Origin of the sequence: Pseudomonas sp. ICMP 460, from assembly GCF_002723595.1 — a bacterium.
GTDB lineage: Bacteria > Pseudomonadota > Gammaproteobacteria > Pseudomonadales > Pseudomonadaceae > Aquipseudomonas > Aquipseudomonas kitaguniensis.
The window spans coordinates 1-56,884 of record NZ_LKBR01000013.1 but is presented as its reverse complement, the minus strand read 5'-3'; the positions used below and the strand labels follow the sequence as shown (position 1 = coordinate 56,884).

Sequence of the window (56,884 nt, the reverse complement as noted above, 5' to 3'; positions counted from 1 at the left end):
CTTTGCCGCGCCCGGCGAATGCCTCGGGAGAGTCATCATGCGTGCTGCTCAATTGAAAGCTGTACTGCCACGGGAGCTGCTCGCCTCCGTGGTTGTGTTTCTGGTCGCCCTGCCCCTGTGCATGGGCATCGCCATTGCCTCCGGCATGCCGCCGGCCAAGGGTTTGATCACCGGCATCATCGGCGGTTTGGTGGTGGGTTGGCTGGCCGGTTCGCCGCTGCAAGTCAGTGGCCCGGCCGCCGGTTTGGCGGTGTTGGTGTTCGAGCTGGTGCGCCAGCACGGCATGATGATGCTTGGCCCAATCTTATTGCTGGCGGGGTTCCTGCAATTGGTGGCAGGGCGTTTGCGCCTCGGCTGCTGGTTCCGTGTCACCGCGCCGGCGGTGGTGTACGGCATGCTGGCGGGCATCGGCGTGTTGATTGTGCTGTCGCAGGTGCATGTGATGCTCGACGGCGCGCCCAAACCGTCGGGGCTGGATAACCTGGCGGGCTTCCCGGCCGCGCTGGCCGAAGCGATTCCGAGCCTCGGCGGTGGCATTGGCTGGCAAGCGGGCTTGCTCGGCCTGTCGACGATGTTGGTGATGTACCTGTGGGATAAATTGCGCCCGCAAAAATTGCGTTTCGTGCCCGGCGCTTTGTTGGGCGTGGGTTTGGCGACGATTACCAGCTTGGTGCTGGCGTTGCAGGTCAAGCGCGTGGAAGTGCCGGAAAACCTCGCCGATGCCATCGATTGGCTGCGCCCCAGTGACCTGCTCAACCTGGCGGACCCACAGCTGTTGATCGCCGCGTTCGCCGTGGCGTTTATTGCCAGCGCCGAGACGCTGCTGTCGGCGGCGGCGGTCGACCGTATGCACAGCGGTCAGCGCTCCGACTTCGATAAGGAATTGTCTGCCCAGGGCGTAGGCAACATGCTCTGCGGCCTGGTGGGTGCGCTGCCGATGACCGGCGTGATCGTGCGCAGCTCGGCCAACGTGCAGGCCGGTGCCACCACGCGACTGTCGGCGATGTTCCATGGCCTGTGGCTGTTGGGTTTCGTGCTGTTGCTGTCGAGCGTGCTGCAAAGCATTCCGGTGGCGAGCCTGGCGGGTGTGCTGGTGTACACCGGGATCAAGCTGGTGGACATCAAGGCGTTCCGAGGGCTGGGCCGCTATGGCCGCATGCCGATGTTCACCTATGCCGCCACCGCATTGGCCATCGTGTTTACCGACTTGCTGACCGGTGTGCTGTTGGGCTTCGCGCTGACGCTGGTGAAGCTGGCCTTCAAGGCTTCGCGACTGAAGGTCAGCCTGATCGACTTGCCTCAGGATGGCGAAATGGAGTTGCGCTTGACGGGCGCGGCGACCTTTCTGAAAGTGCCGGCGCTGACTCAAGTGTTGTCGACGGTGCCGGCGGGCACCACGGTGCATGTGCCGCTGAACAACTTGAGTTACATCGACCATTCCTGCCTGGAGTTGCTGGAGGAATGGGGCCGGGCGAATTCGGCCAAGGGCTCGAAGCTGGTGATCGAGGCGCGAGGCTTGAAGCGTCGCCTGGAAGGGCGTGTGCGCACGACCGTGGGGATTGGCTCGGCGCCGTCCATTCGCTGACAAAACACGCATAAAAAACAGGGGAGGAGCTGTGCTCCTCCCCTGTTTTTTTGTGTCGGGTTTTGAGGTTTAAGCCGGCTGATCCAGCGCCAGATCAACCCCCAACTGCCGCGACAGGCACGGCCAGCGCTTCCATGCCGCTTCGGTTTGCGGGCTCTTCAACTGCTCGCGATAGGCTTCGACCGACTCCAGCGCGAAGCTGTCATCGTTGAGCATCTCGTCCACTGCCAAGTGCACGGCTTCATCCAGCTGATTGGCAAACTGCTCGCCGATCAATTGGTGGGCAATCACGTTGGCCACAGTGGTGTCCGCCGGAATCAACGGCTGGCCGAAATGCTTGATATACAGGTCGTTAACCTCTTCTACCAAACGATGGGCCAGGTAAGCCTCATCCAGCAGGCCGTCGAGGCCTTCATGACCGGCCAAAATCGCTGGCGGTTGCAGGAAGAAATGCTCGGCGATTTTCAGCACCGGCTTGATCTGGCTCTCGATACCGGCTTCGCGGGCCACGTCATTCGCGGCTTCGAGCAATTGCGGCACGAGTTCGATGTAGGCAGTCACAAAGCGGGTCATGACTTGGGTGCGATCACCGTCAGCCAGGGAGATGGCCGCATGCAGGTGTGGCAATTGTTTTTCCAGTTGCCGCGCAAGCTGGCCCGTGCTGGCTTCGTGTTGATGGGCACGGGAAATCTGCTCGCGCAATGCGGCGGTGTTCATGAAGGCTCCAGTGGTGCAGGCGTAGGGAGTGGAGAGGATAAGGTAGCTCGGTTAAACGAGCACCCAAGATGCATTTGTCATAATTATTTCATGCTTATGCGCTGCCGTTATATCGAATTGCGATAGATCGGCGCAGAAACGATTCCGCCCCCCGATTTACATGGCCTGAACGCCGGTATTTAGTTGATTTACCGTACGCATTGCGGGGTTTCAGGCGCTGTCTATACTCGGGTTATTACGCACTTAGCGAACAATGGGTGACCGTCATGGCTGACTCCGTACCGATCAAACGGCGGCTGACGCGCTTGCTGATCCTGGGAGTGGCGATGTTCGCCTTCGGCTTCGCCCTGCTGCCGATCTACGCCGTGATGTGCAAAGCCTTCGGCATCCACGGCAAAGCTGCCGGGCAGTACGAGGGCCAGCAGGGGGTGGACGCCACACGCCAGGTGCGCGTGCAATTTATGTCGACCAATGCCACCGGCATGGTCTGGGAGTTCCACTCCACAGCTGACGAGGTGGTGGTTAACCCCGGCGCGGTCACCGAGATGCTGTTCGTGGCCTACAACCCCACCGATAAGGCCATGACCGCGCAGGCGGTGCCAAGCATTTCACCGGCCGAAGCGGCGGTGTACTTCCACAAGACCGAGTGCTTTTGCTTCACCCAACAGGTGCTGCAGCCAGGTCAGCGCATCGAGATGCCGGTGCGCTTCATTGTCGACCGCGACATGCCTGAAGAAGTGAAGCATTTGACCTTGGCGTACACGCTGTTCGATGTGACTGCGCGGCAACCGCCCGCACCAGCCCGTACCGGCGGCTAGCGACGGCTTGCAGGCTCAATCAATAAAATTAATACATTCCGACTCATGATACGTACTACGTACCAGCGCAAGGCGGGTGGCCAATAGTTGCCCGGTTTGGCCTATTGGTCACCGTGTACGGCTTGCGTGTGCGCTGGTAGTGGGCGGGCGGTTCCTGCAATGGGCCTGGGTGCTGTACCGTGGCGCTCAGCCGCACGCGGCGATCAACACCTTCAAGTACTCAATCTTGTACCTGTTGCTGCTGTTTATCGCCCTGCTCATCGATCACTACTTAGTGTTGAACCTATGACTCGAACTCAAAAAACCGTGTTTATTCTGGTGGCCATCGTCGCGTTGATCATGGGCCTCACCGTCTACAAAGTGCTGAATGGCAAAAGCCAGGGCGACCCGACCGCGCTGATCGACGCCGGCATCATATTGCTGCCGCAAAGCCGCCAGTTGCCGCCGGTGACCCTGACCAATCAAGACGGCCAGCCGGTGCTGGCCAACGAGTTGAAAGGCAAGTGGAGCCTGCTGTTCTTCGGCTACACCTTTTGCCCGGACATCTGCCCGACCACCCTCGCCCAGTTGCGCCAGATCAAGAGCGAGTTGCCCAAAGAGGCTGTGGATAAGTTGCAAGTGATCCTGGTCAGCGTTGACCCGAACCGCGACACGCCGGCTCAGCTCAAACAATACCTGGGCTACTTCGACCCGCAATTCCAAGGCCTGACCGGCGCGAACGTCGACGATGTGCAGAAGGTCTCGAATGCGCTGAGCATCCCGTTTATTCCGGCGGACACCAGCAAGCCGAACTACACCGTCGACCACAGCGGTAACCTCGCGCTGATCGGCCCGGACGGCACGCAGCGCGGGTTTATCCGTGCGCCGCTGAACAACCAGAAGCTGGTGCTGCAGTTGCCGGTTTTGCTGAAGCGTCAGTAAACCGGTAAGCACTGATCGGCAAATGTGGGAGGGGGCTTGCTCCCGATGGCGGTGGACCAGTCGACTTATGCATCGAATGACCTGCCGCTATCGGGAGCAAGCCCCCTCCCACAGTGGTTTTGTGCAAGGTTTGAACAATGTGTCGTCGGACATTTCCTGCACGTTGTGTCGCCGTGCGTGAACTTGTTCGGTGGTCTTGGGGTGGCTAGTCTTGGCACTGTCACTGCAAATTCAGTGGCAGGGTGTGGAAGCCCTTATATCGTTAGGCGCACAAAGCGCCACCTAGTGTCAGGCGCTTTTTCTTGCCTGTGTTTTTTGGTGGCTGTGCGCGGGGCGCTTTCGAGCGCGCCGGGTGCCTAACGTCCCGGTCTTCCACACCTGCGTACAGCCGCCACCTCTGTGTTTTTTGGTGGCTGTGCGCGGGGCGCTTTCGAGCGCGCCGGGTGCCTAACGTCCCGGTCTTCCACACCTGCGTACAGCCGCCACCCATTACGTGGAAGTAGTGCTTGGCGGCCCCTTGATACTTTAGGGGCCAGACCATGTGTGCCGGCCTGATTTTTCAAGCATCCTGCGTACAGCCGCCACCCATTACGTGGAAGTAGTGCTTGGCGGCCCCTTGATACTTTAGGGGCCAGACCATGTGTGCCGGCCTGATTTTTCAAGCAGCACATAACAAATGTGGGAGGGGGCTTGCTCCCGATGGCGGTGGACCAGTCGACTTATGCATCGACTGACCTACCGCTATCGGGAGCAAGCCCCCTCCCACAGTGGTTTTGTGCAAGGTTTGAACAATGTGTCGTCGGACAAAGCGTCACCTCGTGTCAGGCGCTTTTTCTTGGCTGTGTTTTTTGGTGGCTGTGCGCGGGGCGCTTTCGAGCGCGCCGGGTGCCTAACGTCCCGGTCTTCCACACCTGCGTACAGCCGCCACCCATTACGTGGAAGTAGTGCTTGGCGGCCCCTTGATACTTTAGGGGCCAGACCATGTGTGCCGGCCTGATTTTTCAAGCAACGCATAACAAATGTGGGAGGGGGCTTGCTCCCGATGGCGGTGGACCAGTCGACTTATGCATCGAATGACCTACCGCTATCGGGAGCAAGCCCCCTCCCACATTTTTTGATCTCCAGTAGCCCTGAGGTCGGGTGGTGAAGGATCGTTCCCACGCTCCGCGTGGGAATGCCGCCCCGGACGCTCTGCGTCCGCTTTTGAGATCATGAGGGCGGTCAGAACGCTGGCTTGATCGCGCCTTTGTACTTCTCTTCGATGAATTGCTTCACTTCGGGCGTGTGCAGGGCTGCGACCAGCTTTTTCACCGCGTCCGAGTCTTTGTTGTCTTCGCGGGCCACCAGGATGTTCACGTAAGGCGAGTCGTTGCCTTCGATCACCAGCGCATCCTTGGAAGGGTCAAGCTTGGCTTCCAGCGCGTAGTTGGTGTTGATCAGCGCCAAGTCAACCTGGGTCAGCACGCGCGGCAGGGTGGCGGCTTCCAGTTCGCGGAATTTCAGGTTTTTCGGGTTGCCGGTGATGTCCTTGATGGTCGACAGAATGTTGGTCGGGTCCTTCAGGGTGATCAGGTTGTGCTTGGCCAGCAGCAACAGCGCGCGACCGCCGTTGGTGGCGTCGTTCGGCAGCACCACGTTGGCGCCATCGGGCAGTTCGGCCAGGGTTTTGTATTTGCTGGAGTAAGCGCCCAGCGGTTCCAGGTGCACAGCGCCGACGCTGACCAGGTGAGTGCCTTTGGCTTTATTGAACTCATCCAGGTACGGCTGGTGCTGGAAGAAGTTGGCGTCCAGGCGCTTTTCAGCCACTTGTACGTTCGGCTGCACGTAATCAGTGAAGACTTTAACCTGCAAATCCACGCCTTCTTTGGCGAGCGCAGGTTTGACGAACTCGAGGATTTCCGCATGCGGCACCGGCGACGCGGCGACCGTGATGGTCTCGGCGGCGTGGGCTGAAAACGCGGCAACGGCGGCGAAAGCAACCAGTAGTTTTTTCATTCAGCAAGCTCCTTGTTCGGGCATTTGCCGACATTGAGTCGGCAATGGCGGTTATTTTCGAGAAAAGTGCACCACCAGCTTGTCGCCGACGGTTTGCAGAATTTGCACCAGGATCAACAGCATCACCACGGTGACCACCATTACATCGGTCTGGAAGCGCTGGTAACCGAAACGGATTGCCAAGTCGCCCAAGCCACCGGCGCCGACCACACCGGCCATGGCCGTGTAGGAAACCAGTGTAATCGCCGTCACCGTAATCGCCGCAAAAATGCCGGGGCGGGCTTCGGGGAGCAGCGCGTTGACGATGATCTGGCGCGTGCTGGCGCCCATCGACTGGGTGGCTTCGATGATGCCGCGGTCGACTTCACGCAAGGCGGTTTCCACCAGGCGCGCAAAGAATGGCGTGGCGCCCACGACCAGCGGCGGAATCGCACCGGCCACACCCAGCGAGGTGCCGGTGATCAGGACGGTGAACGGGATCATCACGATCAGCAAAATGATGAACGGCAGCGAACGCAGGATGTTCACGATCAATGACAGCAGCGCGTACAGGCCTTTTTGTTCGAACAGTTGGCGCGGGCTGGTCAGGAACAGCAGCACCCCCAACGGCAGGCCCAGCACGATGGTGAAGAACAGCGAACCGAACAGCATGATCATGGTGTCGCCGGTGGCGAGCCAGATTTCCGACCAGTCGATATTGGCGAAAAAACTCAACAGGACTTCCATTAGCGCAGAACCTCCATGTGGACGTCTGCCGCGGTAAAGCGGGCGAAGGCGGCTTCCATGTCCCCGCCCGTGACGGCGAGGGTCAGTTGCCCGTAGGGAATATCTTTGATGCGGTCGATACGACCGGCGAGGATGCTGTAGTCCACGCCCGTTTCACGCGCCACGGTGCCCAGCAGCGGCGCGTAGGTCGCTTCGCCCTGGAACGTCAGGCGCACGATGCGGCCCGGCACATGGGCGAAGTCATCACGCTGCTCGCCGTCGTCGACCTGCTCGGCTTCTTGTACGAAGCGCTTGGTGGTCGGGTGCTTGGGGTGCAGGAACACGTCGGCCACCGAGCCTTGCTCGACGATGACGCCGGCGTCCATCACCGCCACGTGGTCGCAGACGCGGCGGATCACGTCCATTTCATGGGTGATCAGCACGATGGTCAGCTTCAACTCGCGGTTGATCTCGGCCAGCAATTGCAGCACCGACGCGGTGGTTTGCGGGTCGAGGGCGCTGGTGGCTTCGTCGCACAGCAGTATTTTCGGCTTGGTCGCCAAGGCGCGTGCGATGCCGACGCGTTGCTTCTGGCCACCGGACAACTGCGCCGGGTACTTTTTGGCGTGGTCGGACAGGCCGACGCGGGCGAGCAGCTCAGCCACACGCAGGTCGATGTCCTTGCGCGACAATTCGCCGGCCAGCGTCAGTGGCAGCGCCACGTTGTCGGCAACGGTCTTGGAGGCGAGCAGGTTGAAGTGCTGGAAGATCATCCCGACTTGCTGGCGGAAACGGCGCAGGCCGTTGGCGTCCAGGGCGGTGACTTCTTCGCCGTCAACGTGAATCTGGCCACCGCTGGGTTGCTCCAGGCGGTTGATCAGACGCAGCAGGGTACTTTTTCCCGCACCGGAGTGGCCAATCAGGCCGAACACCTGGCCGTTTTCGACGCGCAGGCTGGTGGGGTGCAGGGCGGGGATTTCCTTACCGGCGACGCGGTAGGTTTTATGGACGTTATGAAACTCGATCACGTAGCGAACCTTGTGGGGCGCATGGAAAAGGGATCAGCGGTTAGCCGGGCGCGCATTTTAGCCTGTCCGTATAGCGTTATTTAGCATTTATTTCTCATTCAACCAGCGATTTGGCAATAACGCGATCAAAGGTCATAAAAAAGGAACGGTGCAAAACTGTATCAGTCACTACTTAAGCAACTCGATTTCCCAGGTGCCGTGCCTGGGGTTTTGCTCAAATGAGCCGGGGATCGCTCTGGCCACTTTGAATAAGGAGTTTTGACTGATGAGCATCAAGAAGCCAGCCACCCCGTCGAAGAGTGAGCTCGCGGGCACCGACACACTGGACCGTGGCAACACCAACGCCAAGCTTGAGGCACTGGAGGAGTTTCGCTCAGACGCTACCGGCCAGGCGCTGCGCACCAACCAAGGCGTGAAGATTTCTGACAACCAGAACACCCTGAAAGTTGGCTCCCGTGGCCCTTCGCTGCTGGAAGATTTCATCATGCGTGAAAAAATCACGCACTTTGACCACGAACGTATTCCGGAGCGCATCGTGCATGCCCGCGGTACGGGCGCGCACGGTTATTTCCAAACGTATGAAAACCATTCGGCGCTGTCCAAGGCCGGCTTCCTGCGTAACCCGGAGCATAAAACCCCGGTGTTCGTGCGCTTTTCGACCGTACAAGGCCCGCGCGGCTCGGGCGATACCGTGCGCGACGTGCGCGGTTTTGCCGTGAAGTTCTTCACCGACGAAGGCAACTTCGACCTGGTGGGCAACAACATGCCGGTGTTTTTCATTCAAGATGCGATCAAGTTTCCCGACTTTGTACACGCGGTGAAACCTGAGCCCCACAACGAAATACCTACCGGCGGCTCGGCCCACGATACGTTCTGGGATTTTGTCTCGCTGCAGCCGGAATCGGCGCACATGGTTTTGTGGGCAATGTCTGACCGTGCCATTCCAAAGAGCCTGCGCTCCATGCAGGGTTTTGGTATTCACACCTTCCGCCTGATCAATACCGAGGGTAAGTCGACCTTCGTGAAATTCCACTGGCATCCAAAAGTCGGCACCTGCTCCCTGGTGTGGGACGAAGCGCAAAAGCTTGCCGGTAAAGATACCGACTACCACCGTCGCGACCTGTGGGAAGCGATTGAAGGCGGTGACTACCCTGAGTGGGAACTGGGCGTACAGATCGTTGCGGAAGAAGACGAGCATAAGTTCGACTTCGACTTGCTCGACCCGACCAAGATCATCCCCGAAGAGCTGGTGCCGATTACGCCGCTGGGCAAGATGGTGCTTAACCGTAACCCGGACAACTTCTTTGCTGAAGTCGAACAAGTCGCCTTCTGCCCTGGCCATATCGTGCCGGGTATCGACTTCACCAACGACCCGCTGCTGCAAGGCCGTCTGTTTTCCTACACGGATACGCAGATCAGCCGTCTCGGTGGGCCGAACTTCCACGAGCTGCCGATCAACCGCCCTGTTACGCCGTTCCACAATGGCCAGCGTGATGCCCAGCATCGCACCGTAATCGACAAGGGCCGTGCGGCGTACGAGCCGAATTCGATCGACGGCGGCTGGCCGAAAGAAACGCCACCGGCTGCCGAGGATGGTGGTTTCGAGACCTATTACGAGCGCGTCGACGCCAACAAAGTGCGTGAGCGCAGTGAGTCGTTTGGCGACCATTTCTCGCAAGCCACGCTGTTCTTCAACAGCATGAGCCACCACGAGAAAGAGCACATCATCGCGGCCTACAGCTTCGAGTTGGGCAAGGTGGAGCGTGAGTTTATTCGTGCCCGCCAAGTTGACGAGATTCTCGCCAACATTGACCTGGAGCTGGCCAAGCGCGTTGCGCAAAACCTCGGCCTGCCGGCGCCAACCAAAGGCACGGTGCCTGCGCGTGAGACGTCGCTGAAAGAATCGCCTGCATTGAGCCAGGTGAATCTGCTGTCGGGCGATATCAAGACACGCAAAGTCGCAATTCTTGCGGCGAACGGCGTGGATGGCGCAGCGATTGATGCGTTGAAGAAGGCGCTGGAAGCCGAAGGCGCACACGCCAAGCTGCTGGGGCCGACCTCGGCACCGGTGAAGACAGCGGATGGCAAGAGCCTGCCGGTGGATGCGTCGATGGAAGGCATGCCGTCGATTGCGTTTGATGCGGTGTTCGTGCCTGGCGGTAAAGAGTCGATCAAGGCGCTGAGCGGTGACGGTGTGGCGTTGCACTTCCTGTTGGAAGCGTACAAGCACTTGAAGGCGATTACCGTTGCCAATGACGCGAAGCCATTGTTGGACTTGCTCAAGCTTGAAGCAGATGCGGGGCTGATCGTTGGCGAGGATGCCAAGGCGTTCAAGGCGTTCTTTGCGGCGATTGCGCAGCACCGGGTTTGGGACCGTGAGCCTAAGGCCAAGGCGATTCCGGCTTAAGTAAATGGCTGTCTGTTAGACCGCTATCGGGAGCAAGTCGAATCGCCGCACCGCCCCTCCCACATTTGAACGGTGAATGCCGTCCAATGTGGGAGCTGGCTTGCTCCCGATGGCTTTACTGCGCCTTGCGCGGTATCAGCACAACCTGCGCCGGAATGTGCTTGATAATCTGCCGGTGAATCTTCAGGTCATACCCAGAATCAATTCGCTTCACCCGTTTGGTCAGCAACGTGGCCAGCCACGGGTAATCCTGCGTGCGCGGCACGTGGATGCTCACGTCGCACTGGTAATTCACCACGTCGGTGGCAATCGCATCCAGCTGGTGACGCAGCTCTTCTATATCCGTCAGGTTCAGCGCAACCGTAGTGCTCGGGGCTGCCGGGTCGATGACCTTGGCCGCAGGCTTGGCTTCGGCTGCCTTCAAGGCGGCTTCGGCTTTATGCAACTCGACTTTACGCGCGTGGCTGATCGCGCTGTTCACGCCACCGGTGAGTGCCGGCGCCTTGGGCATCAGCGCGCGGGCACGGCTTAAGGCCGTGGCAGCGGCGTTTACATCACCCTTTTGCAGCACAATTTGGCTGCGCTGCAAGTAGGCTTCGGCCAATTGGCGCTGGTAAGTCTCCAGGGCCGGGTCGTTGGGCGTTTGGGCTTGCAGCGCGGCCAGTTGGTCTTCTGCGGTGGCCAGTTCACTGCTGGCCAGGTTTTGCTCCAGCTGCGCGATGGCCGCAGCGCGAGCATCCGGCGCCTCAAGTGCGGCGGGCGGTGTGCTTTGACAGGCGCCCAGCAGCAGGGAAAATGCGGCAAGGAGCAGATAACGGGAGTTGAACGGCTTCATTCCTGCGACTCTCTAATTGCGCAAAAAGCGAGCAAGTCTACACCCCACGACGGGGCAGGACAAAACTCAGCAAAAACAGGGCGGCGGCCGCGACTACAATCGACGGCCCGGCCGGAGTGTCCTTGAACCAGGACAACGCCAGGCCCCCGCACACTGCCAGCATCCCCAAAAAGCTCGCGCCAATCGCCATTTGCTCGGGTGAGCGAGCGTGGCGCTGGGCAGCGGCGGCGGGAATAATCAGCAGCGACGTGATCAACAATACGCCGACAATCTTCATCGCGACAGCAATCACCACGGCGATCAACAGCATCAGGGTCATGCGCAGCGCCGGTACGGGCAAACCTTCCACCGTGGCCAGCTCTTCATGCACGGTGATCGCCAGCAGCGGCCGCCACAGGGTCACGAGCAACACCAGCACGGCCGCACTGCCGCCCAAGATCCACGCAAGGTCGGTGGGGCTGATCGCGAGTAAATCGCCAAACAGGTAGGCCATCAGGTCGATGCGCACTTCATGCATGAAGCTCAGCACCACCAGCCCGAGGGACAAGGTGCTCGGCGCGAGAATCCCCAGCAGTGTGTCGGAGGCCAGCGGCTGGCGCTGTTGCAGGGTGACCAGCAGCACCGCCAGCAACAGGCAGCCCACGGTGACGGCGATGGTCGGGCTCACATCCAGCAAAAAGCCCATGGCCACGCCAAGCAGCGCGGCGTGCGACAACGTGTCGCCAAAATAGGCCATGCGCCGCCATACCACAAACGAGCCCAACGGGCCTGCCACCAGTGCCAAAGCCAAGCCTGCCAGCAGGGCGTAGAACAGAAAATCAGCCATGCTTGCAGTCGGCTCCATGCGTGTGGGTAGGCGGCGTTTGGCGGTCGTCGACCACCGCGCCATGCAGGTCATGGGCGTGGTCGTGATGGTGATGATAAATCGCCAGGCTTTGCGCGTTCTTGCCGAACAGCTCGACGAAGGCCGGGTCGCTGCTCACCTGTTCCGGGTGGCCGGAACAGCACACGTGGCGGTTCAGGCAGACCACCTGGTCGGTGGTGCTCATCACCAGGTGCAGGTCGTGGGAGACCATCAGCACGCCGCAGCCATGCCGGTCGCGCAGCCGTGTGATCAGGCTGTACAGCTCGGCCTGGCCCGCGACATCGACGCCTTGCACCGGCTCATCAAGCACCAGCAATTCGGGCTCGCGCAACAGGGCGCGGGCCAGCAGTACGCGCTGCATTTCGCCGCCGGAGATGCTTTGTACCGGGCTGTCGATCACCTGTTCGGCGCCGACTTCCTTCAGCGCGGCCTGCGCGCGCGGGCGGTCGACACCGGGCACCAGGCGCAGAAAGCGCAGCACCGACAGCGGCAAGGTCGGGTCCACGTGGAGTTTTTGCGGCATGTAACCAACGCGCAGCTTGGGCTTGCGCCACACGCTGCCGGTGTCGGGCTTGAGCAAACCGAGTACGGCGCGCACCAGGGTGGTTTTGCCGGCGCCATTCGGGCCGATCAGGGTGACGATTTGCCCAGGCTTCACGCTCAGGGCGATGTTATCCAGCACGTTTTGCCCGGCGAACGTGACCCCAACCTGCTCCAGGCGGATTAACGCGTTGCTCATCAAGCCCCCTGGCAGCCCGAGCACAGGCCGACAACTTCGACCGTTTGCCCTTCGACCTTGAAGCCGACCTCGGCAGAACTCTTGATAATCGCGTCGCTGATGCTTTTTTGTTCAAGCTCGATGGCGGCATGGCACTCGCGGCAAATCAGGAACTGGCCCTGATGTGCGTGTTCCGGGTGGTTACAGCCGACAAACGCGTTGAGCGAGGCGATGCGGTGGACCAAGCCGTTTTCGAGCAGAAAATCCAGCGCGCGGTACACGGTGGGCGGCGCGGCGCGGCGGCCGTCCTGCTCGCTGAGTACGCCGAGAATGTCGTAGGCACCCAGCGGCTTGTGGCTCTGCCACACCAGTTCCAGCACCCGGCGACGCAAGGCGGTCAGGCGCAAGCCCTTCTGCGCGCACAGGGTGTCGGCCTCTGACAGTGCGGTGTGCACGCAGTGGGAGTGGTCGTGGGGACGGCTGGCAAGCGGTGTTTTAGGCATGAGCGGCGACAGACATTTGATAGAGACGTTATTATGTTACCCGTTCCTACGTCATTGAGTGGTCATCGTGTCCCGACTTTTTCCCGTTTTTGTCGTATTTGTCACCAGTTTGTTCATCGCAGGCGCCGCTCAGGCCGAGGTCAAGGTGCTGACCAGCATCAAGCCGTTGCAGTTGATCGCCGCCGCTGTGCAGGACGGCGTGGCGGTTCCAGAGGTGCTGTTGCCACCTGGCGCCTCGCCGCATAACTATGCGTTGCGCCCATCCGACGTACGGCGCGTGCAATCGGTAGACCTGCTGTATTGGATCGGCCCGGACATGGAGACTTTCCTGCCGCGCGTGCTCAAGGGGCGTAGCTTGCCGACCGTGGCCGTGCAGGACCTTGCCGGAATGAAGCTGCGCCGCTTCGCCGACGATGGCCTCTCGCACGCCGATGATGGGGACGAACATGACCACGACCACCGCCCAGGCAGCCTGGACGCGCATTTGTGGTTGTCGACGGTGAATGCCCGCGTGATCGCTGCGCGCATGGCGGCAGACCTGAGTACTGCCGACCCGGCCAATACCGCGCGTTACGCCAGCAACGTGAAGGCCTTCGATGAGCGTTTGGATGCGTTGGATGCGCGCTTGAAAGCGCGTTTGGCGAAAGTCGGCGACAAGCCTTACTTCGTGTTCCACGAGGCGTTCGACTACTTTGAAGACGCTTATGGGCTCAAGCACACCGGCGTGTTCAGTGTTGCCGCCGAAGTACAGCCAGGCGCCCAGCACGTGGCGGCGATGCGTACGCGGTTGCAGGAAGTCGGCAAGACCTGCGTGTTCAGCGAGCCGCCATTGCGCCCGCGTCTGGCCGAGACGCTGGTCGCCGGTTTGCCGGTGAAATTGGCGGAACTGGATGCGCTGGGCGGTTACACCAAGGCCACCGCGCAAGGTTACGAGCAGGTGCTGGAGAAGTTGGGGAATGACCTGGCCGGGTGCCTGGAGTCGCTCTGACAACCGAGCTTGTTGCTACCACTTTAAAAAGCCGCCGCAATCCCCCTCCCTCTGGCCTGGACGCGGGCCTGTGGCGAGCGGGCTTGCTCGCGTTGGGCTGCGAAGCAGCCCCAAAACCAGGCGCTGAGGAGTGCCTGAAGCACCGCACTCCTCATTAAAAGGGGCTGCTTCGCAACCCAACGCGAGCAAGCCCGCTCGCCACAACAGCTCTGAGCCCCGTTTTTAGAGTGCAAACGGCAGGTGGATCGTGACCTGCTGACGCTGCGCCAAGCGATGCTCAAACTCCGCCGGGTCATGAATCAACACATCCTGCCCGGCGAATGACTCGGCAGCGATCAGGCGCGATAGCCAGAACCGCACGCACGCTACGCGCAGCAAGGTCGGCCACAGCTGCGCTTCCTTGGCTGTAAACGGTCGCAGCCCTGCGTACGCGCCCAGCAAGGCACGCGCGCGTTGCCCGTCGATTACGCCATCGGCGTCCGAACACCAGTCATTCAGCGCGATTGCCACGTCATACAGCATTGGGCCTGAGCAGGCGTTGTAGAAGTCGATCAGGCCTGTCAGGTGGGTGCCTTCGAACATCGCGTTGTCGCGAAACAGGTCGCCGTGAACGTTCGCGCGTGGCAGGGCCAGGATGTCGGCCTTGTGGGCTTCGATCTCGGTCAATGCAGCGTGCAGCAGGCGCTGTTGGGCGTCGTTCAGGTGCGAAATCAGCTGCGTACCTTCAGCGAGCATCCAATCGAGCCCGCGGTCGGTCTTGCGCTGCAGCATCTTGTCACCTTGGGTGGCCAAGTGCAGATGGCCGAGCAGGTCGCCGACCTGAGCGCAATGCTGCGCGTTGGCGTGCTTGATGTGCTTGCCGGCCAGGCGCGGTTGCAGCAGCGCGGGTTTGCCCGCCAGCGTGCGCAGCGCCACGCCGTCGGTGGTGCGCAGGGCGTAAGGCACCGGCAGATCAGCCTCGTGGAGCACGTCGAGCAACTCGATGAAGAACGGCATTTCCGCTACGGGGCCGCGCTCAACCAGTGTCAGCACGAACTCGCCCTGCTCCATGCTGATAAAGAAATTGGTGTTTTCGCTACCGGCGGCAATCCCCTGGAAATCGAGCAGGCGGCCGAGCCCGTAAGGGGCGAGAAAGGTTTCCAGCTCGGGCCGAGCCAGCGGGGTGAACACAGACATGGTTAAAACTGCCAGTACGGGCGCCGCAGTACACGGCGCCAATTGAAGTTAAGAAATCATTTCCATTCGAAGATCTTCCATGACGGAATCAGCATATCCGGCTGGTCGGAACGGATGAAGTTTGCATCGGTTCCGTCCGCGCGCACCAGAAAATACGGCGGCGCACCCTTTACGGTGACTTTGATTGCGTACAGGAAGCCGTTTTGGCGGTACTCCTGGATGGTTCTGTCGCCCTCGGTACGGATCGTGACTTCCGGGTCGCCCGTGGGCGCGCTGTCGGCTGCCAGGGCGGCCAACGGCAAGAGTGCAATCAAGCCGGTCAACAACAGGCTATTTACGGTGCGCATGATAACCTTGTCCCTTTGTCGTCAATGGTCCGGCTATTCTAGCGCCTGACCCGCCGAAAAGGTTGATCCTGCTCATGAGCCAAGCCCCCCTCGTCCTGGTGGACGGTTCTTCATATCTGTACCGCGCCTTTCATGCGCTGCCACCGCTGACTACCTCCAAAGGCCTGCCGACCGGTGCGGTCAAGGGCGTGTTGAACATGCTCAAAAGCCTGCGCAGGCAGTACCCGGACAGCCCGTTCGCGGTGGTGTTCGACGCCAAAGGCGGGACCTTTCGCGATGACATGTACGCCGAATACAAGGCCAACCGCCCAAGCATGCCCGATGACATGCGCCTGCAAATCGAGCCGCTGCACCAAAGCGTAATCGCCCTGGGCTTCCCGCTGTTGTGCGTCGAAGGCGTAGAGGCCGATGACGTGATCGGCACTCTGGCCCGCAGCAGTGCGGCTGCCGACCGGCCGGTGGTGATTTCTACCGGTGACAAGGACATGGCGCAGTTGGTGGATGGGCACATCACCTTGGTCAATACCATGACCGGTAGCGCGATGGACATCGAGGGCGTGAAGGAGAAATTTGGCGTCGCCCCGGAGCAGATCATCGATTACCTGGCGTTGATGGGCGATTCGTCCGACAACATCCCAGGCGTTCCGGGCATTGGTCCGAAGACCGCTTCCGGCCTGTTGGTCGGCGTGAACGGCGGCCTCAAAGAGCTTTATGAGCAGTTGGATATCGTGCCGACCTTGCCGATTCGCGGGGCCAAGACCCTGCCGGCCAAGCTGGCAGAGCACAAAGAGATGGCGTTTCTGTCGTATCAGTTGGCGACGATCAAGATCGATGTGCCGCTGGACGTCGGCCTGGACGATTTACACCTGATCGAGCCGGATCGCGAAAAACTGCTGGAGCTGTACACGCTGCTGGAGTTCAAGAGCTGGTACGACGAGATTCAGCGCGACACCAAGCGCGTCGAACTCAAGGCTTCGACCGAGCGCGCGCCTGCTGCCGAAGAGGTTGTTGAGTCGGCACCTGCCGAGACGGCCTACACCACCATCCTCGACCAGGCGACCTTCGACCGCTGGCTGCAAAAGCTCAACGACGCGAAGTTGTTCGCTTTCGACACCGAAACCACCGGGATCGACGCACAACAGGCGCAATTGGTCGGGGTTTCGTTTGCCGTACAGCCGCACGAAGCGGCCTACATCCCGCTGACGCATTCCTACCTCGATGCGCCGCAGCAGCTCGACCGCGACAGCGTGTTGCTGGCGCTCAAGCCCTTGCTGGAAGACCCGAGCAAGCTAAAGGTTGGCCAGCACGCCAAGTTCGACATGAACATCCTGGCCAACTGCGCCATCGGCGGCGACCCGGCGAACGGCATCACCGTGCGCGGCATTGCGTTCGACACGATGCTTGAATCCTACGTGCTGAATTCAACCGCTACCCGCCACGACATGGACAGCCTGGCGAAGAAGTACCTGGACTATGACACTGTCAGCTTCCAGGACATTGCCGGCAAAGGCGCCAAGCAGCTGACGTTCGATAAAATCCCGCTTGAGCAGGCTGGCCCGTACGCGGCTGAAGATGCAGACGTAACGCTGCGCCTGCACCAGGCGTTGCACGCGCAACTTGCCGCCATACCGGCGCTGGCGAGTGTGCTGACCGACATCGAAATACCCTTGGTGCCGGTGCTGGCGCGGATCGAGCGTCAGGGCGCGCTGGTGGATAAAGAGCTGTTGGGCATCCAGAGTATCGAGCTGGGTAACAAGATGGTCGAGCTGGAGCGCCAGGCATTCGAGATCGCCGGTGAGGCGTTCAACCTGGGCTCGCCCAAGCAGCTCGGGGCGATTCTCTACGAAAAACTCGGCTTGCCGGTGCTGAAAAAGACCGGCAAGGGCCAGGCCTCGACGGCTGAGGAAGTGCTGGCCAAGTTGGCCGAAGACGATTTCCTGTTGCCCAAGGTGCTGATGCAGTACCGCAGCATGAGCAAGCTGAAAAGCACCTACACCGACCGCCTGCCGGAGCAGATCAATTCGCGCACCGGGCGCATTCACACCTCGTATCATCAGGCGGTAACGGCGACTGGGCGGTTGTCTTCCAGCGATCCGAACCTGCAGAACATCCCGGTGCGCACCGCCGAAGGTCGGCGCATTCGCCAAGCGTTTGTCGCGCCCAAGGGTTACAAACTGCTGGCCGCGGACTATTCGCAGATCGAACTGCGGATCATGGCGCACTTGTCCAAGGACGAGGGCCTGATGAATGCGTTCCGCAACGAATTGGACGTGCATACCGCCACGGCGGCCGAAGTGTTCAAGGTTGAGCTGGCTGAGGTCACGTCCAATCAACGACGCAGCGCCAAGGCGATCAACTTTGGCCTGATCTACGGCATGGGGGCGCAAAAGCTCGGCAAAGACATCGGCGTGGATACCAAGACCGCCAAGGCCTACATAGACGTGTACTTTGCGCGCTACCCAGGCGTTCGCGAGTACATGGAGCGCACGCGCGCCCAAGCGGCCGATCAAGGCTACGTAGAAACCTTCTTCGGGCGCCGGTTGTATGTGCCGGACATCAATTCCAACAAGCCTCAAGAGCGAGCCGCCGCAGAACGCACGGCGATTAACGCGCCGATGCAGGGCACGGCGGCTGACATCATCAAGAAAGCCATGGTGTTGGTGGATAACTGGCTGACCGAGTCTGGCCTGGATGCCAAGGTCATCCTGCAAGTGCACGATGAACTGGTGCTAGAGGTGCGTGAAGACCTGGTCGCAGAGGTCAGCGCGAAAATCCGCGAGCACATGAGCGCCGCGGCGCAGTTGGATGTGCCCTTGGTGGTGGACGTGGGCGTGGGCGATAACTGGGACGAAGCGCACTGATTTCGCGGCTCCGCCACCCCCGTGCGGGGCGGCGGACTGCTTTCAATCAGGCGTCGCCAGCAGATGTTTCAAATAGTTTTTCAGCCTGCCGGAACTTAACCCGTGAAATGCGACTCAGAGGTACTGAATGGGTGGTGAAGCCCTTCAATGCTCCTATGTTGTGTTAAGTGTTGGCAGATATCCGGACCCCGCCCTAACGGTCCGGAACTTGAACCCCGAACTTCCTCTCCCCATATGAAGTCCGGGGTTTTTTTTGCCCGGCAAAACGTTATTCGGCGATTTCGGCGCCCTTGTCGGCCAATTCCATCCAGCCCGCCAGCACGGTGTAAGCGTCTTCGAGGCCCAAGCGTTTTGGCGCCGAGAACAGCTGGATGGTGATCGTGTCACCCCAACCTTTACGGATCTCGGCCTGTACTTTTAGCAGCGTGTTCTTGGCCGCGCCGTAGGTCAGCTTGTCGGCTTTTGTGAGTAAAATATGCATCGGCATGCCGCTGGCGACCGCCCAGTCGAGCATCAGCAAGTCGAAGTCGGTCATTGGATGACGGATGTCCATCATCAGAATCAAACCTTTCAAACTCTCCCGACCACCCAGGTAAGCCTCCAGGTGACGCTGCCAGTGCAGCTTCAGCGGGATAGGTACTTTTGCGTAACCGTAGCCCGGCAGGTCGACCAGACGCCGATCATCGTCCAGCTTGAAAAAGTTAAGCAGTTGCGTGCGGCCCGGGGTTTTTGAGGTGCGCGCCAGGCTGGCGTGGGTCAGGGTGTTCAGTGCGCTGGACTTGCCGGCGTTGGAACGACCGGCAAAGGCCACTTCAAAGCCTTCGTCATCGGGGCATTGGTCAACTTTGGCGGCGCTGAGCATGAACGTGGACTGTTGGCACAGGCCGAGGATGGGATTCTTGAGTTGCATGAGATTTCCGATGTGGGCGGTGCCGAAAAAGGGTGCGGCAAGCGGTGTCGTTTCCGTTTCAGTAGCGCCAGTATATAATGCCGCAGATTTTGTGTGTGCTTTGTCCCAGCGAAGGATGAAGTTCACGGGAGCGAAATACCTTCATTGCGCATTAGAACGCAAAACGCTCTCAAACCCTGAAAAGGTCGATGTATGACCAGATGGTTGCTCGCTGTCGGTGTCCTGATTCCGCTTTACGGCGCTCAGGCTACACAGGATCCGGAGGCGGTGTACAACCGAGTTTGCGTGGCTTGCCATGCCGGCCAACTGCCCAGCGCGCCCAAACGGGGTGATGAGGCAGCTTGGGCGCCCACACTGGCGCAGGGCATGGGCACGCTGATGCAACACGTGACTGAGGGTTTCAAGGCAATGCCGACGCGTGGTTTGTGCATGGACTGCAGTACTGAGGATTACCAGGCCGTCATTCATTTGATGGTGAGTAAACCCGGTAGATGACTCTTAAACCCTTAGCCGTAGTTGGATTAGCTGATGAACAAACTGATCGTGAGTCTGCTGTTGACCGTGGGCATGGCAGGTGTTGCCCATGCTGCAGGCGACGCCACCGCAGGCCAGGCGAAAGCCGCCGTGTGTGGCGCTTGCCATGGACCGGATGGCAACAGCCCGGTACCGAACTTCCCCAAACTGGCTGGCCAAGGTGAGCGTTACCTGACCAAGCAGATGCACGACATCAAGGACGGCAAGCGCGCGGTGCTGGAAATGACCGGCTTGCTGACCAACCTCAGCGATCAGGACTTGGCGGATATTGCCGCCTATTTTGCCAGCCAGACGGGCAGCGTGGGCGCCGCCGACCCGAAACAAGTGGCCCGCGGTGAAGAACTGTTCCGTGGCGGCAACCTCGAAAAAGGCATGCCTGCGTGCATCGGTTGCCACTCGCCCAACGGCGCAGGCCTTGCCGCTGCGGGTTTTCCGCACTTGAGCGGGCAACATGCGCAGTATACCGCCAAGCAGCTGACGGACTTCCGTGAAGGCAATCGAACCAACGATGGCGACGCCAAAATCATGCAAAGCATCGCGGGCAAGTTAAGCAACAAGGACATCGAAGCGGTTTCCCAGTACATCCAGGGCCTGCACTAATCGCAACCGCACGTTAACGCTCGATTAATCCGTCGATGCAAGCATAAAAAGGGTGGCTTGGGCCGCCCTTTTTTGTGGCCGGTGCCGTTACACTAACGAACTGATGCCCGCGTAGACCTGTCACAACAAAGGTCCCGCGAGGCGAATTTATTTGTCCAGGAGTAAAGCATGCGTAATCTGATTCTCAGCGCCGCTCTCGTCACTGCCAGCCTCTTCGGCATGACCGCGCAAGCTGCCGATGTGCCGCTTGAAGCCGGTAAAACTTACGTCGAATTGGCCAACCCGGTTCCGGTTTCGGTACCCGGCAAGATCGAAGTTGTAGAGCTGTTCTGGTACGGCTGCCCGCATTGCTACGCGTTTGAGCCAACGATCAATCCATGGGTCGAAAAACTGCCTGCGGACGTCAACTTCAGGCGCCTCCCGGCCATGTTCGGCGGCCCATGGGATGCCCACGGCCAATTGTTCCTGACCCTGGAAGCCATGGGTGTGGAGCACAAGGTGCATAACGCTGTATTTGAAGCCATCCAGAAGCAAGGCAAGCGCCTGACCAAACCTGACGAAATGGCTGACTTCGTCGCCACCCAAGGCGTGGATAAGGACAAGTTCCTGGCCACCTTCAATTCCTTCGCTATTCAGGGCCAGATCAAACAGGCCAAGGAACTCGCCCAGAAGTATGGCGTGCAAGGCGTACCGACCCTGATCGTCAACGGCAAATACCGTTTCGACCTGGGCACTACCGGTGGTCCTGAAGCCACCCTCAATGTAGCCGACCAACTGATCGCCAAAGAGCGCGCAGCCAAGTAAGGGGGCTCGCCATGCGCCGCTGGGGTACTGAACGCGTTGTTGGCCTGCATGACCCGCAGGTCAATGAACATCATCTGGAATCCACAGGCCTGCCGGCAGACAGCCGTTTGCGCCTGCTCAGCTTCAATATCCAGGTAGGTATCAGTACCGAGAAGTACCGGCACTACCTCACCCGTGGCTGGCAGCACTTGCTGCCTCACAACGGGCGGGCCGGTAACCTGCAGAAAATCGGCAACCTGCTGAACGACTTCGACCTGGTCGCCTTGCAGGAAGCCGACGGCGGCAGCATGCGCTCCGGTTACGTCAACCAGGTGGAGCACCTGGCGCACCTCGGAGCGTTCCCGTACTGGTATCAGCAACTCAATCGCAACCTTGGGCGCCTGGCGCAGCACAGCAATGGTGTGCTCAGCCGCTTGAAGCCGACCGCCATCGAAGACCACCCGTTACCCGGCCCCAAGGGGCGCGGGGCTATTCTCGTGCGTTTCGGCGAAGGCCCGGAAGCCTTGGTGGTAGTCATGATGCACCTGGCGCTTGGGGGTAAGACGCGCAACCTGCAGCTTGCCTACGTGCGTGAATTGATTGGCAACTATAAACATCAGGTGTTGATGGGTGACATGAACACCCATGCCAACGACCTGTTGCAGAATTCCCCGTTGCGCGACCTCGGTTTACTCGCGCCGCAAGTCGAAGCCACTTTTCCCAGTTGGCGCCCGCAGCGCTGTCTGGACCATATTCTGCTCAGCCCCACACTCACGCTTGAAAGCGTGCAGGTGCTGGCGCAGCCCATTTCCGATCACCTGCCGGTCGCGGTAGAGATTCGTCTGCCGGGTTCGCTTACGGCTGATGCATTACCCGCGTTGAGCCCAGGCCCTCGCGGACCCCTTGCATGAGCGACGACGCCCAGCGCTGGAAAGAGAAATACCTGAAAAGCGTTGAGCAGCAAGACAAGCTCGAGCGCCGCTGGGCTGCCCGCCTCGACCTGCTGCGCCGAGGGTTGGTGCGCAGCACGCTCGCCGCGGAAGGGACCGACCGCGCCGTTGACCAGTGCATGAAGGAAATGCGCGACGTGGTGCGCACAGACGATATGGACGCCGCCCTCGCCGCGCTGCTGCCACGCCTGGAAAAAGCCGTGCTCGACTCGGAGCAGCGCCGCGAAACCCGGGTTGACCAGACCAGCACCGCCCTCACCGCCCTGGTCGCGCAGTTGCAGAAGTTGCCTCTGCCGCGTGAGGTGGCCCGTCCGCTCAAGGCCTTTGCCAAGCAGCTTGATGGCCGAGTCGGTCAGGCGCGGGAAATCCCGCTGTTGCTCAGTGAGCTGAGCAGCTTGCAGGAGCAGGCATTGAATAACCTGGAGCCGGAGGGCGAAACCGCGCGCTCTGGTCCGGGTTTGCTGCAGCGCCTTTTTGGTTCAAAGGATGTCCCAAGCGACACGCAGGTGCTCGAAGCCACGCCGCAGCCTGTGCCTGAGCCGGCTGCGCCGAAGCCCGCGGCGCCCCAACCGGCACCTGAGCCTGAACAGCCCGCGCAATCTGAAGAACTGACAAACGCCCTGCGTGCGTTCGCGCCCGTGCCGCCGACACCGGCCGCCGCGCCGCCCGAGCCTGTTGCGCCAGCCAGCACGGCAGAAGTCGCCGGCGAGTCGTTTGTCTTCGAGGCGCCGGCTTCAGCCCAGCCGATCACCACGCCTGTTGAAGCCGCCGAGCCCAAGACGCTTGAGCCAGCGGTTGAGGAAGACGCTCCCGAAAGCGCCCTCGCCGCCTTTATCGAAGCGCCAGAGGCTCAGGTTGCGACGCCGGATCACACCGCCATCGGCAGCCTGTCACTGCCGCCCGTACTCGACGACGCTGAGCTTGACCTTGATGAGCTGCAGTCGGATGGCATCTACGCGTTGCCCGACTCGCCAGAACCGTCGTATAGCTCGGTCGCCAAGCACATCGAGAGTACGTTGCTTGGGCTGCTGGAAGATTTGTCGCTGCCCGAGCACCATCTGCCCCAGGCGGAATCAATGCGCGAGCGCCTCGCCAATGGCTTGAACTGGTACGAACTGCTGCCGATCCTTGATGACCTGGCGGTGCTGATGCTGGCGATTACCGACAGCGGCCAGCATGAATTCGAGGCCTACCTCAAGCAGCTCAATGAACGCCTTGAGGCATTCCAGGGCCATTTGCAGGTGGCCAGCGACGGCCACGCCGACAGCCGTTCGGCAGCGCGCGAGCTGGACACGCAAATTCGTGAACAAGTCGATGGCCTGCAAAGCAGTGTGCAGGAAGCGGCTGACCTGGGCAGCCTCAAGCAGGTGTTGGAAAGCCACCTTGAAGGCCTGCTTGGCACCATGGACCAACACCAGCAGCAGCGTGACCAGCGCGAGCAAGAAGTGGCGGCGCGCTTGAAAAGCCTGGCCGAGCGCGTGTCGAGCATGGAGCAGGAAGCTCAGGGCTATCGCGAGCATTTGGAAGTACAGCGCCAGAAGGCGTTGATCGATCCGCTCACTGGTTTGCCTAACCGTGCGGCCTGGAGCGAGCGCCTCGACCATGAAGTGAATAGCTGGCATCAGCGTGGCAGTAACCTGTCGTTGGCGATGCTGGACCTCGACCACTTCAAGCGTATTAACGACAACTATGGCCACTTGGCGGGCGACAAGGTACTCAAGATCATCGCCAATGTGCTGCGCAAGCGCCTGCGCACTACCGACTTTATCGCGCGTTTCGGCGGTGAAGAGTTTGTGTTGCTGATGCCTGACTCAGCGTTGGCGGATGCGCTGGACGTGGGTGAAGTGCTGCGCGCGGCCATCGAGGCGTGCCCGTTTCACTTCAAAGGCGAGCGGGTAACCATCACAGTGTGCATGGGCGTGGCGCAGTTTCAGCCGGGTGAGCGCAGTGAGTTGGCGCTAAAGCGCGCCGATGAGGCGTTGTATCGCGCCAAGGCTGCCGGACGTAACCAGGTGCAGGCGGCGTAAAAAATGTTCTATTTTGTAATTTGAACGCCGCGCCTCAATCGGTACGTTACACTGTTGCATTATCGTCTTTAGCGTAATGCCTGCCGCCATGAAATCCTTGTACCTCGCCTTCGTATTCGTCCTGCTCGCCGGCTGCGCCAGCGGCCCGCGTCTGGACACCCGCCACCCTTCAGTGAACCACGACAACCGCGTGCAGTTTGTTGTGGTCCATTACACCTCGACCAATCTTGAGCGCTCGCTGGCACTGTTGACCCACGGTCAGGTCAGCAGCCATTACCTGATCGGCGACGACGGCTCCGGCACCATTTACAAGCTGGTGGATGAGAGCCAGCGCGCCTGGCACGCAGGCGAAAGCGAATGGATGGGGCGCACTTGGCTCAACTCCAGTTCCATTGGCATCGAAATCGTCAACCCAGGGTATCTCGATACGCCGACGGGGCGTGTTTGGTATCCGTATTCCGAGGCGCAGGTGCAGTCACTGGTGGTGTTGCTCAAGGACATCATCAAGCGCAATGGTATCGAACCCAAGAACATCATCGGCCACAGCGACATCGCGCCGCTGCGCAAGCTCGATCCTGGCCCGTTGTTTCCGTGGAAGCGTTTGGCCGCTGAAGGTTTGGGGGTTTGGCCTGACGCGCAGGCGGTAGCGCGCTTCCAGGTGCAGTACAGCACCCATCTGCCGAGCGTCACCTGGTTCCAGGAAGAGTTGGCGCGCCTGGGCTACCAGACACCGCAGACCGGTGAGCTGGATGTCGCCACGCGGCATGTGATTGCAGCGTTCCAGATGCACTTTCGGCCATCGCTGTTTGATGGCACGCCGGATGCAGAAAGTGCCGCGATACTGAGCGCGCTAAACCGCCGCTGATACTTACAACGGCAACGCCATGTAGAACTGCGTACCTTGCCCCGGCCGCGAATACACGCCCATGCGGCCGCCATGCAATTGCACAATCTCTTTGCACAACGCCAGGCCCAGGCCGGCGCCGCCTTTTTTGCGGCCCACTTGCACAAAGGGTTCAAAGATCCGCCCTTGCTGCCCGTAGGCAATACCTTCGCCATTGTCCTCGACGCTGATAATCACGCGCTCGCCATGCCGGCGCGCCTGCAGGCGAATCTGCCCGCCCTCGGCGGTATGCCGCAAAGCGTTGCCCAACAGGTTGTCGAGCACGCGCTCAAGTTGAGCTTGATCGGCATGCAGAGTCGGCAAGTCAGATTGCGCCTCCACCAGCAGCTCGACGTTCTGCGCATTCGCCGGCTCCACAAATCGGGCACGTGCGTGCGCCAGCAGGTCGGTGACATCACAGGGGCCGAGCGTGAGTTTTTGCAGGCCATTCTGGTAGCGTGAAAAGTTCAGCAGGTCGTTGATCAGTTGCATCAGACGCTGCATTTCTTCATTAACCGTATCCAGCAGGTCTGCTTCACGAGAGTCTGCGGGGAATTTGGCCCGCTCGCGGAACAAGCCGAAGGCCATGTGCATGCCGGTCACGGGCGTGCGTAACTCGTGGGAGGCGCGCAATACAAATTCGCTGCGCACCCGTTCGAACGCGCGCTGCTCGGTGACGTCATGCAGCACCATGACTGCACCGAGGATATGCCCTTGCGTATGGCTCACGGGCGTCAGGCTGTAGGTCAGCAGGCGCAATTCGCCTTCAACTTCCACTTCCAGGTCTTCCGGTGCGAGCTCAAGGTTGCCGCCGCGCAGCACCAGTTGCAGTTGTTCGTCCATTTCCGGGCGACCGAGGGCTTCACCCAAACCCTGGCCCAAACGTGCCTCATCCCAGCCTAACTGGCGCTGTGCAACCGGGTTAAGGTGTTCCAGGCGGCCTTGGCGATCAATCATCAACAGGCCATCGTCGATGCTGTCGAGTACCGCTTGCAGGCGCTGCTGGCCCGCCAGCAACTCGTCGACGTTGGTTGCCTGATGCTGGCGCAACGCTTCGGCCATGATGCCGAAGCGGCGGGTCAGCTGATTCATTTCGGCTGCCGATGAGATGGGCAGGGTCACTTCAAAATCGCCCTGGCCAATCTTGTCTGCCGCTTTGGCCAAGGCTTCTATCGGTGCACCAAAACGCCGAGCGATGCCGTGTGCGGTGACAAAACCGATCAGCAATACCGCCAAACCAACCAGCCCCAGCAGGCCGGCAATCAACAGCGCGCGGTCACGGGATTTGTGTTCGCTGGTGTTGATGTTCTCCAGGGCGCGTTTGTGTTCGGCGATCAGGCCATTGCGCAATGCATTGAAGCTTTGGGTCAGCTTTTGGTTTTTATTGGCCGCCATGGAGCTTTGTTGGGCTTCGTCGAATGCCTTGAGAAAACTCAGGTAATCGACGCGAGCCTGGCTGAACCCGTTGATTCTGCCGTCTTGCTGTTCATGCGCAACGCCTTCATCGAGCAAGGCGAAGTATTCCTGTTTCGAGCTTTGCAGCGCCTCGGGGTCGGGTTTTTCCTCCAGCATCAGGATCAACTGGTCCCCGAGGGTCTGGCGCAACTTCAGGCCCAGGTCCAGGGTGATAAAGTTGCTGCGGATCAGCGACTCCTGGCTTTTCGCCATTTGCATAACGCTGACGAGGCCCAGAATCAGGCCCAGCAGGGCGACGGTGATCAGCGCTGAGATACTCAAGAACAGCCGAGTGCGCAGTTTCATCGCTAGCTTCATAGGGTACAGCTCACAAATTGTACTGTTTGCGTTTGCGGTACAGGGTCGACGCGTCGATGCCGAGGGTCCGGGCCGCTTGGTCCAGGGTGTCGCTGGTGGCAAGTACGGCGCCGATATGGGCTTTCTCCAGCTCGTCCAGGCTCAGCGCTGCACCGATACGTGGGGCGTTGTTGGTCGGTTGTTCGGCCATCCCGAGGTGGCTGATTTCGACTTTTTCCTGTGGGCAGATAATGCTGGCCCGCTCAACCACGTTGCGCAGCTCACGGATATTGCCCGGCCATCGATAATTGAGCAGTGCTTCACGTGCGTCATCGCTGAAACCGCGAGCGGGTCGGGCGTATTCCTTGACGAAGCGCGCCAGGAACCGGTCCGCCAGGGTCAGGATGTCTTCACTGCGCTCGCGCAGGGGCGGCAAGTGCAAGGTGATAACGTTGAGACGGTACAGCAAGTCTTCCCGGAAGCGGCCTTCGCGCACCATGTCTTCCAGGTTCAGGTTGGTCGCCGCCAGGATGCGCACATCGGCACGCCGGGTCACCGGGTCGCCGACGCGCTCGTATTCTTTGTCCTGGATGAAACGCAGCAACTTGGGTTGCAACGTGAGGGGGAAGTCGCCGATCTCGTCGAGAAACAGCGTACCCCCATCCGCTTGGTTGACTCGGCCCAAGGTGCTTTCGCTGGCCCCGGTGAAAGCGCCGCGGCTGTGGCCGAACAACTCACTTTCCATCAGCTCTGCCGTCAGCGACGGGCAGTTGATGGTCACGCAGGATTTTTTCGAGCGTTTGCTCCACCCGTGGATGGCCCGTGCCAATTCACCTTTACCGGTACCGGACTCGCCGAGAATCAAGATGTTGGCGTCGGTGCCGGCGACTTGGCGTGCGGTTTCCAGCACCACCATCATGGCTGGGCTGTGGGAGTCGAGGCCGTCTTTGGATTGGCGAACCGCGCCTTCCAGCGCTTCCAGGCGCGCCGAAAGCTGGCGCACTTCCAACTGTTTGGCAGTGGCCAGGCGCAATTGGTCGGGGCTGCAAGGCTTGACCAGGTAGTCGGCAGCGCCCGCCTGGATTGCATCAACCGCGGTGTCCACGGCGGAATGCGCGGTCACGATCACCACGCGCATCCACGGCGCCTGAATGCGCATTTGGGCCAATACATCCAGGCCGTTGTCTTCGCCCAGGCGCAAGTCCAGGAAGCACAGGTCAAACACCTGGCGCTGCATCAATGCGTCAGCTTGGGCGGCGCTGTTGGCGGTGGCTACGGTGTAGCCCTCGTCTTCCAGGCAATAACGGAAGGTGCGAAGGATCGCGGATTCGTCATCCACTAAAAGAATGCGGCCTTGAAGTTCCTTGGCTGATTCCATGTGTCCCGCGCTCCTTAACTGTGAGTAGTGATGGTGCTTAGTCCCGGAATAATCGGGCAAGTTGCATGGTTTATTCTGATTGATAAAAGGCTTCTTCGCGCAGGTATCTGCGCCCTCTCCTACAAACGCACCTTTTTAAGGCGTTTTACCGATTTTTCGCCGGTTCTTTTCCCTTGGGCAACTCGCCAAGCGCTTTTGATCCCTTGGTCTGCGCAGTGACCATCGTGCATTTCGCACGGCCTGGATAGGGCCATCGTGCAGGATGCTGGGCTCGTCGTCGGTGTTTAATTCGTAAGTGCATGATTTTGCTGTGTTTTATTTTGTAAAAAACCTGGCATGCGCTCTGCAATATCCCTCTCAACAGTGTCATGAACGAATAATCAGAATGCGGGAGAAATACAGCATGACTCGCCAAAGCCTCAGCCTCAGCCTCAGCCAATTGCATGTATCGCCACTGCGCTTGCAGCAAGGTCTGTTTGCCAGCCTGGCGTTAATGGTCACGCTGATTGCTGGCCAGCAGCTGCAGCACTGGCAGGAGAGTCAGCAGCAAACCGCGCAATTTGAACGTCCGGTCATGACACAGAAACATTTTCGTTCCGTTGGCAGCGCTACTGCCGACGTAACTGCCCCGCAACTGAGAGTAGCTGACCAGGATTCCACCCTGGGCGAATTGCCGACTCAGGAGCGTTGGGTCTTCTAGGCAACAAAGGGTCGCTGATCTCGGCGGCTGAACGGAATTACGGCTGTTACTTTTATAAACTTTAAGGAGATTCACCATGCTGAGTTGGGCAATCACATTTCTGATCATCGCCATTGTGGCTGCAGTCTTGGGCTTCGGTGGTATCGCGGGCACCGCTACGGGTATCGCAAAAATTCTGTTTGTGGTCTTCCTGGTGATGTTCATCGCTTCGTTCTTCTTTGGCCGTCGCGGTCGTTGAACATGAAGTCTCTTCCTCTTAAAGCCATTGCTGTTGCCCTGCTCTTGGGCGGCAGCGGCTTGGTGATGGCCGCCAATGACGGCCAATCACGGGCCAACCAATTGCTTGGCGCGGACAAGCAGTACCGCGAAACCTGGCAAAGTGTGGTGAAGAAAGAAGAGCGCTTGCCTGAATGGGTGATGAATCTTTCAGGTTCCGCAGAGCAAATGAATGCCGTAGAGGAAGGTGGCGACAAGTACTTGGTCGGGCCGCTCTGCGAAACCGCGGACAGTTGCCTGCACAAGCGCCTGATCGTTGCATTCAGCTTCGACAAGGAAGATGCCTACGCCATGTTGGTGGAAGTCCCGGCAGGTTTGCCGGCAGACAAGTCCCCGACGCGGCACGCCGATTACCGATTTATCGGTAAGCCGGACCCAGGCATGCAAAAACTGCTGATGGAACAGCTTAAGAAAGACCCGAATTGGTACTAGGTTTTGTCTGACGTAACAGTCGAAGACGGAGCCTTCGTCCATAGAAAGAAGCCACTGTGTTTCTTTCTGTCTGCATCGCTCGCCATGGGCGCTGCATGACCAGGGGGCCGGGTTGCTCTGATCAATCGAGATCGGCGTGACCTACGGGTACAGGGAGTACCTGCGCAAGGGCTGGGTCAGGTGTAAAGCTGTGACGCAAGTTCACAAGTCCCCAAGCTTGCTGAACTTGCGACGGGCTTATCGCTCTGATAAGCCGTCACGTATGCCGCCCATAGCGGGTATTTCCTTTTTTACGTCCTTCAAATCATTACTTGGTGTGTCTAATCGACCTTCTATCGAGAAAATGTATCTCGATTTGCCGGTACGGCAAGACGCCAACCTCAGCAATTCCCGGATTTATTGCGCGCGCCTTCATGTCGCCCGACTTCTCTGAGCGAGCCAGTCTTGGCAGGTCAACGGCCTATTCGCCTTGCTAAATGGCGTATTTGAACTGACCGGTCGATCCGTTATTTACAAAAAAAGCCATGCCGATTCGGCATAGGGTAGGCGTTTACGGCATTAGACGTCGCTCGCTTGCATGGGAATAGTTGCGCCTTTTTTCGCCTGCCAGTAAGCCATTTCGGCCATGCGGCGGTGACCTTCTACGGAGGCAGATGCACACACTTTTTCGCTTCCGAGCGTTCCAGCTGGCGCATTTGCCTTAAGTCCACTTGAAGTAAGGGTAATGACATGAAGAAGGCAAAGCTAAGCCTCGCCTGGCAGATCCTCATCGGTTTGGTATTGGGGATCGCAATCGGTGCAGTGCTCAACCATTTCAGTGCTGAAAAAGCCTGGTGGATCAGCAATGTGTTGCAGCCAGCGGGCGATATTTTTATCCGCCTGATCAAGATGATCGTGATCCCGATTGTGATTTCTTCGCTGATCGTCGGCATTGCCGGTGTCGGTGACGCGAAGAAGCTGGGTCGAATCGGCGTCAAAACCATCCTTTACTTCGAAGTGGTCACCACCATCGCCATCGTGGTCGGCCTGTTGCTGGCCAACCTGTTCCACCCAGGCTCGGGCATCGACATGAGTACCCTGGGTACCGTCGATATTTCCAAGTACACCGCCACCGCTGCCGAAGTGCAGCATGAGCATGCGTTCATCGAGACCATTCTCAACCTGATCCCGTCGAACATCTTCGCGGCCGTCGCGCGTGGCGAAATGCTGCCGATCATCTTCTTCTCGGTGCTGTTCGGCCTCGGCTTGTCGAGCCTCAAGCCTGAACTGCGCGAGCCGCTGGTGACCATGTTCCAGGGCGTGTCCGAGAGCATGTTCAAAGTCACCCACATGATCATGAAGTACGCCCCGATTGGTGTATTTGCGCTGATCGCTGTGACCGTCGCCAACTTCGGCTTCGCCTCTTTGCTGCCGCTGGCCAAGCTGGTGATTCTGGTTTACGTCGCCATCCTGTTCTTCGCCTTTGTGGTACTGGGCCTGATCGCTCGCCTGTTCGGCTTCTCGGTGATCAAGCTGATGCGCATCTTCAAGGATGAGCTGGTGCTGGCCTACTCCACTGCCAGTTCTGAAACCGTGCTGCCGCGTGTGATCGAGAAGATGGAAGCCTACGGCGCGCCGAAGGCTATCTGCAGCTTTGTGGTGCCGACCGGTTACTCGTTCAACCTCGACGGCTCGACTCTGTACCAGAGCATCGCCGCTATCTTTATCGCCCAGCTGTACGGCATCGACCTGTCGATCGGCCAACAACTGATGCTGGTGCTGACCCTGATGGTCACCTCCAAAGGCATCGCCGGTGTGCCGGGCGTGTCCTTCGTGGTGCTGCTGGCCACCTTGGGCAGCGTCGGCATCCCGCTGGAAGGCCTGGCGTTCATCGCCGGTGTCGACCGCGTGATGGACATGGCGCGTACCGCACTCAACGTCATCGGTAACGCCTTGGCGGTACTGGTCATCTCGCGTTGGGAAGGCATGTACGACGATGCCAAGGGCGAGCGCTACTGGAACTCCCTGCCACACTGGCGCAGCAAGCAGGCGCTGCCGATGGGCGAAGCCAGCCGCGGCTGATGCAGGCATGATTTAAAACAAACCCCGGTCAATCCGGGGTTTGTCGTTTCTGTCAGCCCCGCTATCATTCGCCCCATCTTTCGGGGGATTTAACTGATGCTCAATGGCCTGTGGCTTGGCTTTTTTGTCGTGGCAATGGTGTCAGCACTGGCGCAATGGCTGATCGGCGGTAACGCCGGTATTTTTGCGGCGATGGTGGAAAGCATTTTCGCCATGGCGAAATTGTCGGTGGAAGTGATGGTGCTGCTGTTCGGCACGCTGACCTTATGGCTGGGCTTTTTGCGCATCGCCGAAAAAGCCGGCATCGTCGACTGGCTGGCCAAGGCTCTCGGCCCGCTGTTTCGCCGGCTGATGCCGGAAGTGCCTGCCGGCCACCCCGCCATCGGTTTGATCACCCTCAACTTTGCCGCCAACGGCTTGGGCCTGGACAACGCCGCCACGCCGATCGGCCTCAAAGCCATGAAGGCGCTGCAGGAACTCAACCCGATCCCCAACACCGCAAGTAACGCGCAGATTCTGTTCCTGGTGCTTAACGCATCGTCGCTGACGCTGTTGCCGGTGACCATTTTCATGTACCGCGCTCAACAAGGCGCCGCCGACCCGACGCTGGTGTTTCTGCCGATTCTGCTGGCCACCAGCGCCTCGACGTTGGTGGGCTTGCTCTCGGTGGCGGTGATGCAGCGCCTGCGCCTGTGGGACCCGGTGGTGCTGGCCTATCTGATTCCCGGTGCGCTGATCCTCGGCGGCTTCATGGCCTTGCTGGCGACCTTGTCCGCCACGGCGCTGGCCGGGCTGTCGTCGATCCTCGGCAACCTCACGCTGTTTGGGCTGATCATGCTGTTTCTGGTGATTGGTGCGCTGCGCAAGGTCAAGGTTTACGAGGCATTTGTTGAAGGCGCCAAAGAGGGCTTCGACGTTGCCAGGAACCTGCTGCCGTATCTGGTAGCGATGCTCTGCGCGGTTGGCGTGCTGCGTGCCTCCGGCGCGTTGGACTTCGGCCTGGAAGGGATTCGCCACTTGGTGGCGTGGACCGGCATGGACACGCGCTTTGTCGACGCGTTGCCGACCGCGATGGTCAAGCCGTTCTCCGGCAGTGCCGCGCGGGCGATGCTGATTGAGACCATGCAAACACAAGGCGTCGACAGCTTCCCGGCGCTGGTGGCGGCGACGATTCAGGGCAGTACCGAAACCACCTTCTACGTGTTGGCGGTGTACTTCGGCTCGGTGGGCATTCAGCGGGCGCGGCATGCCGTGGGGTGTGCGTTGCTGGCGGAGTTCGCTGGTGTGGTGGCAGCGATTGCGGTGTGCTACTGGTTCTTTGGTTAAGGCTTGAATAGCTATCGGGAGCAAGCCCCCTCCCACAGTTGAACTGTGGATAACTTCAATTGTGGGAGGGGCTTGCTCCTACTATCGGGAGCAAACCTCTTCCCACAGTTGAACTGTGGATAACTTCAAGTGTGGGAGGGGCTTGCTCCTACTATCGGGAGCAAACCTCTTCCCACAGTTGAACTGTGGATAACTTCAAGTGTGGGAGGGGCTTGCTCCTACTATCGGGAGCAAACCTCTTCCCACAGTTGAACTGTGGATAACTTCAAGTGTGGGAGGGGCTTGCTCCTACTATCGGGAGCAAACCTCTTCCCACAGTTGAACCGTGAATACCTTCAAATGTGGGAGGGGGCTTGCTCCCGATGAGGGCATCACTGCTCAGGCGCTGTATTGCCCTGCTGCACTACCCACTCCACCACTTGCCGGTTCAACTGATCCCCCGCCTGGCCAAAAGCAGCCACCACCGCCGGCACCTTGGTATCGCTCGCCTGCTGCTTCACCTCGAACCGCCGGCTGGCAATAATCCGCTGATCACTGCCGCGCACCAGCCGCGCATCCAGGCGAATCACCACCTCCACCGCACTGCCCCGGTACTCACTTTGAAACGCCTGCAACTGGCCGCCCAGTTCATAGTCGGCTTGCAGGTTGGTCTCGTCGGTACTCAGCAACGTCACCCGCCCGTCGCGCTGGAAGCCGTCCATAAACCGATTACGCAACAGCACCGGCGACGGATCGCTCCAACGCGAATGTGCATAGCTGCTGATCAGGTCGCCATTGGGCACCACGGCAATGCGCGGGCTGTCGAGAAACTCGCTGGTCTGCGGCTTGCTCACGCGCAACGACCAGCTCACCGGCGCGCCGTGGGCGGTTGTTTGGGCCGACGTCAGGCGGTACACGTCGGACGGGTCGGGTTTGGGCAGGATCGAGCAGGCGCTGATCAGGGCCAGCGCCACCGGGGCGAGCATTTGGTAAGCACGCTTCATGGCGTGAACTCCTTGTTCTTATCGCTGCCCAGCAAGTAACCGCTGGGGTTGGCTTCGAGGCGGCGAGAGATGGCGCGCAGCGAACCCAGGGTTTCGCGCAGTTCTCGCACCGCCGGCGCCAATTCGTTAAGGCCCTGCATGCCGCTGTTCACCGAGTCTTTGTTGTGGGTCAGCAAGGTGTTGATGGTTGCGGTGCTTTGCTGCAGCGATTTCATCGCCTGCTCGGCACTGCCAAAGGCTTGCTTGCCCTGGTCATTGAGCACGCCGTTGGCGTTGCGCATCAGCAGCGTGGTTTGCTCCAGCGCGGCGCTGGCCTGCTTGCTCACCTGCAGCAATTGCTGCATCACCAGCTTGATGTCGCCGCGCTGGTCGGCGATGGCGCCAGTGGTTTGTTGCAGGTTGTCCAGGGTATTGCTCAGGCGCTCGACGTTCTCGCGCGAGAACATATGGTTGGCATTGTTCAGCAGCAGGTTGATGGTGGTCATCAGGTCGTTGCTGTTATTGAGCAGGCGCGCGATAGGCGATGGCGAGGCGATGATTTCTGGCAGGTTGCCGTCTTTGCCCACGAGTTCCGGGCTTTGCGGTGTACCGCCGCTGAGCTGGATGATCGAGGTGCCGGTGATGCCGGTCAGTGCAAGCTTGGCCTGCGTGTCTTGCTTGATCGGGGTTTGCCCCGCCAGGCGGATGCGCGCCAATACACGGCGTGGGTCTTTGGGGTCCAGGCGCAGGCTGGTGACGTCGCCCACCTTGATGCCGCTGTACTGCACCGAACTGCCCTGCGACAAGCCGCTGACCGCCTCGTTGAACACCACTTCATAATCCTGGAAGGCACTGTCGACGCTGGATTTGGCCAGCCACAGGCCGAACAACATCGCGCCGACCACCACGATCACGCTGAACAGACCGATCATCACATGATGGGCGCGGGTTTCCATGTCATACCTCGTTAAGCGGTTGAGCGGCAGTCAATGCCGCGCGGCCCCGGGGGCCGTGGAAATATTCGTGAATCCAGGCGTCGTTGGTTTGCGACACAACATCAATGGCGTCGGCCACCAGCACTTTTTTCTGCGCCAGCACCGCCACGCGGTCGGTGATGGTGTAAAGGGTGTCGAGGTCGTGGGTGACCAGAAACACGCTCAGGCCCAGTGCGTCGCGCAGGGTCAGGATCAGTTGGTCGAATTGCGCCGCGCCAATCGGGTCAAGCCCGGCGGTGGGTTCATCAAGAAACAGAATGTCCGGGTCCAAAGCCAGCGCCCGCGCCAAGGCCGCGCGTTTGATCATGCCGCCGGACAGCGAGGCCGGGTATTTATCCGCCGCCGACAGCGGCAACCCGGCCAGCGCCAGTTTGACCGCGGCCAAGTGCTCGGCGTCGGCGCGGCTTAGGCCGGCGTGTTCGATCAGCGGCAGGGCGACGTTTTCGGTGACGGTCAGCGAGGAAAACAGCGCGCCCTTCTGAAACAGCACACCAAAGCGCCGCTCTACCAGCGAGCGTTCGTGTTCCGGCAGGTTCGGCAGGTTCTGGCCGAACACCCGCACTTGGCCTTCGCTGGGGCGGCGCAGGCCGACGATGCTGCGCAGCAGTACTGATTTACCGCTGCCCGAGCCGCCCACCACCGCGAGAATCTCGCCTTTATACAAGTCCAGATCCAGTTGCTCGTGCACGCTCTGGCTGCCAAAGCGGTTGCACAGGCCGCGCACTTCAATCACCGCCTCGGCGGGCGCACGCTGTGGACGACTCACCAGCCCATCTCCATAAAAAACATCGCGGCGACCGCATCCAGCACGATCACCACAAAAATTGACTGCACCACGCTGGAGGTGGTGTGGGCGCCAACCGACTCGGCGCTGCCGCTGACCTTGAAGCCTTCGAGGCAGCCAATTGCGGCGATCAGGAAGGCGAACACCGGCGCTTTCAGCATGCCCACCAGAAAATGCTGCACGCCTATGTCCGATTGCAGCAGCGAGAGAAACATCGCCGGCGAAATATCCAGCGCGACGGCGCAGACCACGCCGCCGCCGACTATCCCCGAGAGCATGGCCAGAAAGGTCAGCATCGGCAGCGACACCAGCAGCGCCAGGACGCGCGGGAGTACCAGCAGCTCCATCGGGTCGAGGCCGAGGGTGCGGATGGCGTCGATTTCTTCGTTGGCCTTCATCGAACCGATTTGTGCGGTAAAGGCACTGGCGGTGCGGCCAGCGATCAGGATGGCGGTCAGCAGTACGCCGAACTCGCGCAGGAAAGAAAACGCCACCAGGTCGACGGTGAAAATAGTCGCGCCAAAGCTCTTGAGCACCGTGGCGCCGAGAAACGCCACCACGGCGCCGACCAGAAAGGTCAGCAACGCCACGATGGGCGCGGCATCCAGGCCGGTTTGCTCGATGTGCGCGACCATCGGCGTCAGGCGCCAGCGCTTGGGGCGCAAGATGCCACGCGCGAAGGTTTCAAGGATCAGCCCGATAAAACCGAGCAACTGCTTGGTGTCTTGCCAGACGGTGTCCACCGCGCGGCCAATGCGCGCGAGTACCTGGATGCCGGCGGCTTCTTCCGGCGCTTTGTCCGGCACACAAAAATCATTCAGCGAGCGGTAAACGGTTTTGAGCAGCGCGCGGTCGGCGCTAGAAAGGCTGCAATCGGTCTGTTCGGCGGATTGCTCAATCCGGTCCGGGCCCAACAGCTCGACCAGCAGCGACGCGCCGGCGGTATCCAGTGCGCCGAGGCCGTTGAGGTCGATGCGGGCGCCGGCGTCGTATTGGCCATCAAGCTTATCCGACAGCTTCTTCAGGTTGGCGTAGTGGGCAAGCGTCCAGTCGCCCGTAATCCGAAGTAACGGCGGGGCGGTCGTCGTATCCAGGTGAGCTGCGCCGGGCGTGCTACTGGTGGTCATAAGCTCCGAGCTTGGTTGGCTGTCCACAATTGCTACGTAATAGCACGATACGGCTTATTTGGGGTTGTCCGTTTGTGCTGAGTCAGTGACTTTAAACCGCAGCACGCCGATCACCTGACCGTCTTCGGTCAACACCCGCACCTGCCAGCGGCCTACCGCGTCGGCGGGGAAGTTCTGCTTGTGGGTCCAGGCGCGGTAGCCTTCCTTGCGCCCGCCGTGGATGTCCAGGGCGATGCGGTCGACCTCTTTGCCGTTGAATTTCCACACATGGTAAATCCGTTCATCCAGCCCGCGCGGGGCGTTGATCGCGGTGTAGGCGTACAGCCCGCCGCTGCGCAACTGGGCGGCGTTGACTTCCCTGAGGTCATCACCGGGTGTGCGGTCTTGCATCTGAGTGCTGATCGCCACTTCGGTCATCCACAGCGTCGCGGGCGGCACCCAACTGCGCAGGAACCAACCCGCGCAGCCAATCGCGGCGGTGACCCCCAGCAACATTGCCCAGCCTTTAACACTGCGCAGCGGCAGGCTCACGGCCAGGCTCGGAATCGACAAGGCCATGGCCACGCCCAGCGCCAATTTGTAACTTTCGGCGGTGGTCAGGTGCAGGATGATCGGCAGCGCGGTGAGCAGCGCGGCGAACAACGTCAGGGTGTGCAGCGCCAGAAACAGCGAGCGTTTGGGCGCCAGCCACTTGTAGTACAGCGGGTCGGTAATCGACACCAGCGCCGCCGCGCCGAGCAGGCCGGTGAAAATCGATTGGCCGCTGTTCCACGTGGTGGTGACGAAAAAGAACGGCAGCACAAAAAACAGACTTTCCTGGTGGATCATCTGGGTGGCGTAGCGCAGCAGCGGTTCGGGGATTTCGCGTTTGAAGACTTTGGCGAACAGCTGGGTAAAGGCGTTTTCGAGCATCAGCCACAGCCAACTCACCAGCATGATCACGGCGATCCAGCTGGCCATGCCTTGTTGGCGGTCTACCAGGATGAAGCTGCACACACCCGAGATAAAACCGCCGAGTGCGATCACCCCTGGGTAGCGCTTGATCAGTACGAGGATGCGCTGGATAAGGGGCGGCAGGTTTGGCATCGGCGGTTCACAGTTGGTGTAGGAAAAAACCCAGACAGAATAGCGTCTTAGCCCGGCGTTCGGTGTTTCATTGCGCGACGCGTTTTCGGTAAAGCCGTACACCGGCCAACAGCAGGGCGAGCAGCCCAAGCACAGCGGCGCCGATCCAGCTCAGGCTGTCGTAGCTCAACAGCGGTTTTTCGATGCGCCAATAGCCCTGCTGGTCAAGCACTTGGCGCATGGCCTGGTTAGCCTGTTTCAAGCTCACGGCCTTGATGCGTTTGACCGGGTCGCTGAAATGGCCTTTGGCGTAATCGCCGGACGCGCTCCAATAATAATCGGCCAGCGCGCTGTTACCTTGAACCGCCCAAGCCTGGCGGGCGATGGCAGCTTGTTGCAGGCGGGCAAATACCGCCGGGTCAAGGCCGTCCTTGAGCAGTTGCGCCTTGAGGTCGTGCAGCACGTGTTCGGCTTCGGGCAGTGAGTCCCGCTCAAGGTCAGCATTCAGGCTGATGAAGCCGACGCCGCCCAGCACTTCGCGCTCGCTCCATGGGCCGTAGGACAAACTGTGCGCGAGGCGCAATTGACGGTACAGCGCCCAGTCGAAGTAATCCTTGAGCAGGTCGTAGGTTTCATCGTGCTGCTCGTCCAGCACCGGCTCGGGGAACAACCAGTGCAGCTTGGCGCTGTCACCCAGCCAGCCGTGGATCAGGTCGCGGTGAGTGGCGGCGGTGTGCTGGATCTCGGGCAGCGGCAGATGCTCGCTCGGCTCGACCGGCTCAAGCTGGCCATAGGTGCGCTCCAGATAGGCCGGCAGCAGTTTGTCGAGTTCGCCGACGATGATCAGGGTCATGTTGTTGGGCGCGTACCAATGTGTGCGCAGCGTCGCCAACTGCTCACGGGTCAACTGGCCAACCTCGGCACGTTCGGCGCATTTGAGCCCCAGTTCCACGGCCAGTTGGTTGCTGGCGTTGTGGCCGAGGTCTTGACGGTCGATCAGGCGTTGCAGGTGTGAGTAATGGCCGCCGTCTTCGCGCTCGACCACCCGCTTGGCGGCATTGATGTTGGCGTCGGTCAGCTCGGTACGGGTGATGATCGCCAGCAACAGGTCGAGCACTTTGCGCTGGTTTTGCGCCGGTGCCTCGATCACGAAGGTAGTGTCGGCGTTGCTGGTGTAGGCATTCCACTCACCGCCCAAGGCTTGCATGCGGTCTTCGAGGTCGCCTTCGCCGCCGCCGTCGATGCCGCTGAACAGCAAATGTTCGAGCAGGTGCGGCAGTTCTTTGTCTGCGCAGGGGAAGTCATCCAGGCCCACACCCACCACCAGGCGGATAGCCACGTGCCCGCGCTCGGTGCCCGGTTTGAGCAGCAATTGCAGGCCGTTGGGCAAGCTGTAGCCCTCAACTTGCAAGCGGTCAAAGGCAATGGCGTGTGCCGAACCCAAAAGCAGGCAGGCGAATAACAGGCGACGCATAACAAGCTTCCTGGCGAATGGGGTCGGTTGTTAACTGACTTCGCTCGCCGTCGTACGTTCAGGGCGAATGGGTAATGTCGGTCATATCTTCAGCGGAGAGTGCGCCGGTGTCGAACGTTTCGAGTACCACGTAGGCACTGCTGCAGAACAGCGAGTTGAGGCGTTTCATGTCGGCAATCAGCTCCAAATGCAGGGAGCTGGTCTCCAGGCTCTGGACGATTTTGCGCTGCAACCGGCTGACGTGCGCGTGGGCCAGACGCCGTTCCTGGGCGCGGAAGCGGCGCTTCTCGCGCAGCAATTGCCGGGCGCTTTCCGGGTCGGCGCTGAGGAACACTGACAAGCCCAGGCGCAGGTTGGCGATCAGTTGAGTCTGCAGGTCGGCGAGTTCTTCCAGGCCGACTTCGGAGAACTGCCGACGCTGCGCGGTTTTTTGCTGCTGGACTTTACGCAGCATGCGCTCGATCAGGTCGCCGGCGAGTTTCAAGTTGATCGACAGTTCGATGATCTCGGCCCAACGGCGGCTGTCATGCTCGCTGAGGTCTTCGCGGGGCATTTGCGCCAGGTAAAGTTTGATCGCGCTGTAGAGTGCCTCGACGTCATCGCTGAGGCTGCGCATCGCCTGGGTCATGGCGGTTTGCTTGCCGCGCAGCACTTCGAGCATCGCGCTGAGCATGTTGTCGATCAGGTCGCCCAGGCGCAGTGTTTCCCGCGCGGCGTTGGCCAGCGCCAGGCTCGGCGTTGCGAGGGCGGTGGGGTCCAGGTGGCGCGGCTTGGCTTTGCCGTTGGCCTCCGCTTGTTCCGGTAGCAGCCAGGCGCACAAGCGTGCCATTGGGCCGATGGTCGGCAGCAGGATCAGGCAGCGGCTGAGGTTGTAGAGCAAGTGGAAGCTAATCACCATGTCTTGGGCGCTGTAGTCCAAGCCGTCCATCCAGCCGACAAGAGGGTCGAGGACCGGGATGATCAGCAACAGGCCGATCAGCTTGTACAACAGGCTGCCCAGCGCCACCTGGCGACCGGCGGCGTTTTGCATGCTGGTGCTGAGGAACGCCAGCACACCGCTGCCGATGTTGGCGCCGATCACCAGGCCGATAGCCACGTGCAGGCCGATCACGCCAGCACCGGCCAGGGTGGCGGTCAGCAGTACCGCGGCCAGGCTGGAGTAAGAAATCATCGCGAACAAGGCGCCGACCAAGGCATCCAGCAGGATGTCGCCGGTCAACGAGGCAAACAGCACCTTGACGCCTTGGGCATGGGTAATCGGCCCGGCGGCTTCGACAATCAATTGCAGCGCCAAAATGATCAGCCCGAGGCCGATGCCGACGCGGCCCATCTGCCCTGCCCGCGTCTGTTTGCGCGACAGGAAGAAAATCACCCCGAGAAAAATCAGCAACGGCGACAGCCACGATAAGTCGAACGTCAGTACGCGCGCCATCAACGCTGTACCCACATCGGCACCGAGCATGGTCGCCAGTGCGGGCGTAAGGCTCATCAGGCCCTGGCCGACAAACGAGGTCACCAGCATGGCGGTGGCGTTGCTGCTCTGCACCATGGCGGTGACCAGGATACCGGCGACAAATGCCAGCCAGCGCTTCGCCATGTTTTGCCCGATGACTTGGCGCAAGTTGGAACCGTAGACCCGCAAGATACCGGTTCGCACGATGTGCGTGCCCCAGATAAGCAGGGTCACGGCGGAAAGCAGGTTGAGCAAGGTCAGCATGCTCGGCCCTCCGTGGTGAATGCGCCCCAAGCGGGGCGAAGGAAAGTTGCCGCGTGCCGTGCTACCGCTGTACTTAAGCTGTAGTTGGCGGATGGGCTCTGCGCCAGCATCGCATAGCTAAAGTGGGGATTGAAACAAAACTGTCATGAAGATCGCTCCCCGCGCGGTGCGTCGGGATGCCTCCGGTGACGCTCTGGGTCAGCACTACGCGCAAAAAAAGGGGCTTATAAAAAGCCCCTTTTGTCTGGCTTGGGTTTATTGACCGCGAACATCCTTGCGCAGTTTCACCGGGTCTTGCTGTTTCTTGTTTTTCGCCCTGGCGGTGCGCATCTTGATGTTGATCGCCTCCACTGCCAGCGAGAACGCCATGGCGAAGTAGACGTAGCCTTTTGGCACGTGCACATCAAAGGATTCGGCGATCAACACCGTACCGACCACCAGCAGGAATGACAGCGCGAGCATTTTCAGCGACGGGTGCTTGTCGATGAATTCGCTGATGGTGCCGGCAGCCAGCATCATCACCAGTACGGCCACGATGATCGCGGCGATCATCACCGGTACATGCGAAACCATGCCGACCGCTGTGATCACCGAGTCCAGCGAGAACACGATGTCGATGATCGCGATCTGAATGATGGTGTAGATGAACTTGCCGCCCTTGCCGCCTGGCTCTTCGTTGGCTTCGTCTTCACCTTCCAGGGCGTGGTACATCTCTTGGGAGCTTTTCCACAGCAGGAACAGGCCACCGAAGAAAAGGATCAAGTCGCGGCCGGAAATACCCTGGCCGAAGACCACGAACAGGTCGTTGGTCAGTTGCATGACCCACGTGATCGACAGCAGTAACAGGATTCGCGTGACCATCGCCAGCGCCAGGCCGAAGATCCGGGTACGCGCCTGCATTGCCTTGGGCATGCGGCTGACCAGGATCGAAATCATGATGATGTTATCGATGCCCAAGACGATTTCGAGGGCTGTCAGAGTGAAGAAGGCAATCCAGATCTCCGGATTGGTGAGCCATTCCATGTGTAGTCCTTAGAACAAATGTTAAACCGCGCGCGCTGCCACGCCGCGCGGTGAGTGGGTACGATTACAGCGTGCTGAACAGCGGGAAAATCCCCATCAGCAATGCGGCAACCAGTATGCACAGGCATACCAGCACCGCCCATTTCAGCGTAAAGCGTTGGTGGTCGCCAAATTCTATACCGGCCAGCGCCACCAACAAGTAGGTCGAGGGAACCAGCGGGCTGAGCAAGTGCACGGGTTGACCGACGATGGACGCGCGCGCCATCTCTACAGCGCTGATGCCGTAGTGGCTGGCCGCTTCGGCGAGTACTGGCAGTACGCCGTAGTAGAACGCATCGTTGGACATGAAGAAGGTAAACGGCATGCTCACCAGTGCGGTGATCACAGCCAGGTACGGGCCCAGTGCTTCAGGGATGACGGCCAGCAGGCTTTTGGACATGGCGTCGACCATGCCGGTGCCCGACAGAATGCCGGTGAAAATACCCGCAGCGAAGATCAAGCCAACCACCGCCAGGACGCTGCCAGCGTGTGCGGCGACGCGGTCTTTTTGCTGTTGCAGGCACGGGTAGTTAACGATCATCGCAATACTGAACGCCACCATGAACAGCACCGGCAGCGGCAGCAAACCGGCGATCAGGGTGCACATCAGGCCCAGGGTCAGGGCGCCGTTGAACCAGATCAACTTCGGACGGCGCGCATCCGGGTATTGCGAGACGCTGATTTCGCTGTGGTCAATTTCGTCGCCTTGCAGGTGCAGCTCACCCAAGCGTGCACGCTCACGCTTGCCGTACATATAGGCGATCGCCAGGATAGCCACCACGCCTGCGGCCATCGCCGGGATCATCGGTACAAAAATGTCCGACGGGTCTACATGCAGCGCGCTGGCCGCACGCGCGGTTGGGCCGCCCCACGGGGTCATGTTCATCACGCCACCGGCCAGGATAATCAGGCCGGCCATGATCCGCGGGCTCATGCCGATGCGCTTGTACAGCGGCAGCATGGCAGCCACGCAGATCATGTAGGTAGTGGCGCCGTCACCGTCGAGGGAAACCACCAGCGCCAGTACGGCAGTGCCGACCGAGACTTTCAGCGGGTCGCCCTTGACCATCTTGAGGATCTTGCGCACGGCCGGGTCGAACAGGCCGGAGTCGATCATCAGGGCAAAGTAGAGAATGGCGAACATCAGCATCACGCCGGTCGGCGCAAGCTTGGTGATGCCTTCGAGCATCATCGGGCCGATCTTCGGTGCGAAACCGCCGAACAGCGCGAACAGGATCGGCACGATGATCAGGGCGATCAGCGCAGACAAGCGCTTGGTCATGATCAGGAACATGAACGTGATGACCATGGCAAAGCCAAGGAAAGTCAGCATAGGAGTACTCCAGGCGTAGCGCGGCTAAGGAATGGCGAACCGAAATGCGGGTCAGCGCAGAACGACAGGCACGAGGCGTACGAGGGGAGTTGGGGCAAGCAGGCGGGTTGTCGCAGACATCAGGGATCACCATTGTTGTTGTTAAAAGCCGGTCTTTTGCCGGTAGTGGGGCGATCCTAGACGGGGAAGCTTTCAGCCAGCTTTCGCTGGCAAGCAGATGTTGAGAGGGTTTTCCGTTTTTCTGTCGGAAAAATCAGGGCAGCTCCAAACCACCGGCGGCTTTGTGCAGTGCCCGCAGATGCTCGCCCACCTGTTTGAGGTTGGCTTCGCAGGCGGCAATTTCGGCAGCGCGGGAAGGCTCCAGCAGCACCCTCACCTCTTTATCCAGCTCGCCGCTCAACGATTGCAGCTGCTTCTGGCGCTCGGCGCTTTCCGATTCCAGGCGCTTGGATTCCGAAGGTTGCGGCAGGCCGTAGCCGCTACTGCCGAGCAATTCCGCCGGGCGGCTGAGGAAGCCGCTGTTGGCGAGGATCTGTTGCAGCGTCTTGTTGGCCTTTTCCATGCCGCCGTTTTTCAGCTCGCGGGCACCTAAATAACGCTGTTTGACTTCGTCCTGAGCCAGCATCAGTTGCTTGCGATAACTGGCCTGTTCCAGCAGCAGCAACGCGGCGCTGGTGCGCAAGTCGGCCTGGCTGAACCATTGGCGGCGCTCCTCTGCGCTGAGCGACAACCAATCTTCAACCTGGGTTTGCTTGATCGGCAGGTGTTTGCGCAACACCTCGAACATCGCCTGGTAGCGCTCACGGAACGAGTCAAAGTGATAACCCCGGCGCAGCGCCTCGCGTTTGTCATTGAGTACGCTGGTGTCAGCCAGCCCGCGTGCGGCGAGCACTTCCAGCAAACCGTTGGGGGTGATGTTATCCAGGCCGGTGAGCTGTGGGTTGGCGCTGCCACTGCGCAACAGTTTCAGGCTCTCTACCGCGCAGTTGTTGGAGATGAAGAAGTAATTGCCGTCGTAGCTCCAGTGCATTTCGGCGGCGTGTTCCACGGTGTCGTTGATCTCTTGGCGCGTCAGCTTCAACGGCACAGACGCCAGGCCGCGCAATTCGGTCTTGGTGTACTCGTCGATCACTTGGGCCAGCGGCAGTACGAACAGCCGCGACGGGTATTTGCCGACCAGGCCATCCCAACTCGACAGCTGTACGTCGCCGACGAACGCGCGGTAAGACAGCACCAAGTGCTGGTCCAGGTCCAGCCGACAGTCGGGGCCGCGTGGGCGGCCGGGCGCGCAAATCACCAGGCGCAACATGCTGTGGCCCCAGCGGCTCACCAGGTTCTGGTTGGCTTCGGCCAGCAGGTAGTCGATTTCATACACCCGCTCCGGGTCGATATGGCCCAGCGGGGTTTTGGCGAAATCGTTGCCTGCATTGAGAAACGCGTAGGTCTTGGCGCAAGTGTCTTGCTCCGGCGGTGCCCAGCCGAAGTGTTCCTTGTAGTAGCGAAACAGCGCGGGGCGGCGGCAGGCGTAGCTCGGGTCGAGCAGGAAGTACTCCATGTTGACCGCCACGAACTCCAGCGGGCTGGTGGTTTCGTAGATGTCCGGGCTGCGTACCACCTGATTGTTGTGCTGCTCACGCTCACCGCGACGGCCGACGTATTGCGGCCAACCGGCAAGGTCGAGCAAGCGTGGGTCGTCACTCAAGGTAAAGCGGCGGTCATTTTGGCCACGGCATTGGTCGGGCAGGCCAATCAGGCCAGTGATGTTGTTCTGGCGGCTGCAATGCTGGATCAGTGCACGGTCGTCTTTGGACCACAAGCGCGCACGGTCATAAATGTGGGTCAGTTCATGCAGCACGGTGGCGAGCATTTCGCGGCGCACGGTGCCGTGGGGGCGGTTGGTTTTTTGGGTGGCGGCGCTGCCGTCGGTCAAGCTTTCGAGCAGGTTTTGGTTGAGGTCCAGCTCAGACACCAGTGACGCCTGGCCGTAGGCGTTTGCGGGCATCTTGTCGGTCCAGCCGACATCGATTCGACGGTCGAGCTGCTCGACAAAGCGCGGCGGCAAAGCGCGCATCGCTTCATCGAGCAACGCCTGGCTGGCCTGCTGTTGGGCCGGGCTCAAGCCATCGGTCTTGAGCCGCAGTTGCAGGCTGGCCTGGGCTGCGCTTGCACAGAGCAGCACAGTGGCGGCCAGTAGCCAGGCGACCAGGCGCCTCACAGTGCGAGGATAGCTTCGGCCAGGGTCTGGTCGCTGGCATCGCGGGCTTCCGGCACGCGGGTGCGCAAGGTGTCGAAGGCGGCTTCCAACTGCGCACCACGGATTTCGCCGTTAGTGGCGACGAAGCTGGCGGCGTCATCGTGGGCTTCGCGCACGATTTTGGAGTCGCGGATGGACGTGGTGGTGTCTGAGGTGAAGTCAATGGTGCGGGCCGAAGCACGCACGACAATGTTACTGGTGGCCTTGAGGGTTTGCGCGTGGGCAACATCGGCCAACAACAGCAGGCCGAGAGCGGCGGCGATCAGCGGGCTACGCATGGACTAACTCCAAAATACAAAGATGGTTATTGGACGAGAATTGCTTGCGCCAGTTCACGGTCACTGGCGTTAAGTTTTGGCCGGGAGCGGCGCAGATAATCCAGCGCGGACTCCAGGCGTGCTCCCCGCCATTGGCCGTCAGTGGCAATAAAAGCGGCAGCGTCATCCTGGGCGGCCATTACCGTTTTTCTGTCAAATGGCGCGGAGCTCACTTTGCTGGTGGCGTAGGCACTGATAACAGTGCTCTGAGTGCTCACGTCAAAGGCCTGAGCCCAAGGTGACCAGCAGGCTGAAAACAACGCGGGAACGATCAACAGGCGGTATGAAAAAACCATGGGACTCGACAACTGAAAGCGAGCGCCAAGGCTAGCGCAATGCCCGGGCGAGAGCCAGCGCCGACACATTTGGAAGCGGCTGGCGCTTCCAAATGTAGAACAGCCGTCAGATGGTCAGAATGGCCTGGGCCAGTTGTGCGTCAGTGGCAGCGTTCAGTTGCGGCGCTTGTTGGCGGATCTGCGCCAGGGCGCTTTCCAGTTTCACGCCACGAATCGCGCCTTCGCTGGCAACAAAACTTGCAGCGTCGTCACGGGCAGCCTGTACGATTTTATTGTCGCGCAGGGAAGACGTGGCATCCGAGCTGGCGTCGGAAGTGGCTTTTAATGCGCCGACGATCGAATCGGTGGTCACGATAAAGCTGCTCGCGTTGGCATTGGCAGCCACGGCCAACAGGGCAGCAGCACTTAACAGGCGAAGACGGGACATGGGGTGACTCCTGTAGATGAACAGATAAAGCGGCGCAAAACGGCCACTGCGAAACGGGCATTGTTTCTGTTAAGCATCAGACGCCCGTTCTACAAGGTTCGCCACGTAGTGGGGCGATCTTAAGCCGCAGTTCATCGGTTCGGGAAGACCCTGACCGTTCAGTTTCGCCCGAACGGCCCGGATCTCGAATTGTACCGGCCGGTTGAGATTTTTAATTAACTGTACTGGTTTCTTGAAAGACTGCTGTTTGGCGCAGGAAAAGCTGAATCGCAGAAACAACAAAGCCCGCCTCCGGTTACCCGGGGCGGGCTGTGTTTTTACAAATCAGGTTGCTGGCGGTGGACCCGGTGGGTCAGGGCCAGCGGGCGCTCATTAGCGCCAGAACGGCTTGCTCAGCTCTTCGTAGCGTTGAGCTTCGCTGATACCGGCGTCAGCCAGCAGACGCGAATCCAGACGAGCCAATTGATGGCGGCTTGAGATGCGGCGCTGCCACAACATCAGGTTGGCGATAACGCGCAAAGGCATGGAAGCCTGGGTGTTTACAGCTTTTTCTTCAAAGAACAGATCGGAACTGAGTGTACGTTCCATGGTGACATCCTTCCGCTTGTGGCGGGATTAGGTAGTGGTTTAACTGATGGCAATGATCCTCCTCCGGCGCAAGACTCACTAGATACAGTTCACCTGTATTGTGCGAGGCCAGTTAGCTGTTTATCAGGGCTGTACTGTACGGAAATGGGGCAACTGTACCTGTCTGCACTGAAAGTGTGCAAAATTGACTTGTATGGCAGGTTATGCAGGCTATTCCTGTAGGAAAAGACCGGTACAGCAGTACAGTTTTTTACGGAAGTGCGATTAAAACAGGCGGGCTGATGAAACTGTATCTGCATCAGCCCGAATCTGTATCAATCAGGCCTTGAGCATATGCCCGGTTTCTTCCAGGTTAATGTGCCAACTGAGTGCTTCGCGCAGGATGTGCGGGGTGTGCCCGCCGATGGCGCAAGCGGTTTCAAAGTAGGTGTTCAACGCATCGCGGTACGCCGGGTGCACACAGTTGTCGATGATCACCCGTGCGCGCTCACGCGGCGCGAGGCCACGCAGGTCGGCCAGGCCTACTTCGGTGACCAGAATATCGACGTCATGCTCGGTGTGGTCCACGTGGCTGACCATCGGCACTACGCTGGAAATCGCGCCGCCCTTGGCGATCGACTTGGTGACGAAGATCGCCAAATGCGCATTGCGCGCGAAGTCCCCCGAGCCGCCAATGCCGTTCATCATCCGCGTGCCGCAGATATGCGTGGAGTTGACGTTGCCGTAAATATCGAATTCAAGTGCGGTGTTGATACCGATAATCCCCAGGCGGCGCACCACTTCAGGGTGGTTGGAGATCTCTTGCGGGCGAAGTACCAGTTTGTCCTTGTAGTGTTCCAGGTTGCCGAACACGTCGGCATTGCGCCGCTCGGACAAGGTGATCGAGCTGCCGGAGGCAAAGCTCAGCTTGCCGGCGTCGATCAGGTCGAACGTCGAATCCTGCAACACTTCCGAGTACATGGTCAGGTCTTCGAACGGCGAATCGATCAAGCCGCACATGACCGCGTTGGCGATGTTGCCGATCCCGGCCTGCAATGGGCCAAGCTTGTTGGTCATGCGGCCGGCGTCGACTTCCTGCTTGAGGAAGTTGATCAGGTGATTGGCGATGCCTTGGGTATCAGCGTCATGCGGCGTGACGGTGGAGGCCGAGTCGGCCTGGTTGGTGATCACAATGGCGACGATCTTTTCCGGCGGGATCGGGATTGCGGTGCTGCCAATCCGGTCGTCGACTTTAACCAGTGGGATCGGCGTGCGAGTCGGCCGGTAGGTCGGTATATAAATGTCGTGCAGACCTTCCAGGTTCGGGTTGTGCGCCAGGTTGATCTCGATGATCACTTGCTTGGCGAAAATCGCGAAGCTGGCCGAGTTACCCACGGAGGTGGTCGGTACGATATGCCCTTGTTCGGTGATCGCGATCGCTTCGATTACCGCAATGTCCGGCAATTTGAGCTGGTTGTTGCGCAGTTGCTCAACGGTTTCCGACAAGTGCTGGTCGATAAACATTACTTGGCCCGCGTTGATCGCCTTGCGCAGGGTGCTGTCGACCTGGAACGGCATGCGTCGGGACAGCACGCCGGCTTCGGTCAGTTGCTTGTCCAGGTCATTGCCCAGGCTGGCGCCGGTCATCAGGGTGATTTTCAGCGGCGAGGTCTTGGCGCGTTCGGCTAGGGCGTGGGGCACGGCCTTGGCTTCACCGGCACGGGTGAAGCCGCTCATGCCGACGGTCATGCCGTCCTCGATCAGTGCGGCGGCGTCTGCCGCGCTCATGACCTTGTTCAACAACGAAGGCAAGCGGATACGATCACGGTACATGGATTGTTATCTCGGGCTACGGAAGCAAGGTGCGCAGTTTAGTGATTTCAAAAAGTTTCGGCGCGCTACCATGGTCGAATGCCATGCAGCGATTTAGAGCCTTTGGTCGGGTTTCATGCGCTCATAAAAAACCCCAGCCTACGCGAGGCCGGGGTTCAGGGTATTGCGCTGGCGCAGTATTATTCGATGGCTTTAACCATGTCTTCGATGACCTTTTTGGCATCACCGAAGACCATCATGGTCTTGTCCAGGTAGAACAACTCGTTGTCCAGGCCCGCATAGCCGCTGGCCATCGAGCGCTTGTTGACGATGATGGTCTTGGCCTTGAAGGCGTCCAGAATCGGCATGCCGGCGATCGGCGAGTTCGGGTCGTTCTTGGCGGCCGGGTTGACCACATCGTTGGCGCCCAGCACCAGCACCACGTCGGCCTGGCCGAACTCGGAGTTGATGTCTTCCATCTCGAATACTTGGTCGTAAGGCACTTCCGCCTCGGCCAGCAGCACGTTCATGTGCCCGGGCATGCGGCCAGCCACGGGGTGGATCGCGTACTTAACGGTCACGCCGCGGTGAGTCAGCTTTTCGGTCAGCTCTTTAAGTGCGTGCTGCGCCCTGGCCACGGCCAAGCCATAGCCCGGCACGATGATCACCGTGTCAGCGTTGGTCAGCAGGAAGGTCGCATCGTCGGCAGAACCGGACTTCACCGGGCGGGCTTCTTTCGAGCCCGCAGCAGCGGTTGCATCGGCAGTGTTGCCGAAACCACCGAGCAGCACATTAAAGAAGGAACGGTTCATCGCCTTGCACATGATGTACGAGAGGATCGCGCCGCTGGAGCCGACCAGCGAGCCTGCGATGATCAGCATCGAGTTATTCAGCGAGAAGCCGATACCCGCCGCCGCCCAGCCGGAATAGCTGTTAAGCATCGAAACGACCACCGGCATGTCGGCGCCGCCAATCGGGATGATGATCAGCACGCCGAGCACGAAGGCCAGCGCCAGCATCAAGGCGAAGGCGCTGAGGTTGCCGGTGAACATGAACGCAAGGCCCAGACCCAGCGTCGCCAGGCCGAGTACCAGGTTCAATTTGTGTTGCCCGCCGAACTGTACCGGTGCGCCCTGGAACAGACGGAACCTGTACTTGCCCGACAGCTTGCCAAAGGCGATCACCGAGCCGGAGAAGGTAATGGCACCGATCGCGGCGCCAAGGAACAGCTCCAGGCGGTTACCGGCAGGGATCGAATCACCCAGGTGTTTGACGATGCCCAACGATTGCGGCTCAACCACCGCTGCGATGGCGATGAATACCGCGGCCAAGCCGATCATGCTGTGCATGAACGCCACCAGCTCCGGCATCTTGGTCATTTCAACGCGCTTGGCCATGATCGAGCCCGCGGTGCCGCCGATCAGCAGGCCGACAATCACGTAGCCGATGCCGGCCGTTGCAAGCTCGGCGCCGAGCTTATAGATGAGGCCCACGGTAGTGAGCACGGCCAGCGCCATGCCGAGCATGCCGAACAGGTTGCCGCGTCGCGAGGTGGTGGGGTGCGACAGGCCTTTTAGGGCCTGGATGAAGCAGATCGACGCTATCAAGTAGAGCGTCGTGACCAGGTTCATACTCATTACTTCTGCACCTCTTGTTTAACTTTGGGCGCTTTCTTCTTGAACATCTCAAGCATCCTGCGGGTAACCAGGAACCCACCGAACACGTTGACCGCCGCCAGCGCCACGGCCAGGGTGCCCATGGTTTTGCCCAGTGGCGTAACGGTGAGGGCAGCCGCCAACATGGCGCCGACGATCACGATCGCCGAAATAGCGTTGGTCACTGCCATCAGCGGCGTGTGCAGCGCGGGTGTTACGTTCCAGACCACGTGATAACCGACATAAATCGCCAGTACAAAGATGATCAGGTTGTAGATACCGGGGGAGATAAGCTCTTCCATCGTCTGAATCCTTGTTTAGGCGTTTTTGCGGATGACTTGGCCGTCGCGGCACATCAGGCACGCGGCGACGATGTCGTCTTCGAGATTGATTTCAAACTGCCCTTCCTGATTAAACACCAGCTTGAGGAAGTCCAGCAGGTTGCGCGCATACAAGGCCGACGCGTCGGCGGCTACAGCGCCCGCGAGGTTAGTCGGGCCGCAAATGATGACGCCGTTTTCCACCACCACTTGGTCAGCGACGGTCAGCGGGCAGTTGCCGCCCTGCGCCGCCGCGAGGTCGATGACGACTGAGCCGGGTTTCATCTGCGCAACGGTGTCGGCGCTGAGCAAGGTCGGCGCTTTACGGCCGGGGATCAGCGCGGTAGTGATGACGATGTCGGCTTGCCTGGCGCGTTCGTGCACGGCCAGGGCTTGGCGTTGCATCCAGCTGGCTGGCATCGGGCGCGCATAACCACCGACGCCGACGGCGCATTCACGTTCTTCATCGGTTTCGTACGGCACGTCGACGAACTTGGCGCCGAGCGATTCGATTTGCTCTTTTACGGCGGGGCGAACGTCGGACGCTTCGATCACCGCACCCAGACGTTTCGCCGTGGCGATGGCCTGCAAACCCGCAACGCCAGCGCCGAGGACTAACACACGAGCGGCTTTAACGGTGCCCGCGGCGGTCATCAACATCGGCATGAAGCGTGGGTAGTGATGGGCTGCCAGCAGCACGGCTTTATAGCCGGCGATGTTCGCCTGCGACGACAGTACGTCGAGGCTCTGGGCGCGCGACGTGCGCGGTGCAGCTTCCAGTGCGAAGGCGGTGATGCCGCACTCGGCCAGCTTGGCAATGGTCTCGTTGCTGAACGGGTTGAGCATGCCCACCACGACGGTGCCGCTTTTGATCAGCGCAAGCTCGCTGTCACTGGGGGCAACCACCTTCAGAATCAGCTCGGCGCCAAACGCATCGCCCGCACTGCCAAGGGTTGCGCCAGCGGTTGCATAGGCACTGTCGACGATGCTGGCGTTAAGGCCTGCGCCGTTTTGTACCGTGACCTTGTGGCCCTGGCCGATCAGCTTCTTGATGGTTTCCGGGGTGGCAGCTACCCGCGTTTCACCGGTCTGGGTTTCGAGAGGAACACCAATGTGCACGTCAAATCTCCTGCATGATCTTTTTGCTTTGATTTTGTAAAAAGGCCAGTGCACCACGAGTGGCGCAACTGGGGCGGCCGATCAGCACGATCCCGCTGAAATGACAGCGGGGCGCGGCATTTTGCAGGCGAACTTTGCGGCCTTCAAGGGATTATGACGGGTGACGAAAAATTAACTACAAGTCACCCTGTGACTGATTGTCGCAATATGCAGAGATAAAACCTTTCAATACAGGTGGTTAAAGGGTTTAAACGGTATTAAATCGCGTTTTGGATTTCTCGCGTGAATAACCGTATATGGATTACTCATTGTCCCTACAGACCACGATAGCCATGGCTTTCAGTCTGATTTTTGGCTTATTCGCACAACCCATCAAAAGGCGACATATATGTATATCTGTAGGATTAATATTTAGTTGACTACAGGGTCAGTAAATTGGCTTTGGCCTTTAAGTACGGGTGCTGTAGCGCTGTGATTGGTCGATCAGCCAGTCCCTGAAAGCGCGTAATGACGCGGATTCGACTTTTCTCTCGGGAATTATCAGGTAATAAGCCTTCGAGCTGCTCAGCGCTTCGGGGCTCGCGATTACCAGCCGGTGCTCGTTCAGTTCGCGTTGAATCAAGAACGGCGGGATCAGTGCAATGCCCATGTCGTGCATGGCCGCTTGGGACAGCATTGAGAATAGCTCGTAACGAGGGCCTGTCATGTCGCGGGGCACGCTGAGCTGTTGGGCGTTGAACCATTGGCGCCACGCATAAGGGCGGGTGGTTTGCTGCAGCAATGGCATTTCCGCGATGGCCTGCGGGCTGAAGTGCGTGCGGCTGCCGAGCAGGGTCGGGCTGCACACGGGGACCGGGTTTTCGCCCATCAGCCTGTGGGATTCGGTACCCGACCAATCGGCATCGCCAAAGTAGATTGCTGCGTCGAATTCGGTATCGGCAAATAGAAAGGGTCGCGTGCGGTTGGTGAGGTTGACCGTCACTTCCGGGTGTCGGCATTGAAAGTCCTTGAGGCGCGGGATCAACCATTGCGTGCCAAAGGTTGGCACCACTGCCAGTTCGATCACGTTGGCGCCCTGCTGCCCCATGACTGACAACGTGTCGCGCTCCACGGCGTCCAGTTGCATGGCGACGCGACGGCTATAGGACAGCCCTGCTTCCGTCAGCTTTACTCCGCGTCGCGAGCGCCGAAACAGCTCGACACTTAAAAACTCCTCAAGGCTCGCAATTTGTCGGCAGATCGCACCTTGGGTGATGGAAAGCTCAAGCGCCGCCTTGGTAAAGCTCTCGTGGCGGGCCGCCGCTTCAAAACTGACCAGGGCGGTGGTGCTGGGGATTTTTCTGCGCATATACGTTGTACTCACATATAAAGCGCGTCTGCGCCCTTCTCGGTAGTTTCGGAGTGAGAAATTAGCACAACCCTATGCACAAACCTCGTTTGCCCTTGTCGCCCGCGCCGCCTAGGCTGCATCCACGACTTCTGATTTTTCCCGCGAGGACTTATTCATGGCTGGCAAGGCAAGCTTCAACTGGATTGATCCACTGTTGCTGGATCAGCAGCTCACCGAAGAAGAACGCATGGTGCGCGACAGCGCTGAGCAATTCGCCCAGGACAAGCTGGCCCCGCGTGTGCTCGAAGCCTTCCGCCATGAACAGACCTACCCGGCGATTTTCCGTGAGATGGGCGAGACCGGTTTGCTGGGTGCGATGATCCCCGAGCAATACGGTGGCAGTGGCTTGAGTTATGTCAGCTATGGGTTGATTGCGCGTGAGATCGAGCGTGTCGACTCCGGCTATCGCTCAATGATGAGCGTGCAGTCTTCACTGGTCATGGTGCCTATCAACAAATTCGGCACCGAGGCGCAAAAGCAGAAATACCTGCCCAAGCTGGCGTCCGGTGAATGGATCGGCTGCTTCGGCCTGACCGAGCCGGACCACGGCTCCGACCCTGGCGCGATGATCACGCGTGCGCGCTCGGTGGACGGCGGCTACAGCCTGACCGGCGCGAAGATGTGGATCACCAACAGCCCGATCGCAGATGTGTTTGTGGTGTGGGGCAAGGACGATGCCGGCGATATTCGCGGGTTTATCCTGGAGAAAGGCTGGAAAGGCCTGAGCGCTCCGGCGATTCACGGCAAGGTTGGCCTGCGCGCCTCGATTACCGGTGAAATCGTCATGGACAACGTGTTTGTGCCGCAAGAGAACATCTTCCCGGACGTGCGTGGGTTGAAAGGGCCGTTCACCTGCCTTAACTCGGCGCGTTATGGCATCTCTTGGGGGGCGCTGGGTGCCGCTGAGTTCTGCTGGCACACCGCGCGCCAGTACACGCTTGATCGCAAGCAGTTCGGCCGCCCATTGGCAGCCACTCAATTGATCCAGAAAAAACTGGCCGACATGCAAACCGAGATCACTCTGGCCTTGCAAGGTTGCCTGCGCCTGGGCCGCATGAAGGATGAAGGGACGGCAGCGGTTGAGATTACGTCGATCATGAAGCGCAACTCGTGCGGCAAGTCCCTCGACATCGCGCGTATGGCGCGCGACATGCTGGGGGGCAACGGCATCTCGGATGAGTACGGCGTGGCGCGTCACCTGGTCAACCTGGAAGTGGTTAACACCTATGAGGGCACTCATGACGTGCACGCGTTGATTCTTGGCCGCGCGCAAACCGGTCTTCAGGCGTTCTATTAATAGGAGCACGGCATGGGCGCGCTTTCACATCTGCGGGTGCTGGACCTATCGCGAGTACTGGCGGGCCCTTGGGCCGGGCAGATCCTGGCGGACCTGGGCGCGGAGGTCATCAAGGTCGAGCGGCCGGGTAATGGTGATGACACGCGTGCATGGGGCCCGCCTTTCCTTAAAGATGCCTACGGCGAGAACACCAGTGAGGCGGCGTATTACCTGTCGGCCAACCGTAACAAGGAGTCGGTGACCATCGACTTCACGCGACCGGAAGGCCAGAAACTGGTGCGCGACCTGGCGGCCAAGTCCGACATCTTGATCGAGAACTTCAAAGTAGGTGGGCTCGCGGCGTATGGGCTGGACTATGAATCGCTCAAGGAGATCAACCCTGAGTTGATCTACTGCTCTATTACAGGCTTTGGTCAGACAGGGCCTTACGCGTCGCGCGCAGGTTATGACTTTATGATTCAAGGGCTGGGTGGGCTGATGAGCCTGACCGGTCGCCCAGAGGGTGAAGACGGCGCAGGGCCGGTCAAGGTGGGTGTGGCGTTGACCGACATCTTGACGGGGCTTTACTCGACTGTGGCGATCCTGGCGGCGCTGGCGCACCGGGATCACGACGGGGGTGGTCAACATATCGACATGGCCTTGCTGGATGTACAGGTGGCGTGTCTGGCTAACCAGGCGATGAATTACCTGACGACGGGCGTGTCGCCGAAGCGCTTGGGTAACGCTCACCCGAATATCGTGCCTTATCAGGATTTCCCCACGGCTGATGGTGACTTCATCCTCACCGTCGGTAATGACGGGCAGTTTCGCAAGTTTGCCGAGGTGGCCGGGCAGCCGCAGTGGGCGGATGACCCGCGCTTTGCGACTAACAAGGTGCGGGTGGCTAACCGTGCAGAGCTGATCCCGCTGATTCGTCAGGCAACAGTCTTCAAAACCACGGCTGAGTGGGTCTCGCAGTTGGAGCGAGTGGGTGTGCCGTGTGGGCCTATCAATGACCTGGCGCAGGTGTTCGCCGACCCTCAGGTCAAGGCGCGTGGGTTGGCGATGGCGTTGCCGCACGCATTGGCGGGGCTGGTGCCTCAGGTGGCCAGCCCGATACGGCTGTCCAAAACCCCGGTTGAGTACCGTAGCGCGCCTCCTCTATTGGGCGAGCACACGGCTCAAGTGCTGCAAGGTCTGCTGAATTTGGCGCCGGCGCAGCTGGCTGCTTTAAAAGCAGCGGGCGTTATCTGAGCGTTCCCTTCTATATAGAGGGTGTTAAGGGCGCTAATCAGGTTGTTTTTTAATCAATCCTGACTAATTGATAGAAAAGCAAAATTAACGGTTGACGGCAGATTCTGGAAGTCTATAATTCGCCCCACTTCCGGCGCAGTCGAAACGGAAAACTCCTTGCTAAACAAAGAGTTATGCGAGATTCGACAGCGAGTTGCTTCAGTTCATCGAAGCCCAGAAGGAGTTGGTAGAGCAGTGTTGTTTGGCTCTATTATTAAACAAAGAGTTATGCGAGATTCGACAGCGAGTTGCTTCAGTTCATCGAAGCCCAGAAGGAGTTGGTAGAGCAGTGTTGTTTGGCTCTATTAACGTTTCGATCTTCTCGGTCGAAAGCGGAGAAAAAGAGGTGTTGACAGCAGCGTGTAACGCTGTAGAATTCGCCTCCCGCTAACGAGAGATCGGAAGCGCAAGTGGTTGAAGTTGTTGAAGAATTCTTCGAAAACTTCTGAAAATAATCACTTGACAGTAAATGAGGCTGCTGTAGAATGCGCGCCTCGGTTGAGACGAAAGATCTTAACCAACCGCTCTTTAACAACTGAATCAAGCAATTCGTGTGGG

General features: G+C 59.8%; 51 protein-coding genes and 2 pseudogenes. 21 read left to right on the top strand and 32 right to left on the bottom strand.

Translation table 11 applies throughout. From position 1 onward, the window contains the following. Positions 1-37 precede the first annotated feature (37 nt). Positions 38-1,585, top strand: coding sequence for a SulP family inorganic anion transporter (locus AO240_RS10905; RefSeq protein ID WP_099236550.1), 1,548 nt, complete (start codon positions 38-40; stop codon positions 1,583-1,585). A gap of 69 nt (positions 1,586-1,654) precedes the next feature. Here AO240_RS10905 and AO240_RS10900 read toward each other — a convergent pair whose 3' ends face one another. After that, positions 1,655-2,302, bottom strand: coding sequence for a hypothetical protein (locus AO240_RS10900; RefSeq protein ID WP_099236549.1), 648 nt, complete (start codon positions 2,300-2,302; stop codon positions 1,655-1,657). Positions 2,303-2,568: 266 nt separating this feature from the next. On the opposite strand from AO240_RS10900, the gene AO240_RS10895 reads away from it, so the two are divergent. The 4 genes and pseudogenes from AO240_RS10895 to AO240_RS10880 all read left to right on the top strand — a co-directional run bounded on the left by AO240_RS10895 (position 2,569) and on the right by AO240_RS10880 (position 4,041). Continuing rightward, positions 2,569-3,120: a cytochrome c oxidase assembly protein gene (locus tag AO240_RS10895; RefSeq protein ID WP_099236548.1), complete on the top strand. Its 552-nt coding sequence runs from the start codon at positions 2,569-2,571 to the stop codon at positions 3,118-3,120. Between the two features lie 35 nt (positions 3,121-3,155). Continuing rightward, a pseudogene (locus AO240_RS10890) lies at positions 3,156-3,251 on the top strand (cytochrome c oxidase subunit 3); the annotation flags it as partial. Next, positions 3,242-3,409, top strand: a pseudogene (locus AO240_RS10885) (protoheme IX farnesyltransferase); the annotation flags it as partial. The pseudogenes AO240_RS10890 and AO240_RS10885, both read left to right, overlap by 10 nt. Next, positions 3,406-4,041, top strand: a complete 636-nt coding sequence (locus tag AO240_RS10880) for an SCO family protein (protein ID WP_099236547.1) — start codon at positions 3,406-3,408, stop codon at positions 4,039-4,041. The pseudogene AO240_RS10885 and the gene AO240_RS10880, both read left to right, overlap by 4 nt. Positions 4,042-5,262: 1,221 nt before the next feature. Here AO240_RS10880 and AO240_RS10870 read toward each other — a convergent pair. Genes AO240_RS10870 through AO240_RS10860 form a run of 3 tightly spaced genes read right to left on the bottom strand, consistent with a single transcriptional unit; the run spans position 5,263 to position 7,769 of the window. Next, positions 5,263-6,036 (bottom strand): MetQ/NlpA family ABC transporter substrate-binding protein, encoded by a 774-nt coding sequence (locus AO240_RS10870; protein ID WP_099236545.1) that lies wholly within the window; start codon positions 6,034-6,036, stop codon positions 5,263-5,265. A gap of 51 nt (positions 6,037-6,087) precedes the next feature. After that, positions 6,088-6,762, bottom strand: coding sequence for a methionine ABC transporter permease (locus tag AO240_RS10865; RefSeq protein WP_099236544.1), 675 nt, complete (start codon positions 6,760-6,762; stop codon positions 6,088-6,090). Next, positions 6,762-7,769: a methionine ABC transporter ATP-binding protein gene (locus tag AO240_RS10860; RefSeq protein WP_058413892.1), complete on the bottom strand. Its 1,008-nt coding sequence runs from the start codon at positions 7,767-7,769 to the stop codon at positions 6,762-6,764. The genes AO240_RS10865 and AO240_RS10860 overlap by 1 nt, the downstream gene beginning before the upstream one ends. A gap of 265 nt (positions 7,770-8,034) precedes the next feature. Between AO240_RS10860 and katE the strand changes: the two genes are divergently transcribed. Beyond that, complete coding sequence (katE, locus tag AO240_RS10855; protein ID WP_099236543.1) at positions 8,035-10,176, top strand: catalase HPII; 2,142 nt, start codon at positions 8,035-8,037, stop codon at positions 10,174-10,176. Between the two features lie 115 nt (positions 10,177-10,291). Here the strand turns inward: katE and AO240_RS10850 are convergent, their stop codons facing one another. The 4 genes from AO240_RS10850 to zur are packed head-to-tail and all read right to left on the bottom strand — an operon-like array spanning position 10,292 to position 13,097. After that, complete coding sequence (locus AO240_RS10850) at positions 10,292-11,011, bottom strand: PA5502 family lipoprotein (protein WP_099236542.1); 720 nt, start codon at positions 11,009-11,011, stop codon at positions 10,292-10,294. A gap of 37 nt (positions 11,012-11,048) precedes the next feature. Beyond that, positions 11,049-11,837 carry a zinc ABC transporter permease subunit ZnuB gene (gene znuB, locus AO240_RS10845; RefSeq protein WP_099236541.1) on the bottom strand — a complete coding sequence of 263 codons (789 nt, stop codon included), beginning with the start codon at positions 11,835-11,837 and terminating at the stop codon, positions 11,049-11,051. After that, complete coding sequence (znuC, locus tag AO240_RS10840; protein WP_099236540.1) at positions 11,830-12,615, bottom strand: zinc ABC transporter ATP-binding protein ZnuC; 786 nt, start codon at positions 12,613-12,615, stop codon at positions 11,830-11,832. Before znuC ends, znuB begins: the two co-directional genes overlap by 8 nt. Next, complete coding sequence (gene zur, locus AO240_RS10835; protein ID WP_058413897.1) at positions 12,615-13,097, bottom strand: zinc uptake transcriptional repressor Zur; 483 nt, start codon at positions 13,095-13,097, stop codon at positions 12,615-12,617. Before zur ends, znuC begins: the two co-directional genes overlap by 1 nt. A 58-nt stretch (positions 13,098-13,155) precedes the next feature. Here zur and AO240_RS10830 point away from each other — a divergent pair, with 58 nt between their 5' ends. Then, the gene (locus tag AO240_RS10830) at positions 13,156-14,085 is read left to right on the top strand and encodes a zinc ABC transporter substrate-binding protein (protein ID WP_099236539.1); all 930 of its coding nucleotides are present in this window, start codon (positions 13,156-13,158) and stop codon (positions 14,083-14,085) included. 222 nt (positions 14,086-14,307) lie between these two features. Here the strand turns inward: AO240_RS10830 and AO240_RS10825 are convergent, their stop codons facing one another. After that, positions 14,308-15,261, bottom strand: a complete 954-nt coding sequence (locus AO240_RS10825; RefSeq protein ID WP_099236538.1) for a homoserine kinase — start codon at positions 15,259-15,261, stop codon at positions 14,308-14,310. Between the two features lie 56 nt (positions 15,262-15,317). Beyond that, complete coding sequence (locus AO240_RS10820) at positions 15,318-15,608, bottom strand: DUF2782 domain-containing protein (RefSeq protein WP_099236537.1); 291 nt, start codon at positions 15,606-15,608, stop codon at positions 15,318-15,320. 74 nt (positions 15,609-15,682) lie between these two features. On the opposite strand from AO240_RS10820, the gene polA reads away from it, so the two are divergent. Next, positions 15,683-18,469, top strand: coding sequence for a DNA polymerase I (polA, locus tag AO240_RS10815; RefSeq protein ID WP_099236536.1), 2,787 nt, complete (start codon positions 15,683-15,685; stop codon positions 18,467-18,469). Positions 18,470-18,737: 268 nt separating this feature from the next. Here polA and yihA read toward each other — a convergent pair whose 3' ends face one another. Then, positions 18,738-19,379, bottom strand: coding sequence for a ribosome biogenesis GTP-binding protein YihA/YsxC (gene yihA / locus AO240_RS10810; RefSeq protein WP_048721487.1), 642 nt, complete (start codon positions 19,377-19,379; stop codon positions 18,738-18,740). A 192-nt stretch (positions 19,380-19,571) separates the two neighbouring features. Between yihA and AO240_RS10805 the strand changes: the two genes are divergently transcribed. The 6 genes from AO240_RS10805 to AO240_RS10780 all read left to right on the top strand — a co-directional run bounded on the left by AO240_RS10805 (position 19,572) and on the right by AO240_RS10780 (position 25,138). After that, positions 19,572-19,874, top strand: a complete 303-nt coding sequence (locus AO240_RS10805; RefSeq protein WP_099236535.1) for a cytochrome c5 family protein — start codon at positions 19,572-19,574, stop codon at positions 19,872-19,874. Between the two features lie 33 nt (positions 19,875-19,907). Continuing rightward, on the top strand, positions 19,908-20,513 hold the full coding sequence (locus tag AO240_RS10800) for a cytochrome c (protein ID WP_099236534.1): 606 nt from the start codon (positions 19,908-19,910) through the stop codon (positions 20,511-20,513). A 168-nt stretch (positions 20,514-20,681) separates the two neighbouring features. Then, positions 20,682-21,317, top strand: coding sequence for a thiol:disulfide interchange protein DsbA (gene dsbA, locus AO240_RS10795; protein WP_099236533.1), 636 nt, complete (start codon positions 20,682-20,684; stop codon positions 21,315-21,317). A gap of 11 nt (positions 21,318-21,328) precedes the next feature. Beyond that, the gene (locus AO240_RS10790) at positions 21,329-22,207 is read left to right on the top strand and encodes an endonuclease/exonuclease/phosphatase family protein (RefSeq protein WP_099236532.1); all 879 of its coding nucleotides are present in this window, start codon (positions 21,329-21,331) and stop codon (positions 22,205-22,207) included. Continuing rightward, positions 22,204-24,273: a GGDEF domain-containing protein gene (locus AO240_RS10785; protein WP_099236531.1), complete on the top strand. Its 2,070-nt coding sequence runs from the start codon at positions 22,204-22,206 to the stop codon at positions 24,271-24,273. Before AO240_RS10790 ends, AO240_RS10785 begins: the two co-directional genes overlap by 4 nt. 88 nt (positions 24,274-24,361) lie before the next feature. Beyond that, positions 24,362-25,138 carry an N-acetylmuramoyl-L-alanine amidase gene (locus AO240_RS10780; protein ID WP_099236530.1) on the top strand — a complete coding sequence of 259 codons (777 nt, stop codon included), beginning with the start codon at positions 24,362-24,364 and terminating at the stop codon, positions 25,136-25,138. Between the two features lie 3 nt (positions 25,139-25,141). On the opposite strand, the gene AO240_RS10775 is transcribed toward AO240_RS10780, so the two are convergent. Further along, the gene (locus AO240_RS10775) at positions 25,142-26,929 is read right to left on the bottom strand and encodes a KinB sensor domain-containing domain (protein ID WP_099236529.1); all 1,788 of its coding nucleotides are present in this window, start codon (positions 26,927-26,929) and stop codon (positions 25,142-25,144) included. Between the two features lie 10 nt (positions 26,930-26,939). Next, positions 26,940-28,286 carry a sigma-54-dependent response regulator transcription factor AlgB gene (gene algB / locus AO240_RS10770; RefSeq protein WP_058413909.1) on the bottom strand — a complete coding sequence of 449 codons (1,347 nt, stop codon included), beginning with the start codon at positions 28,284-28,286 and terminating at the stop codon, positions 26,940-26,942. Positions 28,287-28,689: 403 nt separating this feature from the next. On the opposite strand from algB, the gene AO240_RS10765 reads away from it, so the two are divergent. From AO240_RS10765 to AO240_RS10745, 5 genes are all read left to right on the top strand, one after another. Beyond that, complete coding sequence (locus tag AO240_RS10765; RefSeq protein ID WP_099236528.1) at positions 28,690-28,986, top strand: hypothetical protein; 297 nt, start codon at positions 28,690-28,692, stop codon at positions 28,984-28,986. 76 nt (positions 28,987-29,062) lie between these two features. Then, positions 29,063-29,224, top strand: coding sequence for a DUF1328 domain-containing protein (locus AO240_RS10760; protein ID WP_082649059.1), 162 nt, complete (start codon positions 29,063-29,065; stop codon positions 29,222-29,224). A gap of 2 nt (positions 29,225-29,226) precedes the next feature. Further along, entirely contained in the window at positions 29,227-29,694 is a 468-nt protein-coding gene (locus tag AO240_RS10755; protein ID WP_058413911.1) for an inhibitor of vertebrate lysozyme family protein, read from the top strand. Between the two features lie 729 nt (positions 29,695-30,423). Next, positions 30,424-31,755, top strand: coding sequence for a glutamate/aspartate:proton symporter GltP (gene gltP / locus AO240_RS10750; RefSeq protein WP_099236527.1), 1,332 nt, complete (start codon positions 30,424-30,426; stop codon positions 31,753-31,755). Positions 31,756-31,851: 96 nt separating this feature from the next. Beyond that, positions 31,852-33,081: a nucleoside recognition domain-containing protein gene (locus tag AO240_RS10745; RefSeq protein WP_099236526.1), complete on the top strand. Its 1,230-nt coding sequence runs from the start codon at positions 31,852-31,854 to the stop codon at positions 33,079-33,081. Between the two features lie 371 nt (positions 33,082-33,452). Here AO240_RS10745 and AO240_RS10740 read toward each other — a convergent pair whose 3' ends face one another. The 19 genes from AO240_RS10740 to AO240_RS10650 all read right to left on the bottom strand — a co-directional run bounded on the left by AO240_RS10740 (position 33,453) and on the right by AO240_RS10650 (position 53,715). Next, on the bottom strand, positions 33,453-34,064 hold the full coding sequence (locus tag AO240_RS10740; protein ID WP_099236525.1) for an ABC-type transport auxiliary lipoprotein family protein: 612 nt from the start codon (positions 34,062-34,064) through the stop codon (positions 33,453-33,455). Continuing rightward, a complete protein-coding gene (locus AO240_RS10735; protein ID WP_099236524.1) occupies positions 34,061-34,999 on the bottom strand; it encodes an MlaD family protein in 939 nt (312 codons plus the stop codon). The genes AO240_RS10740 and AO240_RS10735 overlap by 4 nt, the downstream gene beginning before the upstream one ends. 1 nt (position 35,000) lies before the next feature. Next, on the bottom strand, positions 35,001-35,804 hold the full coding sequence (locus tag AO240_RS10730) for an ABC transporter ATP-binding protein (protein ID WP_099236523.1): 804 nt from the start codon (positions 35,802-35,804) through the stop codon (positions 35,001-35,003). Continuing rightward, positions 35,801-36,949, bottom strand: coding sequence for an ABC transporter permease (locus AO240_RS10725; protein WP_099236522.1), 1,149 nt, complete (start codon positions 36,947-36,949; stop codon positions 35,801-35,803). Before AO240_RS10725 ends, AO240_RS10730 begins: the two co-directional genes overlap by 4 nt. A 54-nt stretch (positions 36,950-37,003) precedes the next feature. Beyond that, on the bottom strand, positions 37,004-38,035 hold the full coding sequence (locus AO240_RS10720) for a DUF5924 family protein (RefSeq protein WP_099236521.1): 1,032 nt from the start codon (positions 38,033-38,035) through the stop codon (positions 37,004-37,006). Between the two features lie 67 nt (positions 38,036-38,102). Next, entirely contained in the window at positions 38,103-39,488 is a 1,386-nt protein-coding gene (locus AO240_RS10715) for a pitrilysin family protein (protein WP_099236520.1), read from the bottom strand. Positions 39,489-39,546: 58 nt separating this feature from the next. Continuing rightward, positions 39,547-41,205, bottom strand: coding sequence for a Na/Pi cotransporter family protein (locus AO240_RS10710; RefSeq protein WP_058413920.1), 1,659 nt, complete (start codon positions 41,203-41,205; stop codon positions 39,547-39,549). A gap of 255 nt (positions 41,206-41,460) precedes the next feature. Next, the gene (locus tag AO240_RS10705; protein ID WP_099236519.1) at positions 41,461-42,228 is read right to left on the bottom strand and encodes a TerC family protein; all 768 of its coding nucleotides are present in this window, start codon (positions 42,226-42,228) and stop codon (positions 41,461-41,463) included. Between the two features lie 64 nt (positions 42,229-42,292). Further along, positions 42,293-43,600: a CitMHS family transporter gene (locus tag AO240_RS10700; RefSeq protein WP_099236518.1), complete on the bottom strand. Its 1,308-nt coding sequence runs from the start codon at positions 43,598-43,600 to the stop codon at positions 42,293-42,295. Positions 43,601-43,853: 253 nt separating this feature from the next. After that, positions 43,854-45,815 carry a DUF4105 domain-containing protein gene (locus tag AO240_RS10695; protein WP_099236517.1) on the bottom strand — a complete coding sequence of 654 codons (1,962 nt, stop codon included), beginning with the start codon at positions 45,813-45,815 and terminating at the stop codon, positions 43,854-43,856. After that, positions 45,812-46,132, bottom strand: a complete 321-nt coding sequence (locus AO240_RS10690; protein ID WP_064450072.1) for a DUF2388 domain-containing protein — start codon at positions 46,130-46,132, stop codon at positions 45,812-45,814. Before AO240_RS10690 ends, AO240_RS10695 begins: the two co-directional genes overlap by 4 nt. Positions 46,133-46,158: 26 nt before the next feature. After that, positions 46,159-46,467: a DUF2388 domain-containing protein gene (locus AO240_RS10685; RefSeq protein WP_099236516.1), complete on the bottom strand. Its 309-nt coding sequence runs from the start codon at positions 46,465-46,467 to the stop codon at positions 46,159-46,161. Positions 46,468-46,573: 106 nt separating this feature from the next. Next, positions 46,574-46,894, bottom strand: a complete 321-nt coding sequence (locus AO240_RS10680; protein WP_099236515.1) for a DUF2388 domain-containing protein — start codon at positions 46,892-46,894, stop codon at positions 46,574-46,576. A 372-nt stretch (positions 46,895-47,266) separates the two neighbouring features. Then, positions 47,267-47,482: a DUF1127 domain-containing protein gene (locus AO240_RS10675; protein WP_099236514.1), complete on the bottom strand. Its 216-nt coding sequence runs from the start codon at positions 47,480-47,482 to the stop codon at positions 47,267-47,269. A gap of 318 nt (positions 47,483-47,800) precedes the next feature. Beyond that, positions 47,801-49,294: an acetyl-CoA hydrolase/transferase family protein gene (locus tag AO240_RS10670; RefSeq protein ID WP_099236513.1), complete on the bottom strand. Its 1,494-nt coding sequence runs from the start codon at positions 49,292-49,294 to the stop codon at positions 47,801-47,803. Between the two features lie 179 nt (positions 49,295-49,473). After that, a complete protein-coding gene (locus tag AO240_RS10665) occupies positions 49,474-50,910 on the bottom strand; it encodes an NAD(P)(+) transhydrogenase (Re/Si-specific) subunit beta (RefSeq protein ID WP_099236512.1) in 1,437 nt (478 codons plus the stop codon). Beyond that, positions 50,910-51,230: an NAD(P) transhydrogenase subunit alpha gene (locus tag AO240_RS10660; RefSeq protein ID WP_099236511.1), complete on the bottom strand. Its 321-nt coding sequence runs from the start codon at positions 51,228-51,230 to the stop codon at positions 50,910-50,912. The genes AO240_RS10665 and AO240_RS10660 overlap by 1 nt, the downstream gene beginning before the upstream one ends. 15 nt (positions 51,231-51,245) lie before the next feature. Then, entirely contained in the window at positions 51,246-52,367 is a 1,122-nt protein-coding gene (locus AO240_RS10655; RefSeq protein WP_099236510.1) for a Re/Si-specific NAD(P)(+) transhydrogenase subunit alpha, read from the bottom strand. 448 nt (positions 52,368-52,815) lie between these two features. Then, complete coding sequence (locus AO240_RS10650; RefSeq protein ID WP_177445811.1) at positions 52,816-53,715, bottom strand: LysR family transcriptional regulator; 900 nt, start codon at positions 53,713-53,715, stop codon at positions 52,816-52,818. A 157-nt stretch (positions 53,716-53,872) separates the two neighbouring features. Here AO240_RS10650 and AO240_RS10645 point away from each other — a divergent pair, with 157 nt between their 5' ends. Beyond that, complete coding sequence (locus AO240_RS10645; protein WP_099236508.1) at positions 53,873-55,054, top strand: acyl-CoA dehydrogenase; 1,182 nt, start codon at positions 53,873-53,875, stop codon at positions 55,052-55,054. 12 nt (positions 55,055-55,066) lie between these two features. Beyond that, entirely contained in the window at positions 55,067-56,287 is a 1,221-nt protein-coding gene (locus AO240_RS10640) for a CaiB/BaiF CoA-transferase family protein (protein WP_099236507.1), read from the top strand. Positions 56,288-56,884: the final 597 nt, after the last annotated feature.

What these genes read in the sequence shown, in the direction of transcription:
- AO240_RS10895 (WP_099236548.1), top strand. Translation starts at nt 2,569, where the DNA reads ATGGCTGACTCCGTACCGATCAAACGGCGGCTGACGCGCTTGCTGATC.
- AO240_RS10710 (WP_058413920.1), bottom strand. Translation starts at nt 41,205, where the DNA reads ATGCTGACCTTGCTCAACCTGCTTTCCGCCGTGACCCTGCTTATCTGG.
- znuB (WP_099236541.1), bottom strand. Translation starts at nt 11,837, where the DNA reads ATGGCTGATTTTCTGTTCTACGCCCTGCTGGCAGGCTTGGCTTTGGCA.
- AO240_RS10650 (WP_177445811.1), bottom strand. Translation starts at nt 53,715, where the DNA reads ATGCGCAGAAAAATCCCCAGCACCACCGCCCTGGTCAGTTTTGAAGCG.
- AO240_RS10665 (WP_099236512.1), bottom strand. Translation starts at nt 50,910, where the DNA reads ATGAGTATGAACCTGGTCACGACGCTCTACTTGATAGCGTCGATCTGC.
- AO240_RS10865 (WP_099236544.1), bottom strand. Translation starts at nt 6,762, where the DNA reads ATGGAAGTCCTGTTGAGTTTTTTCGCCAATATCGACTGGTCGGAAATC.
- AO240_RS10645 (WP_099236508.1), top strand. Translation starts at nt 53,873, where the DNA reads ATGGCTGGCAAGGCAAGCTTCAACTGGATTGATCCACTGTTGCTGGAT.
- AO240_RS10660 (WP_099236511.1), bottom strand. Translation starts at nt 51,230, where the DNA reads ATGGAAGAGCTTATCTCCCCCGGTATCTACAACCTGATCATCTTTGTA.
- AO240_RS10760 (WP_082649059.1), top strand. Translation starts at nt 29,063, where the DNA reads ATGCTGAGTTGGGCAATCACATTTCTGATCATCGCCATTGTGGCTGCA.
- AO240_RS10680 (WP_099236515.1), bottom strand. Translation starts at nt 46,894, where the DNA reads ATGTCCCGTCTTCGCCTGTTAAGTGCTGCTGCCCTGTTGGCCGTGGCT.
- AO240_RS10685 (WP_099236516.1), bottom strand. Translation starts at nt 46,467, where the DNA reads ATGGTTTTTTCATACCGCCTGTTGATCGTTCCCGCGTTGTTTTCAGCC.
- AO240_RS10780 (WP_099236530.1), top strand. Translation starts at nt 24,362, where the DNA reads ATGAAATCCTTGTACCTCGCCTTCGTATTCGTCCTGCTCGCCGGCTGC.
- znuC (WP_099236540.1), bottom strand. Translation starts at nt 12,615, where the DNA reads ATGAGCAACGCGTTAATCCGCCTGGAGCAGGTTGGGGTCACGTTCGCC.
- AO240_RS10880 (WP_099236547.1), top strand. Translation starts at nt 3,406, where the DNA reads ATGACTCGAACTCAAAAAACCGTGTTTATTCTGGTGGCCATCGTCGCG.
- AO240_RS10900 (WP_099236549.1), bottom strand. Translation starts at nt 2,302, where the DNA reads ATGAACACCGCCGCATTGCGCGAGCAGATTTCCCGTGCCCATCAACAC.
- AO240_RS10785 (WP_099236531.1), top strand. Translation starts at nt 22,204, where the DNA reads ATGAGCGACGACGCCCAGCGCTGGAAAGAGAAATACCTGAAAAGCGTT.
- yihA (WP_048721487.1), bottom strand. Translation starts at nt 19,379, where the DNA reads ATGCAACTCAAGAATCCCATCCTCGGCCTGTGCCAACAGTCCACGTTC.
- AO240_RS10690 (WP_064450072.1), bottom strand. Translation starts at nt 46,132, where the DNA reads ATGCGTAGCCCGCTGATCGCCGCCGCTCTCGGCCTGCTGTTGTTGGCC.
- AO240_RS10765 (WP_099236528.1), top strand. Translation starts at nt 28,690, where the DNA reads ATGACTCGCCAAAGCCTCAGCCTCAGCCTCAGCCAATTGCATGTATCG.
- AO240_RS10720 (WP_099236521.1), bottom strand. Translation starts at nt 38,035, where the DNA reads ATGCCAAACCTGCCGCCCCTTATCCAGCGCATCCTCGTACTGATCAAG.
- AO240_RS10715 (WP_099236520.1), bottom strand. Translation starts at nt 39,488, where the DNA reads ATGCGTCGCCTGTTATTCGCCTGCCTGCTTTTGGGTTCGGCACACGCC.
- AO240_RS10755 (WP_058413911.1), top strand. Translation starts at nt 29,227, where the DNA reads ATGAAGTCTCTTCCTCTTAAAGCCATTGCTGTTGCCCTGCTCTTGGGC.
- polA (WP_099236536.1), top strand. Translation starts at nt 15,683, where the DNA reads ATGAGCCAAGCCCCCCTCGTCCTGGTGGACGGTTCTTCATATCTGTAC.
- AO240_RS10820 (WP_099236537.1), bottom strand. Translation starts at nt 15,608, where the DNA reads ATGCGCACCGTAAATAGCCTGTTGTTGACCGGCTTGATTGCACTCTTG.
- zur (WP_058413897.1), bottom strand. Translation starts at nt 13,097, where the DNA reads ATGCCTAAAACACCGCTTGCCAGCCGTCCCCACGACCACTCCCACTGC.
- AO240_RS10745 (WP_099236526.1), top strand. Translation starts at nt 31,852, where the DNA reads ATGCTCAATGGCCTGTGGCTTGGCTTTTTTGTCGTGGCAATGGTGTCA.
- AO240_RS10670 (WP_099236513.1), bottom strand. Translation starts at nt 49,294, where the DNA reads ATGTACCGTGATCGTATCCGCTTGCCTTCGTTGTTGAACAAGGTCATG.
- AO240_RS10640 (WP_099236507.1), top strand. Translation starts at nt 55,067, where the DNA reads ATGGGCGCGCTTTCACATCTGCGGGTGCTGGACCTATCGCGAGTACTG.
- AO240_RS10700 (WP_099236518.1), bottom strand. Translation starts at nt 43,600, where the DNA reads ATGCTGACTTTCCTTGGCTTTGCCATGGTCATCACGTTCATGTTCCTG.
- AO240_RS10870 (WP_099236545.1), bottom strand. Translation starts at nt 6,036, where the DNA reads ATGAAAAAACTACTGGTTGCTTTCGCCGCCGTTGCCGCGTTTTCAGCC.
- AO240_RS10850 (WP_099236542.1), bottom strand. Translation starts at nt 11,011, where the DNA reads ATGAAGCCGTTCAACTCCCGTTATCTGCTCCTTGCCGCATTTTCCCTG.
- katE (WP_099236543.1), top strand. Translation starts at nt 8,035, where the DNA reads ATGAGCATCAAGAAGCCAGCCACCCCGTCGAAGAGTGAGCTCGCGGGC.
- AO240_RS10775 (WP_099236529.1), bottom strand. Translation starts at nt 26,929, where the DNA reads ATGAAGCTAGCGATGAAACTGCGCACTCGGCTGTTCTTGAGTATCTCA.
- AO240_RS10905 (WP_099236550.1), top strand. Translation starts at nt 38, where the DNA reads ATGCGTGCTGCTCAATTGAAAGCTGTACTGCCACGGGAGCTGCTCGCC.
- AO240_RS10805 (WP_099236535.1), top strand. Translation starts at nt 19,572, where the DNA reads ATGACCAGATGGTTGCTCGCTGTCGGTGTCCTGATTCCGCTTTACGGC.
- AO240_RS10740 (WP_099236525.1), bottom strand. Translation starts at nt 34,064, where the DNA reads ATGAAGCGTGCTTACCAAATGCTCGCCCCGGTGGCGCTGGCCCTGATC.
- algB (WP_058413909.1), bottom strand. Translation starts at nt 28,286, where the DNA reads ATGGAATCAGCCAAGGAACTTCAAGGCCGCATTCTTTTAGTGGATGAC.
- AO240_RS10705 (WP_099236519.1), bottom strand. Translation starts at nt 42,228, where the DNA reads ATGGAATGGCTCACCAATCCGGAGATCTGGATTGCCTTCTTCACTCTG.
- AO240_RS10725 (WP_099236522.1), bottom strand. Translation starts at nt 36,949, where the DNA reads ATGACCACCAGTAGCACGCCCGGCGCAGCTCACCTGGATACGACGACC.
- AO240_RS10735 (WP_099236524.1), bottom strand. Translation starts at nt 34,999, where the DNA reads ATGGAAACCCGCGCCCATCATGTGATGATCGGTCTGTTCAGCGTGATC.
- AO240_RS10790 (WP_099236532.1), top strand. Translation starts at nt 21,329, where the DNA reads ATGCGCCGCTGGGGTACTGAACGCGTTGTTGGCCTGCATGACCCGCAG.
- AO240_RS10675 (WP_099236514.1), bottom strand. Translation starts at nt 47,482, where the DNA reads ATGGAACGTACACTCAGTTCCGATCTGTTCTTTGAAGAAAAAGCTGTA.
- AO240_RS10825 (WP_099236538.1), bottom strand. Translation starts at nt 15,261, where the DNA reads ATGTCTGTGTTCACCCCGCTGGCTCGGCCCGAGCTGGAAACCTTTCTC.
- AO240_RS10800 (WP_099236534.1), top strand. Translation starts at nt 19,908, where the DNA reads ATGAACAAACTGATCGTGAGTCTGCTGTTGACCGTGGGCATGGCAGGT.
- dsbA (WP_099236533.1), top strand. Translation starts at nt 20,682, where the DNA reads ATGCGTAATCTGATTCTCAGCGCCGCTCTCGTCACTGCCAGCCTCTTC.
- gltP (WP_099236527.1), top strand. Translation starts at nt 30,424, where the DNA reads ATGAAGAAGGCAAAGCTAAGCCTCGCCTGGCAGATCCTCATCGGTTTG.